Source organism: Mesorhizobium sp. M0139, from assembly GCF_040322455.1.
Taxonomy (GTDB): domain Bacteria; phylum Pseudomonadota; class Alphaproteobacteria; order Rhizobiales; family Rhizobiaceae; genus Mesorhizobium.
On record NZ_JAMYTN010000022.1, the window covers coordinates 1 to 57671 of the forward strand.

The window sequence follows — 57671 nt, forward strand, 5'->3', positions numbered from 1 at the left end:
CTCTGTCGTCGTGGCGCTCCCATGAAGAACCTGGCCCATAGCGCATCCTTTGATTCGGACGAAAAGTATGCGCCATCAAAGCCTGGGATCAAACACCTAGGCTGGCGCGTCCCGATGGGCTTTGCCGCGTCGCTCTGGCTGCATTCCTGCTTGGAAGGCATTGGCCCGACTACTCGACGATCTGCCGAGATGGCGAAGGCGGCGCCATTTGCGCCCGAGAATGGATCGGCGCGGCAAGCGGATGGATGGCAGCGAGTGCGGCCGCCGTTGCGATCAGGCCGCTGCTAAGTCAGTTGCGGGAGCAGCGCAGACAGACGGAATTCGCACTGGGCTACGCGCCGGCAACGCCCAGCGCGACCCCATGTGAAAAACGGCCTCGAGGACGCCGTCATTCACATCGTGAACTGGAACCGGTTCCCAGCCGACGTCCTTGACGTCCGGATGGATGCGGATGGCGGCCGGGAGGTCGATCTCCAGAATTAACGTCTCAGGCGAGCAACTGGCACGCGATTCGGGTGAGGAGGCCATCAAAGGCATTGTGCGCATAGACGGATGGGAGGATCGGAATTCGCGACCGCCTTTCGTCGATGTCACGGTCTACATCACTTTTCACGATGGCGCGCCGGCGATCGTCCCTGTTGAATTCGAGGTGGCCCTAGTGGTCTACGCCGAGAAACCCTATCGAACAACGCTAGGCGCATCGATGAATGTCCGCGTCGAGGGCACCTTTCAGATCGACGAAACTTCGATGGTGTTTCAGCCGTAACCCTCGCCGGCAGAATTAACTTGCTCACAGGCTACCGTGTGCACTCCTCTGCGATCCTGATGATGCGACCGATAGATACATTGCCGCCAGGTGGACGGCGGCAGTGCCCCTTGCACGGTCTATGAAAGTGGATAACTCTTCCGGCATGTCGGTACGCCAGAACATTCAAGACGCAGAATTCTTCGGGGTAGGCTCCTACACCGTCGGAGAGGCCGCGCGCCTGATAGGGACGTCTGCGCTCAATATTTCGAGGTGGATGAAGGGCTACACCTTCCGCCGCGAAGAAGTTGAGCATCGAATCGCGCCGCTATGGTCATCGCAGTGGCCGATCATCGACAATCATCTCGAGATCGGATTCCGTGACCTGATCGAGCTCCGCTTTGTCAAAGCATTCACAGGGGCCGGCGTCGGCCTTTTGGCGGTTAGAAATTGCATCGAGTACGCACGTGAGTGTGTCAATGACGAGCGCCCGTTCTCAACCAGGCGCTTCCAGACTGACGGCAGAACGATCTTCCTCGAAGGAATAGAGCGTTCCGGTGAAACCAAGCTACTCGACCTGAAGAGGCGGCAGTATGTTTTCCGCCAGGTCATAGAGCGGACGGCCAAAGACCTGGATATCGAGGATGACGCGGTGGCGCGCTGGCGGCCCTTCAATGGCAAGCAGTCCATCGTGATCGATCCCCATCGTTCGTTCGGTCAGCCGATCGCCTCCAAATATGGCGTCCCGACCGTGGCGCTTGCGCAAGCGTTAGAAGCCGAAGGATCCGTGGAAAAGGTGGCGCGCCTTTTCGATGTCTCAGCTACCGCTGTTAGAGACGCCATGAAATTCGAAGAGAGCCTTCAGAGCGCCGCGTGAAAGCCCTGGTCGACGAAAACCTGTCGCCCGCTCTCGCCCATTCGCTAAATGCCCTGTTCGCCGGGGAGCATGAGATCGTCCATATCAGAGAGAAGTTCGGCCCCGGCGTGAAAGATGTGGACTGGATCGGCCAGCTGAGCACGGAGGGGCGTTGGATCGTCATTTCTGGCGATCGACGCATTCCCCGGAACAAGGTCGAATATGCTGCATTTCGAAGCTCTCGGCTCGTCGGGTTTTTTCTTTCGAAGGGCCTCTACAAGGCTCCGGTCCTCAAGCAAATGGAGCGGCTACTCGCCCTTTGGAGCACGATCGAAAAGCAATCGGAAATTGTCGCGGGCGGCGCGATGTTCGAACTTCCAATAAAGAGCACGCGCATCGAGCAACTGAAGGTGTAGTCTAAAGGCAATCGCTACACTTTCGCTTTCCGCCAGCCCGCCCACCACGCTTCCCATTGTGAGCAGAACCAGCGCTCTCCTCGAGCTGGGTTGACGCGCGTAGCAGAGTAATATTCCTGCCCCGGCATATGGTAGATATGCTCGCCGCGCTCGTTAATGTTGCCCTTGATATCGCAGCCCGCCTCGCGGACAGCCGCGTTGCTGGCCGACGAATCGCCGCCATGGTGAACGCGCGGCAGCTCGTGCCGATCGTCGCCGACTGCAAGATAGCCCGCGGAAGTCGCCCCGAGCATCACCAGAACGGCGGCGAGACGATAGCGGAAAAGCGAGCGCCACCAAGGCCGTCGCCTCTGCAACCTCCTGGCATGAACAGAATTGCCCATGATCCCTTCCCCGAGGCGAGAATGCGTCGTCTGAAGCCGGGAGTCCAGTATCAGGCCGCAGCGCTGTAGCCCGCTTCCTTGATGCGGCGCCCGCGACGCTACAGGCGCGAGACATGGTCGGCATGACCGCTTCCCTCCTGATGGTGGCGCTTGGCGCCTGGCCCTATCGCTCCTGTGAGAGTAGGCCAGGAGCTGCACTTGTCAGGCAGCGTGGCATGTAGGACTATGGTCCGCGTTGCGGCGAACCCCATCAAGCGGAGATCGCCAATGGCCCAGAACCAAACCTTCCGAACAGCTTTCTCGGGCTGAAATCCGAGCGCTTCCTGGCGGCAGCCGAAGCGGCTGCACAAGAGCATCGTCGGGCCGCTTCTGCGATCGATTGGGCTCAGAAGACGGAACCCGTCAACTCCACAATACAAGTATTTGGCCCGGAACATTAGTGGTGCCTTAAGCATTTCTCCACAATCGGTACTTGTCCGGCTTGGCGCGTTTTGCTAATGATTCTGTACAAACGGGGGTTTGGATAATGTCGAAACGCAATTTCCTGTCACCAATGGCCTTGTCGGCCACGATGATTCTCGGCGGCCAAGTTCAGGCTGCAGTCCTTGTCGAATCGGCAAATCAGCCTTCGGCAAAGCTCGCTGAAGCTGGCACTGTTCCGGCGGACCTCGGCTACGGTGAGGTGCTCGACCGCTCAAATGGTACAGACGTCATCATGGCGTACCACACCAGCCATTCAAGCCATGCTAGTCACGGGTCTCACTGCTCTGGCTACAGCTATTGTTGATGTCGGACACCTCTCGCGATAGCGAGCTCGTCCAGACTGCCCACGTCAAGTTTGATCTGTCAGTCTTCAGCCTCGACTGCGTGAAGCGCGCAGCTTATCGGGTAACCGGAAACGCTGCGGTTGAGATCATGATCGAGGGCGGCTTCGCTGTATGCACGATCAACTTCAATAAGGCGGCCGCGCGAGCTTCGGCCGACGCAGCGGTAGAAAGGCTGCGGTTAGAGGTCTTGGATCAGGACCTGCGTAGCAGCATCGCCGCCGAAAGCGCCATGGTTAGAAACGCGATACTGGCGCTGGCGTTTTCCAGATCGGGCCTACAGTCCGATGACTAAGTTTGCTCCGGCAACTGAGTTCCAACGACCGTTGGACGACACGTACCAGCTCGCGTACTTCCGTTTTTCCCAGTTGGACGACGAGCGGTATGTGCTGACCAACCAAGCGGGTGAATATCTGGTATTGCCGCGCGCCGTGCTGGCCTCGTTTGTCAGGCACGAGCTTCCCAGCACACACCCCGCCTACTCCCGCCTGCGCAGCAGGCAATTCCTCTTTGATGCATCCTCCAATATCGGCAAGGAGCTGCTGGCGCTGAAGGTTCGGACTAAAGCAAAAAGGCTGGAGAACTTCACATCGCTTCACATAATGGTCGTGTCTTTGCGATGCGAGCACTCTTGCCCTTACTGTCAGGTATCCCGTCAAAGCGAAGATCGATCAGCCTTCGATATGGCCGAGCAGACAGCCGAGAAGGCCTTGGGACTCATTTTTCAATCTCCAAGCCCGGCTATCAAGATCGAGTTCCAGGGTGGCGAGCCGCTTTTGAACTTCCCATTGATCCAACACGTCGTGCATCGGGCTGAAGCGATCAACAAAGTCGCCGGGCGGTCGCTGCAGTTCGTTATTACGACGAACCTCGCTGTCGTTACGGACGAAATCTTGGAGTTTTGCCGCGAGCACAGCGTCCTAATTTCTACGTCGCTTGATGGTCCGGCCACTCTTCACAATGCCAATCGACCGCGCCCGGAAAAGAACAGCTACGAATTGGCTGTGGCAGGTATCGGCAAGGCCAGACTGGCTCTCGGCCATGAACGCGTCAGCGCACTTATGACGACGACCAAAGCCAGCCTTCCACTGGTGCGCGAGATCATTGACGAGTACGTGCGGCTAGATTTCCCCGGAATATTCCTTCGGCCGCTTTCCCCTTACGGCTTCGCGGTCAAGACGAAATCGTATGCTGCCTATGACGTGGACCACTGGCTCGACTTCTACTTCGACGGGCTGAATTACATCCTTGAACTGAATCGGAACGGTATTCCTTTCAAGGAGTTTTACGCGGCCACCATCCTTACAAAGATGCTCACGCCCTTCGAGCCGGGATATGTGGACCTGATGAGCCCGGCAGGTATCGGTATCTCCGCCGTTGTCTATAACTATGACGCCAGCGTCTACGCATCCGACGAAGCGCGCATGTTGGCTGAGATGGGCGACAAGACATTTCTGCTCGGGAACGTCCACCAAAACACGTACGCGGAGATTTTCGGGTCTGACGCTCTCCTCGATCCTATTGAGCAGTCCTTTGCCGGGTCCGCTCCGATGTGCGCCGAATGCGCCTACGAGCCTTTTTGTGGGTCTGATCCCGTGTTCCACACTGCAACGCAGGGCGACTTTGTTGGCCTCAAAACGCGTTCGGGATTCTGCAATCGCAACATGTCGATCTTCAAGAGGCTGATCGACCTTATGGAGAGGGACGTCACCGCCCGAGAACTCTTTCTAAGTTGGGCGAATTAGGATGTTGCGACTGAGTGGCTTCGCTGCGTCAGCAAGCGTCGGTGATTTCTCGCAGCGAGTGGCACTTAGGCTCGTGACGGGCCAAGCTGATCAAGCGCCTAACCCGGAGCATGATGCGTATCTTTTCAAGGGGCAGACGTTTCATTCCGAATGCTATTGGGTTGTCACCTTTGAGGAGCATCGGTCGGAGGCTGAGCGACTGTTTTCAGACCGACGACTAGTCGTTCTGCCCCACGAGTTCTACTACCTCAGCGAGGGTGACGTTATCCGCTTTGTGCCGGATCGGAAGGCAGTGCGTGTCCTGTTCAGAAAGGATGCCAACGCGAACTATTTCCTCGTAACGGAGCGGTGCAACCACCTGTGCTTGATGTGCTCCCAGCCACCCAAAGACGTTGACGATCGCTGGTTGGCGCGGGAGATTTTGGATGTGCTGCCCCTGCTGCCCGCAACGACCCCGTTTCTCGGGATCACTGGCGGTGAGCCAACGCTGGTGGGTGAGGACTTTTTTGACATTTTGTCCTCGGCTCGTGACCACCTTCCTACGACGCCAATTCATATTCTTTCCAACGGCCGGACGTTTAAGGACAAGGCGTTTGCTGAGCGGTATCAAGCAATTGGACATCGCCGCCTTTCGGTCGGCATACCGATCTATTCCGCCGACCCGGAAGTTCACGATTACGTGGTTCAGTCCAAGGGCGCTTTTGACGAAACAATCCGCGGAATCATGAACCTTAAGTCCGTTGGTGCTGAGGTCGAGATACGAGTTGTCGTTCACAAGCAGACCTATCAAGGTCTCGCCGACCTGTCGGATTTCATCTTCAGAAACCTGACTTTTGTTGATCACGTGACGTTTATGGGGCTTGAGATCACCGGGTACACGAGAGCAAACATGGATAAGCTCTGGATGGACCCGTACGACTATCGGAGTCAGCTGCGGGCGGCCGTGCAATATCTGGCTGCGGCCAGGATCAACGTTTCAGTTTACAACCACCAGCTCTGCCTCCTCGACGGATCGATACATAAGTACGCAAAGCGGTCGATCAGCGATTGGAAAAACGAGTACGTCGATGAGTGCAAAGGCTGCTCCAGACGGAGCGAGTGTGGCGGGTTCTTTTCATCAAGCAATCTCGCGCGAAGTTCTCATATCTCGGCGTTTCGGTAACTATTTAGATCCTAGTGGAGGGGGTGGATGGCACGAACAGGCTGCGAGAGCCGGGCATTTGTATTCCGGCAGTCGTGCCATGTCCTGCTACGACAGCCCTTGTCGGCTTACGTCACGTATAGTGTGGATGACATCCAAATCAGGAGCGGCATTTGAGTTTCAACCTCGTCAGGCTAACGCTCTATGGCCTCATCACAGCGATCGATGCTGACTTGCGCGCGCTTGTGAGGTTTCAGTTGGGTTCATCAACGGCCATCGAGGCGATTTTCCCTGCAGATACCTTGGCCAAGTTGCGAGATCGGGCCGCTCGAGACGGCGCGGCCGACGACGACGACATTTATGAGTATCTGGACTTCGCCGATTCGGCGCAAATTCTGCGTGCGCACAAAGCATCACTGGACCCGGCGATCGCCAAATTTGTCAATGTAAATTCAACTGAACTCGACCGTCTGATCCCGATTCGGAATCGCGTTATGCACGCTCGACCACTTCAATTTGCTGATTACTCTACCGTTGATATATTTGTTAAGCAACTACACTCTTACCCGAAGGCCTTGTTCCCTCGCGTCATCGAATTTGAGGAGCGTGTTAGAGAAAATCCTAACTTTGTTTACTCGGTCGACATCTCGCAGGCCGATCAACAGGTCGATCGTATCCCGCATAATTTGCCATTGCCTGACTATGATGAAACGGGTTTTCTGGGGCGAGAGCAGGAGACAAGCGAGCTTCTCGCGGCCTGCAAGAGCAATTGGCCTGTGGTGACTGTGGTTGGAGAGGGCGGCTTCGGCAAGACTGCCCTCGCTTTGAGAGTGGCTTACGATCTATTAGACGACGAAACCGCAGGCTTCGAAGCGATCGTGTGGACCACCGCCAAGCGCACGGTTCTCACGCTCAATGATATTCAGACCATTGATGGCGCTATTCAAAACTCGCTTGGGTTGATTAGATCGGCGTCTGATGTCTTGGGGGGCGTCGGATCCGATGAGGCAATACTCGACGAAGTGGCCTCCTATCTCAACACCTTCAAGATTCTGCTGGTTCTCGACAATTTGGAGACCGTGCTTGATCCGCTCCTCACGCGTTTCATCAGAAAATCTAACGGCAACAGCAAGATCTTGGCGACGTCACGTGTCGGGATCGGTGAGATGAGCTATCCATTTAAATTGGGCGGACTCAATAGCCAAGAGGCCGTGCAACTCCTCAGGTTAACGGCCAAGGTTCGCCGGGTTCCGGATATCTATAAGGCGAAAAATGAAAGCCTGAAGAAATACGTGCAACAGATGAAATTGAACCCGGGCTTCATAAAATGGTTCGTGTCTAGCGTCCAATGTGGGAAGCGGCCGGAACAAGCGCTGGCCAATCCGAAGATCTTCTTGGATTTTTGCCTTTCCAACGTCTACGAATTCCTGACAGCTGACGGAAAGACGGTCTGCAAAGCTATGATTGCGGTTCCGGGAAAGCAATCACTTCCGCTCATATCTTATTTGACCGAGATTTCTGGAGATCGCCTGCAAGAGGCGCTCGCGGGACTTCAATCGGCGAATATTCTTCAAATGTCCAGCACGTTAACGGAGGCTGGATCTGAAACGGTCTTTCAACTGAATGAGCTTCCCCGTTTGTTCATACTCCGCAACCATCCGCCGAACGCGGTGGAGGATGCTATTTTCAAGCAGCGAATGCGTGACGTCTCGACGCAGTACGAAAGGCTGCAAGCAGAACGAGGAGCCAATAAATACAATCCCCGTGTGATTGCGTGTCGCAATCAAGCTGACGCGATAACTGCCAAGCTACTATCGGAAGCGCTAGGGAGTGTTTACTCCAACGACAGGGAGAAGGCGCTGAACCTAGTGGAGCGAGCAAAAGAACTCGACCCTGCCTTTTATGAGGTGTACCGGGTTGAGGCATGGGTGCACGCGCACACAGATAATCCTGCTGCTGCCGCCGACGCGTATCAGAGTGCGATAGTGTTCGAGCCCCGATCCGCTCCGACACGCTACTGGTATGCTGGCTTCCTGCTGAGAGCCGCACATGATCCAGATGGAGCCCGCGAGCAGCTTTTGGTGGCCGAGGGGCTTGACCCGGATTCCGCCGCCGTCCTCGTGGAACTGGCACGCGTGGAGATGTTTCTTGGGCACAATGCAGAGGCCGACGGCCGCCTGCAGCGCGTGTTCCATAATCCAGACGTCTCGACTAGGCAACAGCGTGTCGCTTACGACACTTGGTGTCAGGTGGCGCTCAGGAAAGCTTCCGCATTCTTTGACGAAGGGCGCTATTCGGACAGTCTATCTGCTTGCCAAGATGTTCTGACGCGATTTCGTAGCGTACCTGACGAATTGTTAGATGAGCGAATTGTTTCGACCGGGAAGCGTACTCTTGGCGTACTTTCCCAACTGGCCGATCAACTCTCTCTAAGCAGCCTGCTGCCGGAAGTGCAGCGATGCTATGCTGATATAGAGGATATTAGGTTCAATCCCGTTGCAAATATCAAGCTTCCGTTTTCATCTCGCGGTGACGCGACTGGGGACCTCGCCCTATTGCAGCGAATCGGGACGATCTGCACAGGCTCTATCGACAGGGTGAACGTCCCCAAACGCTACGGGTTCATTCGCTTCGAGGGCGACAAGAGGGTTTTCTTCCACTTCTCGGCCTTTCCTCACGCCCTCACCTTTGCGATACCTGGGAATGAGGTCCGTTTCACGATAGTCGAACGAGAGGGGCGGCCAGCCGCCGGTGAAATTGCGATGGTGGGCAGTCAATTGGCTGCCGAGGAACCGAGCCAGCCGGGTTGGATAAAGAGTGTATTTCCCGATAAATCGTTCGCTTTCCTTACTGACTCTGCCGGTCATGACTATTTCTTTCACCGAAGTAATTTGGCAGCTAGGGTGGAGCTGGAATCTCTAAATGTAGGTGACCGTGTGACATTCCGGATTGGCCAGAACCACAAGGGTCCTGTCGCGGACGATGTTCGCCCACATCCAAGCGAGTTGATCGTTGTCGGACCGTCTTCACCCGCCGGTGCAGACGTCTAGCGATCATGTGGGTATACCCCTGGGTGACGTAACCAGCCGGCGATGCGTCAGCGTAACATCTGGGTTGACATCGACTATTTGTGACAAGGTAGCGTTGAGCCTAAACCTTGAGGTGACAGGCTATGGCTCGCATTGGTTACGCTCGCGTCAGCACAATTGATCAAGATCTCGAAAGCCAGCATGCAAAGCTGAAGGCTGAGGGCTGCGAAATTGTCCGTTCCGAGAAGGTGTCGGGTGGCAGTCGCGACGGGCGTACCGAGTTGGCGACTGTTTTGGACTTCCTACGGCCAGGTGATGAACTTGTGGTCACAAGGCTGGACCGCCTCGGCCGCGATGCACGCGACGTCCTAAATCTAATCTACGAGTGTGAACAGAAGGGAGCGTTCGTCACTGTCCTTGACCCGCACGTTTCGACAAGAGGTGAGATGGGCCACATTGTGCTTCGGTTCTTGGGATGGTCGCCCAAATGGAGCGCCGGCTCATTAAAGAGCGGCAGCGTGACGGCATCGAGCAGGCTAAACGTAATGGCATCTACAAGGGTGGTCAGCAGCGCTTAGATTACCACCGAGTGATCCAACTCCACGGCGACGGGGTCAAACCCACCGAAATAGCGAAAGCTGTTGGCTGTTCTCGGATGCAGGTTTACCGCATTTTGGACGGGAGAGCTAAGAAGTGAACCGATCGTCCTAAGGCAGCAACGCTGGGCGGTCATTGAATGACCAGAATGGGGCCGGCAGCGGTCTGTCCGGTCTTCGGAGCGATGTGCGAGCAAATTGCCATTCGAGACGGTGGGGCCCGGACGAACTTGAGCTGCTTGCACTCTGCCTCACTCGACTGCGTTGGAGCTGCTTGGACGGAAGCCCGAAATCAACGTGCAGTTGCCGACACATCGCTCACGTGTCAAAAAAAGGAGGTGCAACTGAGCTGGGGCGTGCCAACATTGTAACGGCCATTCAGATCGAAGTCGCCATCCTACTTGTCCTTGCCAATACAGGGCGGTAGCCTTGTGACGCACGTGAAAATCTAGCCCCGAAGAGGCGTGCTTGTGCGTTGAGTGAAACACCAGGGCATTTCCGGTCGAGGAGTCCGTGGTCTTCACAGCCCGGCGCAAGGCTGCCGGGCTTGCAATTACTTGTTACAAGACCGCCCTCGGTCTATGTCTTGCTATAGGCTCGTCCATAAATGGCTTCGGCCACTTTCTGGCCGGCCTCCTTGCCGCCCTCTGCGTCGAATTGCCAGTGAACACCTAACAAGACTCTGCTGCGGTTGTTATCATCAATTGCCTTCTCGATGTCACGAAAATCATCGGTACGACGCCCACGAAGCTCCGGCTTGAAATTGTCCACAGCAATGCCATCGAGTTCATTGGACGGAAACCGATCGACTCCAATCCAATCTGGATCCTTCAATCTCTCCGCTCTGACCTTGCGCAGCATCACTAGACACGCTGTTCCAAACGTTGCGTGTCCAGATGGATAAGCTGGAAAGTTCGGCGTGAACGCGGCAGCTTTGTAGTTATCGTCGGGGACCGGCTCGGCAGCTTTGCTAGATCCAGCTAAAAGGCTCTGGGCAGACTCTTGGCCCTCAAGTGCCACCGATACCAAGCTCTGCAGTTCCGCATCGGCCGCAAAGGGCATATTGAAGGCAAAGTCAGACCGATTTGTTTTTGGCGAACCATGTGGCACCCACTTGATATCCTCCTTCTTAGGCTGCTTCGGCAGATCAGGATTCAACCCTCTGACGGGACGCCACACTTTATGCAAATATTTTGCGTGCCATGCCACGTTGCCCGCATCTGACATCGCCAAGTTGCACAGAGCGAGAAGTCGGGCCAGTCGACGCGGACCCAATTTATCCTGCCGTGCAACTTGGCGAACGAACTGATTATAAAGTCTCGGCGGCGTACCAATAAACGGCGGGGCATCGTACGCCCAGAATAAGCCTGGGACAATTTGCTCCGGTGTTCGCTGTGGGTTCTCAATCCCTCCTCGCAATTCGCCGACGAGCCGAACGTCATTTGAATCTCTTTTGTAATCTGGAGTTCCGATCGCCGGAGGATCAGACGGAGCGCAGCCACCTTGCGCAATCTTCTTCGTTACTTCATCCGGCGTCAGAGCTAGCGGTTTCGGTTCGACACCCCAACTGTGACCGTAGTAACCTTGGTCCGGATTAAATGGGTCGACTGTATGTTGTTGAGGCCCAGGAGTGTAGGTGAATTTCTGGTTGTCTATGCGCGCCCATATATCAGTCCAGTCCCATTTGTCTTTAAAAACAGAATCGCTCCCAAAAACCTGGCCAAGCTGCCACGAACTCCGGTTGCCAAGACCGATTCGCCTAAGAAACTCGGCCCTCTTCATCCTTAAGAACGTCTCGTGTTCGGGCCCTTGGTATATATGGGACATAATCGCCGCGCACGCACCTCCCACGAACGCTGCTGGTGATGACGGTTTCTCCTTAAGGGCGACGGTGTATAGAAACGGCTTGTAAAGTGGATCGGGATATGAGCGAGCCACAGCATCTGCGAGCACCGTGTGGATCAATCCCAAAGCTCTAGCCGAAGCGACTGGTCCTGGCGCACGGGCTTGACCGACCTTAATCGTATGGTCATTTGCATTCAGCTCAAGGGCTACATCATTCCAGTATTCGACAGCGTTTCGGCTATCACCAGCGAATACATCCGCTTCCGCTTCTGGCAATTTACTTGGTTCGACGTCATCATTTTGCGATTGCGTGGCCGCCGCGCGCGACATGGCAGCCCCGGCTGTGGCAGACAAACCCAAAAAGATCGCACTGCGCCGGCTCAAATTAGACATGGATATTTCCTCTAACAGTGTGTTTTAAGGTAGAGCGCATCAACAAAGCGCATAACGCTAAGAATTGAGTTTTACGGCCTGCAACTCGTCGCCTTTGGTCCACAGACTCACAGTAATGGCCTTGTCTTTGGGGGGATGGAAATTAGACTGGTGCTCTCATTCCCGATTTTCGGGTGCCGCATCGGGGATGGATCCATTGCTATAAATGAGCGAAACTGAGTTCCGCGACGAACCAGAAGCGATTGGTCGATACTGAGAATCTCGCGGACACTTGCCAGCGCCGCGTCATTCACCTCGATATACGCCACGATGTACCATTCGCCGTTTTCTTCCCTCGCCATCCCCATCGGCTCGGCGCGCCATTTGAGGGCGCCGTGGTGCGGCATGAAGTAGGTTTCCTGGATGCCGCCGACGGCGCTGAGGCCCTCCTCGAGAGCAAATTCCATCACGGCGCAGCACAGTTGCGTGAGCGTGCCCCGCAGCCCGGTTGAGCGTTTGTCGGGGACAACGAAAGTGCGTGTCCATTCGGCCCAGTCAGGGCGCCTCGGAACACCCGATTTTTCACACATATGCGGAAAGACTTCGGAGACCATATGCGGTTCGCTGGTCGGAATCAGCCGAGCCGACGTCACCACGCGACCGTCTTCGATACCCAGCAGGTAAGTCGCCGCGTCCGTATCGAATTGGTCGAGCTCGCGACCATCCGGGCTTGGAGGGCGCCAATGTTTCTGGTGCACGAAGAAGTCGTGCCGACGGCGCAAAAACTCGTCGAATTCGTTTTGATAGAGATGCTTGTTATGCGAATTGACCACGTGAGCCGTTATCATGGCGCAATACCCCGACCGTTCTCGGATGGGATAGTCGCAGCCGCGCTAATATACGTCACCTGTCCGATCGGACAGTTGACGCAGTTATGGATGGATCAGCCGCCTGCGCACCGCCTCTACGACGGCTTGCGTGGTCGTCGCGACGCCAAATGCCTCGCGGGCGCGCGTTGCGTGCCATTTGACAGTGCGCTCTGTCAGGCCGAGGATTTGCGAGGTTTCCGAAGAAGTCTTGCCACCGGCGGCCCATAGCAGGACTTCTTTTTCCCGGTCGGTCAGCGGGCCCTCACCATCTTCGTCATCATTGGAAAGAGCCTGGATGGTCATGCCGGCGTAAACGGCCATGGTGACCAGTTGCACTTGCTGGCGCGGCGACAGCTTGCAGGACTTCGCGGAAGAGGCAAACGACAGCACGGATTGCCAATGATGGACGCTTAACATCGGCACGGCAAAGCCACTCCAGATGCCGAACTCCGTCGCTTCGCCGGCAACGCGCCGCGAAGCCTCCGTTCCAGACCACTTGATAGGGACTTCGGACCAAAGGAACGGCTTCAAAGTCTTTGCCGAATAGATGCAGACGCCATCCACCTCGGCGTGCTCGGCTTCGACATAGCGCTCGAACCAGCCGTTGGGCCAACCGTTCAGCTCCACCATTGGCGCGAGCTTCTGCCCACCCAGAGGGACGCCGCTCAAGATAAGATGTTCGAAACCAAGGTTTTTTACAGTGTCAAGGAGATCGCTCAAAAGCGCGCCGGTTGCCGTATGCTTCCTGCAACGTTCGACAAAGTCGAATACGTCCGAGTCAATCATGTTAGAGATCCCCATCCCCACACAATCGATTATAGCATATTTTAGCAGTTCCGAATACTGCAAACGCGGGATACAGAGGTTAGCCTGAAGTAAGCCGCGACATCACGCCCAGCGGCGAGAGTGCGTCGGATCGTCGATCGCCGTCATCTCTCCATAGCGCCGCGCGCGCCGACACCATGGCTCCCAAGTCTCCTCCGTTATTGCGGAGGATCCGTGGGTTGATTTGTGGCCCCATTCGACCAGCTTTTCCCGTCTCATTTTCAAGGCGAACACGGTTGGCGTGACATCCAGAGGGACGATGGGGGACGACAACAACACCGCAGGAACATCCGCTGATGGCAAAGCCGCGAGCGACAAGTTCACCAGTCGCTGACAGCTCTGTCCAGGCCGAAGGTGGAGCCTGAGCCCGAGCTCGTCCCGGCGGTGCCGATCAAAAAGTCCGTGACGCGGGACTATAAGCGCCCGCAATAGCATCAAGTCGCAGGCAAGATCGCAGACAAGATCGACGTGGAGTTCGTACTGGGCGCTCCACCGCTGGTACAACGGCGGGTCCCAATCCTCAATCTTATAGAACTTCATAGTGAGTAGCAGCTCGCCGCGCCGCGGCGATCGAGATGGTTACGAAGCGTTTCATGAAAGTCTTGGGGTACCCGCTGAAAATTCCGGAACGCGGTCTCGAGACTGACGTACCTACCCGGCCAGATTCGTCCTAGTAGCCATTGCCGGAGTGTTTCCAGATCATCATCGTTTCGGCGCGGATGCGGGGTTGGCCGCTGCCGAGAATGTAGCTGCTCCAGCCGGTCCAGGTGTCGACGTGCGAAAGGCGGGCAGACTAGTCGATATAATCGGCGTATGTCGTGTCCTCGCGCAGTTTGATCCGGTCGAGCCCAAGCGATTGCTCGATCCACGCTTCGTGCGCCTGCTTAAGCTGCTTAAGCGCCTCGACCGTCCACGTCTTCTCGTTATCGTCGACGATCTTGTGATGAATATTGCATAGAAGGACAAGTTTCCATATCGATTGCGGTCTTCTACGGGCAAACTCGGATCGCCGCGCGGGCCGTCATCCTTCTCGGCGACGATGTGGCAGTTTCGCCGACGAGCGTGGGATCATCGGTTTCGGCGATGTCTTCCACCAGGTGTCGCCAACGTTAAGGAAAGGCGGCGCGCGGCCGCGCGACCCCATAGCACCTTTTGCACGGGTTCGATACTCCAGAGAATTGAACCGGCCTTTTCGATGAATGTTCGCTTTATGGCAATAAGGATCGATCGACCCAACGGCGAGCACCTGCATTTACTTGCGAAGCTGTTCCATAGGACCCAACGGCAAAAGGCCGGCTGTGTTCCCAAAACGGAAAAGGCCGGCGCACACAAGCGGTCGACGGGCATTAAGTTCCATTGCTAGATCACCAGCAAGCGCGCTTACCTGCAGCGGAACCTGATGGCCACTACGACCGTTGTTCGAAAGGACAACGAAAGGAGATCGCCATCATGGACTGGAACCGCGTCGAAGGAAATTGGAAGCAATTCAAAGGCAAGGTCAAGGAGCAGTGGGGCAAGCTCACTGATGATGATCTCGACCGCATAGCCGGCAACCGCGATCAGCTCGAAGGTACGATCCAGGAACGCTACGGCATTGAGAAGGATCGCGTGCGGCGAGACGTCGACGACTGGTATGGTCGACAAGACTCGTAGGCAGGACAGTTGAACCTAGTCAAATAAAGGGCGCGGTCATGAACCGCGCCCTTTTCGCGTTTTTGGCATCCGTGCGCCGTTCGGCCCGGCCTTGAACAAGCGATTTATGGGAACGTGTCGGCTTCCAGCCGCGTTGATCTCCACAATGGAGGTCGTAGCAATGTCCATCCACAAAGAAGACTATCGAACGAACAAGGCTGACTACCTGATAGCGAAAAGGCCAGATCTGGTTGAGAAGACCAAGCCGAAAAAGAAGACGTTGCGGCGTGACGATCAGCGTTCCGCAAAGTTATTGGAAAACCCCGCCGCGTTACCCGAGAGGCCGGCCTCACGCCGTTAGAAATCGCAGAAGGTCAAGAGGAACATTTTAGCGATACTGAATGTTCGACTGTCTATGGACAGCCGAACCGTACTCTCAGCAGATCAATCCAGAGCAGCACGAGCCCTACTGAACTGGTCGCGTGTGCGACTTGCCGCAAAGGCCAATCTTAGCGAAATGGTGATCAGCGATCTTGAGAACGAATTCAGGAAACCGCGTCCCCACAACCTCGCCGCCATCCGCAAAGCGTTTGAGGATGCCGGAATCGTCTTCACCGTCGAAGGCACTCCATCGCTAGCCCGCTCAGAAGGCGATAGCGGCCTCGCCGCCGATAATAGACAGTGCCGCCGGGAGAAAAAAGGATAAGGGGAAAAGCCTGTGTACCCTCCTCTGCAACCCGATCTCTAAAGCGGCCGCTGACAAGGGCGGTTGTTCACTGACTTTGTTCCGACTTCAGTCAGGCGAACCCTCCGGGGAACCTCCCTTGAGATAGCCTCTGCTTCAGGTCGTTGGCATTCAGGATGGCGGCCAGCTCTTCGGCATACTCCATGTCGGGAAGGTCGACAGATGGGTGGCCCGCTACAATAGCCGGCAGCCCGGTGAACACGTCGAACACCGTCCACGTCGCATCCGGTTCCCGCCTTACGCCGTACCGCAGAGTTGCCATGAGGGGATGCTAATGGAAGTCGGGAATATGTTGTACAAAAATGCGAGCGGGCGATCGGACAACGGGCACGCCTTTCCGGAACTTTTGCCGCTGCGACGGGTTAGGCCGGGCATAACCAGAATAGCCGACCTCGGACCGCCCATGCCCGGCAAGCCACATGACCCTGACTGGGAATTCTATGCGCGCCCCATCTGCGGCCAGCGGGTCGACCGGCGTGACTTCCGCCAGGTCATGGGGCACGAGCAACCGGACCATGAGCCGCTCGAACTGGATCAGTGAGGCAGGAAAAACTGGGCAGCCTTCATTTTTCAGTATCGAACCAGCGTTTGCGCGCCACCGCTTCCAGGCGCATGGTGCATAGATGAGCTCTATCGATCGGAAGCTGTCGGAATTGAATCACATTCAGGAGGCCTTGACTGAAGAGGCCATAATCCTGCGCTATCTCTCCGAGATTTCGCGCCAAGACGCGAAAGAGATATGCGAAGAGCTCCGCCAAATGGTAGGTGTGGCTCGCAGCAGCAACAAATTCGCGTCCATCATCACCGGCTCGTGCAAAGGCTAGGCGACGGCGGCCCGCGCCACCCCAGGAAGGAAAGCACGGGCCCGACTGTTGCTGTCTTCCATCTTCAGGAGGGCGAAGACGATGGCGTCATCGGGCAAAAACTTGGCACCACTCCACGCATGATGAGACAAGGTGCAGGTGCAAGGCATTGAGAGAAATAGCAGGAACCGAACCAATCCACAGGAATATTTTGTTGGTATTTATGTTGGTAGCAGATGCGGCTAACATTCCCCTAAGTATCTGAAAGCAAAGCGGTATTTTCTTCACTTGAATTCCGCCTCTGGGCACCATCACCCTCCTAAGGTGTTGATACAGCTGAAAAACCAGCAAAATTAAATGCTTAAGGCTACCCGAGTGCTACACAGAGGTGTTACACATGGTCCTAGCTATGAGCCGTCCAACAAAACATCGTAAGACCGGCGTTTACTGGTTCCGAAAGCGGATGCCAGCCGACATTGCCTTGTTGACCGGCCGCCGAGAAGTCAACAAGACCCTCGGAACCAAGGACCCCGAAGAGGCAAAGCGAAAGTACGCAGAGGTCCTTTCGGAGTTTGAACACGAATGGGCGCAGCTTCGGCTCGGAAATCGCTCGGTCAATGGTACCGACTCGGGTCGTCCTTCCGCCGCCGGTGTAGATGCGCTCCCACCCCGCCTCACGGACCGGGAGGCGCATCTTTTTGCCACCGCTGTGCACGACGAATGGATTGCAAGATTCCAGGAGAATCCCAGCGAACAGCTTCACTGGCACACCGAACTGTATGGAGGCATGTGGAAAAGGTACCCGTTGCCTTCAACCGATCCTGTTTCAGGAGTGGAAGGCATCGCTGATCCCATCCCGGGGACGATGCCAATCGAGAATGTCTTTTGGAAGTCGATGCGGGCCGGATGCGTAAGCAGGGCGGAGGACATCCTCGATAAGAATGGCTTCAGCGACGATCCCTGGAGCATTCACAAGACCGCACGAGCTGTTGGGGCTGCTCTACAGCGCGCCAGCTTGACGCTGCAACGGCTTGAACGCGGGGAATTTGAACCAGAAGAGGAGCCCGGGTGGCTTCATCGTCCGGCAAATGCTCAGCCAATTGACGGTCGGTCGCCGAAGACGGCGGCTGCAAAGGAGAGCACTGACGCAGCGACTTTGACTGGACTCGTGGACGGTTGGTGGAAGGAGAGCAAAGCAGCAGGCAGAAAACAGAGCACCTATGAAAGCTACAGAGACGCCTTTGCCTATCTTGTTCGCTTTCTGAGGCACAACGACGCATCAAAGGTCACGGCCAAGGATGTCATCGCGTTCAAAAACCATCGACTGAGCACACCGTCGCCGAAAACCGGAAAGATGGTTTCCGCGAAGACGGTTAAGGACAGCAATCTCTCAGCTCTGAAAGTCGTGTTCGGCTGGGGGGTCGCAAACGGACTCGTTGGTCATAACCCGGCTACCGGTGTGACCTTAAAGGTAGGAAAACCTGCTCGCCATAGATCGAAGGGCTTTTCAGATGAAGAGGCTAAAACGATTCTTTCTGGCGCGCTATCTCACGAGCGAGGGCAGGAGAATCCGAAGACGTTTGCGGCTAAGCGTTGGATTCCTTGGTTGTGTGCGTTTACAGGAGCTCGCGTTGGCGAACTGGCCCAGTTGCGAAAGCAGGATGTAACCTTGCGCGGCGACGTTTGGGTAATTCGCATTACCCCTGAGGCTGGAACGGTCAAAACCAACGAAGCCCGCGAGGTACCCCTTCATCAGCAGGTGATCGACCTTGGATTCCCGGCCTTTGTACAAGAGGCTGCAAGCGGACATCTCTTTTTGAAGGTCGATCCGCCCGAAAACGTCCGCGGGGCTCTGCGCGGCTTGAAAAACCGGCTCGCCGAATTCGGCCGGACCTTCGTGCCAGATCCGAATGTGGCGCCCAACCACGGTTGGCGTCATCGCTTCAAAACAGTTGGCATGGAAGCCGGTATCCCTCCCCGCATTCTAGACGCAATACAGGGTCAGGCAGCTCGGACGGTTGCGGACACCTATGGCGAGGTCACCCTCAAGACCATGGCTGCGGAGCTTGCGAAGTTGGGCATCTATTCACTTGACGCGGTTACGATAGCTCAAGTGGGGCATAGCGGCTTCCAGTAGTCATCCCGAAGCATGCTTCTTGGGAGTCAGCGGATTGATGCCCGCCAACGCGTAGGCACGCAGGCACTTCATCTATGTTGGCCACGCACGGACGGTGGAGATCGTTAAAGAAGGCTGCGCCATCCTTGCTTGCTCGTTCAATCGCTCGATCTGACATCGAAGAGATTCCTCGGCCTCCTTCGCCCCATCTTGCGGCAAATCGATCCAGTGAGTGCATCAGCCGAGAGCGCTGAATCCGGCGCTGAACCGCCAGCATCGTGTTTCATCGATTCCTTGGACTGGCAAAGGCCGGAGCTCGGTCATGGAGTGCTTTGGATTACCTCGCGCGGCGCTGAAGGCTGCATTTGGGCTAGGGCTATGCTACTCCATTGAGGATAACTGCAAACACCTCGAATATCGGCGCAAAATGGCAACTAGTCGTGAACGATTTTCGCTCGCTCTTGAGCGGCTCAGACCAAGCGATTGGGAGCACCTTGAGACATTGGCGTCAACATTTCTAGCGGCTGAATTCGGTACGCTGCGCACAATGGCCTCACCCGGTGGCGATGGAGGCCGCGACGCTGTTCTTTTCACCCCAGACGGGGAACCAGAGACAGTTTTCCAGTATTCTGTGACGCCGCAGTGGGCCAACAAAATCCGGGCAACCATAAAGCGTCTATCGCAGACTGCGGTTCAGACCCGTACCCTGATTTATGTAACCAACCAAGTTATCGGCGCGCAGGCAGACGGGCTTCGCAGGGATCTCAGGAAGACAAACATCCACCTCGACATACGAGACGCGTCGTTCTTTTTGGAAAGGGCTGACGAAGACGTTGCGCGCTCCAACGCAGCTGCGGCACTCGCGCGGCGTTTCGTTGACCCACTGCTCCAAGACCGGAATATCCTCTCCGATCATGGGGTGCTTGTCGGCAGAGAGGCAAACACTGCTCTTTTGTTTATTGAGATGCAGCAACAGGACGAAGCTGCAGGCAAGGGTCTGACGAGATCCTGTTTTGAGGCGCTGACCAAGGCCGCCCTACGCGACACATCTAGCGAATTGAGAATGCCGCGAAGCGAGGTGTACAAGCATGTTCAAGCCTCACTTCCGCAGCATGCGCCGGAGACTTTGGCGCGGTTCGTTGATGCTGCTTTGCACCGCTTAAAGAGGAAAGCAATCTCGCTATGGCCCGGAATTCCCGGAATTAGTGAAGACGAATTTCACATAAACCATTTGGAGTTGGAGAGGCAGAAGGACGCTGCCGCTCGTCTCTTAACTATGCACAATGCCTTTGAACGGGATGTGACCGATATTATCAGCAGCTCTGCCAGCGTCGAAGTCGTCGACATGCCGTCATTGATGAAATCCGTTCATAAAATCCTTCAGATATACTTTCTGCGTCGCGGCGAAGAATTCGCCGCGACTGTTGCTCTGAACGTTGATCCACCTCTACATGAGGACGATCTCAAGAAGATTGCCCATCAGCATTTCCCGGTTAAGGCAATTCGAGGGCGCGATGGACAAACCTTCGGATTACATGTCGTGAGTACCTTGCTGGCTACTCCAAGTGAAGGAACGCGGGGCTACCTCCGTTTGCTGTCTGACAGCTACACGTTAATGTCGTTTCTCAGTGCCACGCCAGACGTGGAGTCAGCTACCCGGAAGCTCTTCAGCAGTGGCACAATTTGGCTAGACACTGGGGTGATTTTGCCGATTCTAGCGGAAACGGTGAGCGTAGACGAGCAACCCTTTACAAACCTTTTTCGACAGGCGCGGCAATGCGGGATTCGCCTGCATGTGACATGGGGGGTAGTCGAAGAGATTGAGCGGCATTTGAACCGGTGCCGCGCCTATTCATGGAGTAACAGATGGGAAGGCGACGTACCTTATGTGTACGCGCGATACGTATTCGCAGGAGGCAAACAAGAATTCTTTCGATCGTGGCTGGAGAAATTTGTTGGTGCAATGAACCCTATTCAAGATCTAGGTGAGTTTCTTTCCGATGAATTCGGATTTCTAGTCGGCGACGATTTCGACATTTCCGGTGTGTCCGACGAAATTAGGGAAGGTCTTTCTGATTATTGGAGGGATATACATGAAGGGCGGAGGAATAAACCGGGTCAAGAATACAACATTCATATCGACCAACTAACACGGCACGATGTAGAAAATTGTTTAATCGTCATTTCCGAACGTAGAAAGGATAGAAAGACTCTATCAAAGTTGGGCAATAAAAGCTGGTGGCTAACGCTGGATCGGGCTGCATCGAGAATGTCTAGGACTCTCCGAGCGGATTTGTCTAGCGCGATTGGTCACCCCTTAGTGCTCTCACTCGACTTCCTGATGCGATACATAGCTTTTGGACCAAACCGGGAAAAGTCCTCGCGAGAGGAATGGAGTAATACACGAATCTTTGCACAGCCGCTTATGGAGGTGGTGCCGCCGGAGCTTGTCAAGGTTGCCATCGGTGTGAGGGAGTCGTCGGCGGGTCTATCTGAGAGACTTGTCAACAGGCGACTTCGTGATGCGCTTGATGTCGAGCGCGCGAAGATAGGGCCGCTTCATGACGCTGGGCTTGAGGGCGTCACGGAAGCCCTTGTAGGCAGCTATTAGCATTCTCTTCCAGAATGTGACGATCTTCTAGGACCGGAGCCTGTTCCCAGTTTGAGCGGCAATGCCTAGAAGACCAAATACCCACTGATCGGCGATGAAAGGTCGCCCGGCTCGGAACGAAAAAATCGTGTGTGCTGCGCTTGTTTTGGCGAAATCTGCCGCATGATCATCGGGTGCATACACGCAACTCGCGATCGCGCGATACGCCGATAGTTCCCGCCAAAAAAAGGGTGCATACGTTCGTGTCTTGTTCTAGGGATGGAGAATCATACAAGAGGTTGTGCAGGCTATGACGGAAGCGCAAAAACGGGAATTGGAGAAGGCGCTCTGGGGGATAGCAAACGACTTACGCGGGAAAATGGACGCTGACGAGTTCCGCGACTACATCCTAGGGTTCATCTTTTTCAAATATTTGTCCGAGCGCATCCACCTATATGCGAACGGCGTCCTAGAACCGGACGGAATTGAATTCACCCAGATTCGCGAAGGCACCGAGGAAGGTGACGACGTTCTGAATGCCGTCCGCGCCGAGGCAATCGATGAATTGGGATACTTCCTCAAGCCGTCAGAGCTCTTTGCCTCGATTGCCGAGCGCGGCACGCAAAAGGGCAATAACTTCATACTCGAGGACCTGGGACGGATTTTGGAGAATATCCAGAAATCGACCATGGGCGCCGCGAGCGAAGAGGATTTCAACCATCTATTCGAGGATATGGATCTAGGGTCGACGAAGCTCGGACGAACAGTTAACGACCGAAATGAGCTGGTGGCCAAGATTCTTGTCCGCCTTCGAGGTCTCGACTTTCGACTCCGCGAACTGAATAGCGACGTATTGGGCGACGCCTATGAGTATCTTATTGGCAAGTTCGCCAGCGGTGCTGGGAAGAAAGCGGGAGAGTTTTACACCCCGCAGCAGGTCTCAACCATCCTTGCGCGAGTTGTAACCACGGGAAAAGAGCGGCTACAGACCGTTTATGACCCTACGTGCGGTTCAGGATCTCTATTGCTTCGAGTCGCGCGGGAGGTTGGCCTTCTGAATGTTGGCAGCTTTTACGGTCAGGAGCTGAACCGAACGACTTATAACCTCGCCAGAATGAACATGATCCTCCACGGTGTCAGCTATAGGAAGTTTGACCTTAAGCAGGAAGATACACTCGAACGACCACAGCACGACGGTATGAAGTTTGAGGCTGTTGTCGCTAACCCACCTTTTTCGGCGAACTGGAGCGCGAATCCTCATTTCTCGACGGACGACCGGTTTAGCACCTACGGTCGCTTGCCGCCCGCCTCCAAAGCGGATTTTGCCTTTATTCTGCATATGATCCACCATCTAGCCGACAACGGCACAATGGCGGTGATCCTCCCCCATGGAGCATTGTTTAGAGGCGGCGCGGAAGGGGAAATTCGTAAGATTCTCGTTGCGGAGCGCAACTACCTCGACACTGTGGTCGGCCTTCCTGCCAATATATTTTATGGCACGGGCATACCGACTTGCATCCTGGTATTCAAGAAGTGTCGCGAAGCGTCGGACGACATTCTGTTCATCGACGCCAGTCGGGACTTTGAGAGAGGGAAAAATCAAAATACGCTACGCGTTCAAGATGTTGACAGAATTATCGCCACCTACCGCGCGCGAACAAGCGAAGAACGCTATAGCCACGTGGTGCCAATCACAGAAATCCACGAGAATGACTATAACCTCAATATCCCTCGCTATGTAGATACGTTCATCGAAGAGGAACAAGTCGATCTCATCGAGGTGCTGGGGGAATTAAGAAAGATCGACAATCAGCTCAAAGATGTGGATCAACGATTGGCGGGCTTCTGCCAAGAACTGGGGTTGGAGGCTCCGCTTTGAAGCCTGACCGTGTCCACGTTCCGAGCTTGCGTTTCCCCGAGCACGTAGATCCATGGGTGCCATCCAATGGTGGAGACGCGTTCACCCAGAGACGCCAGCGCGGCGAAGAAGGTTTGCCGATCTACTCAGTGACGCTTGAAGGCGGAATGGTGCCTCGAGATAGCTTGGATAGAGAAATCAGCAGCAATGCTGATGACGAAGCGAACTTGCGCGCCAACAAAAACGACATGGTCTACAATATGATGCGGATGTGGCAGGGAGCCGTCGGCCTCGCTCCTGTCGACTGCATGGTCAGTCCCGCATATGTCGTGCTCATCCCTAAACAGGTCACCTCGCCGCAGTTCTTCAAGCATTGGTTCAAGCGATCCCGTTCGATCTATTGGCTTTGGGCATATTCCTATGGCCTGACAGGCGATCGCCTACGTCTATATTATAGGGATTTTGTCAAAGTTCCTATGCTTCTGCCCTCACCCAGTGAGCAACGGAAGATTGCGGACTTTCTCGGCGCCGTTGACCTGCGCACAGAATTACTGCGAAGTCAGCTCAATGCCTTGAAGAGATACAAGCGTGGACTAGCGCAGAGCCTATTCTCGCAAAGACTGCGTTTGAAGGACGATGGTGGCCGCGATTTTCCGGATTGGGAGCGAGCGCCGCTTAGCGAAATGGTCGGCCGCCCGTCTGAGCAATTCAATCCAGGCGAAACGTCAGAAAGGCCTTTTGTTATAGAGCTTGAGAATATCGAGTCTGGGTCGGGACGGATAATTAACGGCAGCGCGCTTGCCGATCAGCAAAGCATGAAAGTTGCGTTTAAATCCGGCGATATATTGTTCGGAAAGCTTCGCCCCTATCTAAGAAAGTTTTGGTTGGCAGACAGGCCGGGCGTTTGCTCGTCCGAGATTTGGGTTTTGCGCCCTCGAAACGTGCAATCGAGCTACCTCTATCAATTTGTACAGACGAATATTTTTATCCGTGTGGCGAACCAATCTTCCGGCTCAAAGATGCCCCGTGCGGATTGGAGTGTGGTGGGAAAGATGCCTGTGCCGCGCCCTCACGCTGATGAACAAAGAAAAATTGCCGATTTCCTTGGAACGGTTGATGACAGACTCGCCGGTGTAACGGCCAAGATTGAAGCAATGCAGGCTTTCAAAAAAGCTCTACTTCAAAATATGTTCATTTGAGGTAGTAGCATGCAGCGCGCAGTGAAATTGATCAAATCGTATGAGTCGCAATTTCCCGACTGCATCTATTATGTGCCCTTGTTTGGGAAGGCTAGGCGCAATATCACAAGGCATCCAGATATCTGTATTGAGACATGCAAGGCATTGCTGGAAGGTATATCAAAGACCATCATTATGGGTTTGGATGATAAGGCGTCGATTGATGACCTAAACAAAAAGGACGTAGAGCCTTTGGTCAAAGCGGCCGCGAAACTGTTGCGTGCCAACGATGATATCGTTGAAGATCACTTCGTGAATCGCGTTGGTGGACTTGCACATTCTCTTGGTGCGCTTCGCAACGCCCGCGGGGATATTTCCCACGGCAAGGCCGTCCCGAAGCAAGAAAACAGCAGCGATCACTTTGCGCGACTTTGCCTACAGATGACGGACGCCGTGGCCTTCTATATGCTCAAGTCCTTTTTTATGACACGAACGCTTTCGGCAAAAAGCCTTGACCTTGACGGGCAAGGTGTCGAGAAGCTAGGCCCGCCGGTGTTGCCGGGGGGCATTCCCGACATACCCTACGAAGCCAACGCTGAGTTCAACGACTGGCTCGATCAGAAAAATCCCCTTTTTGGCAAGCTACTTTACAGCGACGCGCTCTACCGCCTTTACTACGAGGACTATGTGCTTGAGTTGCAGGCTTACACCGAGGATCTGGAATCCGATTTGGATTTGGAATTGGACGACCTTGAAGATCGGCTCGACGCTGTAAGAGATGACAATGGCAACACAGAGTGAAGCGCAGCTTGAGCAAAGTCTTGTTGCGCGGCTCAGCGCGCGTGGTTGGGAGCACGTGGCATTCAAGGATGAGGCAGCGCTCGCGGCCAATCTCAAAGTGCAACTGGAAGCTCACAACAAGCTGACGTTAACAGACGGTGAGTTCGCCCGCGTCCTCAACCACTTAGACAAAGGCAGCGTGTTTGATCGAGCCAAGACGCTTCGAGATCGATTTCACCTGATCCGTGAGGATGGTTCGAGCGCTTTCATTGAATTTATGAATACCCGCCAATGGTGCCAGAATCGCTATCAGGTTGCCAACCAAATTAGCCAAGAGGGGACCTACTCGAACCGCTATGACGTAACGCTATTCGTCAATGGCCTACCGCTTGTCCAAATCGAGCTGAAACGGCGGGGTCTCGAGCTGAAAGAGGCATTCAATCAGGTCAACCGTTACCACCGACACAGTTACGCATCTGGGCGGGGTTTTTTCCAATATGTCCAGATTTTTGTGATTTCGAACGGTGTCAACACTCGATATTATGCCAACAATCGCAAGCAAAGTTTTAAGCAGACGTTTAACTGGTCCAAGGAAGACAATGAACCGCTCAACCAACTTGGGGATTTTGCGGACATATTTTTAGATAAATGCCACATCTCGAAGATGATTGCCAAGTATACCGTTCTTCATGAAGGCGACAGGCAGCTCATGGTGCTGCGCCCCTATCAGTTCTACGCGGTTGAGGCGCTCGTTGATCGCGTTAGGAACAGCGTCAACGGCGGCTATGTCTGGCACACAACGGGTTCAGGGAAGACGCTCACAAGTTTTAAGGCCTCTCAAATCCTCACGGAGATGGCTGACGTTGAAAAGGTTGTGTTTGTGGTCGATCGTGCAGATCTCGACTATCAGACAACGCGAGAATTCAATGCTTATAGCGAAGGGAGCGTTGACGGCACTCACAACCCTAACACGTTAGTCCGGCAATTTTCCGACGAGCATACGCCTTTGATTGTCACGACGATCCAAAAACTTAATGCAGCGATTTCGAAGGCACAGTTCCTCGAGCGTATGGAACCTCTGCGAGCTCGTCGTTTCGTATTCATATTCGATGAATGTCACCGATCGCAATTCGGCGAGACGCATCGGCGCATTACCGGTTTCTTCAGGAACTTTCAGATGTTTGGCTTTACCGGCACGCCAATCCTTGAGATCAACGCTAACAAGAGTGAAGCCATCGCGAGAACCACCAAGGACCTGTTTGGTGAGTGTCTTCACCAGTACGTTATTACCGACGCGATCCGAGACGAAAATGTACTTCGTTTTTCGGTCGAGTATTGGGGCAAATTGAAGCGTCGCGACGGATCACTAATTGACGAGAAGGTGGCGGGCATCGACACTCGCGAGTTCTTCGAGAATCCTGACCGCATCGAAGGCGTCGTTGACTGGATCATCGTCAACCATGATCGTAAGACCCACAATCGAGACTTCACGGCGATGCTCGCCGTGGGCAGCGTCGATGCTCTGACCCAATACTACGACCTTTTCCGTGCAAAACGGGAAGCCGGGCTGCATGACCTCCGGGTGGTTACGGTATTTACCTTTGTGGCAAATGAAGACGATAGGGATGCTAACGGGCTCATCGCTGAACCGGAATTTGATATAAGCACCGAGGCCCCTCTTCATCCCCACAGCCGAGACAAGCTGCAGACATATATCGCCGACTACAATTCAATGTTCGGCACCAGTTTTTCGACGCGGGACGGCCAAAGTTTCTACAACTACTATAAGGACATAGGAAAGCGCATCAAAGAGCGGGAACGCGAGAATTTTAACGACAGAGATCGCGTTGACATCCTGCTTGTCGTGGCAATGTATCTAACTGGCTTCGATGCGAAAAAAGTTAATACCCTGTACGTAGATAAGAACCTGCGTCACCACGGTCTTATTCAAGCCTATTCGCGCACGAACCGTGTGCTCAACGAGGTCAAATCGCAGGGAAACATTGTCTCGTTTCGAAACCTGAAGAAGGCAACGGACGAAGCAATAGCCTTGTTTGCGGACAAAAACGCGAGCGAGACGATCCTTATTGAACCCTATGAGGAGCAAGTTAAAAAATTCAACGAGGCGATCAGGGCTCTTTTTGATGTCGCCCCCACTGTAGCAAGCGTCGACAGGCTACCCGATGAGGTCGCGCGCCTTAGTTTCGTGCGAGCGTTCCGGGAACTTGCACGCATTAAGAATGTCCTGTCGGCGTTTACTCAATTCTCATGGAATGACTTGGACATCGACCTTCAGACGTTCGACGACTTCAAGAGTAAATATCTCGATATCCACGACCAGAATCGCAGAAATGACGGCCAGGAGTCCGCATCGATTATCAACGATATCGACTTTGAGCTAGAGCTTATTAGGCAAGACAAAATCAACGCGGCCTATATCCTTCAACTTCTCAAAGACGTAAATAGCGCGTCAGGCAGTCAGCCTGATAGGCAACAGCGGCTGGCAGATATTCTCGATATGGTCAGATCTGAGCCGTCCCTTCGTAGCAAGCGAGAGTTGATAGAGAAATTTATCAAGCATAATATGTGGCATAGCGGCGAGGGAGACGATGTGCATATTGCTTTCCGTCGCTATTGGGAAGATGAACGTGAGAAAGCGCTGAGCGCGCTTTGCGTGTCAGAAGGCATTGGCAGGGCTCATCTCAATCATTTGCTTGAGCTCTACAATTTCACCGGCCAGACCCCGCAGCGCGAGGATGTGGTAGGGGCGCTGACGGTCAAGCCAAGAATTCTTGAACGTCGTAAGATTGTTGACCGCATCATCGACAAGATGATGTCGGTCATCCGCGTGTTCGATATCGACACCGGTGACATTTGAGAATTTGAAGGGTGCGACAGCCAGCCGAAGTGCATTGAGCTGTCGTGTTCTGCTGAAAAGCCACCCAGCAAGCCATCGCATCTGAAGTGTCAAGGGATAGCGGGTTCACGCCTTGCGTCGCGTGTGGCCACTGGTGGCCTTCTATCGGTCATGATGCCGAATGGCGGTTCAGACTGGTCCGTCCAAGTGACGCCGTTCCACGGCCCTGACGCATCAGCAAGACGCCTTGCGGCCAGGAGACATTTTGATGAGCGGCAAGCCGAGTTGCACCCTCAGTTCGGATCCCTGTCGATAAGCGTCTCATCAGGGTATACCCCGGCGTTACGTAACACCGTCGAGCCCCGCGCCTGTAACATCTGGGTTGACATCGACTATTTGTGACAAGGTAGCGTTGAGCTTAAACCTTGAGGTGACAGGCTATGGCTCGCATTGGTTACGCTCGCGTCAGCACAATTGATCAGGATCTCGAAAGCCAGCACACCAAGCTGAAGGCCGAAGGTTGCGAAATCGTTCGTTCGGAGAAGGTGTCGGGTGGAAGTCGCGACGGGCGCACCGAGCTAGCCACCGTTTTGGACTTCCTACGGCCAGGCGATGAACTTGTGGTCACAAGGCTGGACCGCCTCGGCCGCGATACACGCGACGTCCTAAATCTAATCTACGAGTGTGAACAGAAGGGAGCGTTCGTCACGGTCCTTGACCCGCACGTTTCGACAAGAGGTGAGATGGGCCACATTGTGCTTACGGTTCTTGGGATGGTCGCCCAAATGGAGCGCCGGTTCATTAAAGAGCGGCAGCGTGACGGCATCGAGCAGGCCAAACGTAATGGCATCTACAAGGGTGGCCAGCAGCGCTTAGATTACCACCGTGTGATCCAACTCCACAGTGACGGGGTCAAACCCACCGAAATCGCGAAAGCTGTTGGCTGTTCTCGAATGCAGGTTTACCGAATTTTGGACGGGAGAGCTAAGCTTCAAAGTGAACCAATCGACCTAGCGCAGCAACGCTCAGCGGCCCTTGAATGACCAGAATGGGGCCGGGAGCGGATCGGCAGCTCACTGGCCGTTACCGAACTCGCTACTCGTCCATCCAAAACCGTTTCTCTGCAAGCCGGACGTTGCACCGGCGCACGGTTGTCGCGGGCAAGCGCCAGGGAGCATCCCGACCGGTTCTGGGCTTGCGCGGCGGCGGGACCTTCGAATACTGGCTGCATCCGCTCGGCCCGACGCTTCTGGTGGGCTCGGCGCTGCACGGCCTACGATTATGCGCGCGAGGCCATGTTTATGACAATTCGGCGAGCGACAGCATCTTCCACGCGGGGGACGCCATTGCTGGAAAGCGCAGTTCATGCGCGAGATCAGCAATGTAGCTATTGAGGCGTTGCTACAGCTTACGCAAAGGCCTCAACCGCTCTTGCTTGCTGGCTTTCCAGCAGTTCGGTGGCGTGATCGCTCGCATGCCAGCGTCGCACTCGCCCGATGCAAACCGCGATGAGGCCGCTGACTGGTTTTCGATCGCGCTCTGGGATGGTCCGGCGATGACGACGCAGTGTTAGCGCGGCGCGCGACCTCTGGAATGAGGTCAGACCCTTCTCAACCGGCGGCGTCTATGCGAACAATCATCCATGATGAGGGGACGAGAGCGTGCTTGATGGCTATAACCCCATATGCGCCTCGCCGCCATGTAGAAGCAATACGACCCGGCCAATTCCGACTGAACCAACCTGGGGGAACCGTGCGCAGTCGCTGGACGATCCTTGCTGTCTTGTTTGTCGCCCGTGCCGCAATGGCGTTTCAGTTTCAGAGCGTTGGCGCCATTGCGCCTCTTATCAGCGATCGCGTAGGTGCGAGCCTGGCCGACATCGGCATTCTGATCGGCCTCTATCTTGCGCCGGGAGTCGCATTAGCCTTGCCTGGCGCGACCATCGGCCAGCGCTATGGCGACAAGGCGACCGTTCTCGCCGGGCTCTTGATGATGCTATCGGGTGAGCTGGTGATGATGGCTTCGACGTCCTGGAGCTTGCAGGTCGGGGGTCGACTAGTCGCCGGTACAGGCGGTGTCCTCCTGAACGTTCTGATGACCAAGATGGTCGCCGACTGGTTTGCCGGCCGCGAGATCGCAACCGCCATGGCCATCTACATCAACTCGTGGCCAGCGGGCATCGCTATCGCTCTCATGCTATTGCCGGCAATCGGGACGACGTACGGTATGACCGGCGTGGGCATTGCCGTTTTGGTCATGATTGTCGCCGGCTTCGTCCTCATCGCGTTCGTCTATCGCGCGCCGGAGGGATCGCCTACCCGTGGTATTGAACGCCGCGGCATTTCGGCCGGGATCACCTTCGCGCTCATCACCGCCGGCCTGATCTGGTGCCTCTACAATGTCGCCTTCGCAATGGTCTTCAGCTTCGGTCCCTCGATGCTTGTCGAGCGCGGTTGGTCCAGTTCGGCGGCGGGCTCGGCGATCAGCGTCGTGCTTTGGCTGGCTGCACTTTCGGTCCCCCTGGGTGGCTTGCTGGCTGATCGCAGCAAGCGCGGGGGCGCGGTCCTCACCGCGGGCTGTGCCGGCTTTGCGGTTCTGGTCCTCCTTTTGTCCCGAAGCGGATCGGTGCTGCCCCTCGCGATTGCCATGGGGATCGTGTGCGGGTTGCCTGCCGGCGCGATCATGAGCCTGCCCGCGCGCGTGCTCGATCAAGGGACCCGATCGGTCGGAATGGGGGTGTTCTACACCATCTATTACGTCGGCATGCTGGCCGCACCGGCGATCGGCGGAAAGCTTGCGGTTTGGGCCGGCACTGCGACGGCCGCGCTTAACTTCGGCGCTGCCGCCCTGCTCATCTGCCCTCTGCTTCTTTGGTCGTTCCACCGGATCAGCCGCCTGCAGAAGCCCATGGTGGCTCCATCCAGGTGAGGCGCTAGCCGCCGATGATATCGCGACATCCAGCTAGCCCCAGTTCGCGGTACGACGGATTCTCTGGACTACCATGGCAGTCCATTCCAGCAGCACGTAGCGCATCACTAAGGCACTCCGCGAACGCCGGAGCACAAAACACGCCCATAACTGGCAGTTACAACGGAACGATCGGATGCAGTTCGATTTCCCGCTCGGCAGCGGCCCTCGCTCCACCGTCGGGACGTACCATCGCGATTACCGGTGGAAGGCGTTGACCTGCCAACGCCGAACATCGCGGCGATGTGTCTATTCGGCTTGTAGACCATACGGCTTCGTGACCCCGTCTCTCAGGCCGGCGCAGCTTTTATCCTCCTTGCTGCTGGTATAGTGTTGGCTAACCCGCCACAGGTCGGCAGGCTGCAGCGCGGACCAGCTGAGCAACGACTCTCGCACAGAATACTGAGCAAGAGATGTGACGGCATCACCTGCTCCCGACCCACTGCCGGATCTCGTCAGCCAATTGACCGAGAACGCCTGTCGTACCGGCGGGGAGCGGGTCTGGAAACCGTTGCTCGGGATACGCGAGCGTTCCGCCCAGATGGACCGGCTCGACACAAGGCATCTCGTGCTGTTCGAAAAGTTTGACCATGTTGTCCGCGCATTGGCGCACACTCGGATCGTCCGCGGGATCGCTGGCTCCGTTGACGATGACCGCTCCGAGTTTCCCTTTGAGCTGTTGTCCGTCGCGCCACAGGGGATCCGATCTGTTGAGCAAGACGACGCCCAGGGCCGGCGGCATCCCGAAGCAGGTGGGAGTAGCCATCAGCATCACGTCCGACCCTTTCATGAGTGACAGAACACGATCGATCCCGTCACCGTGGTATCCGAAGGTTTGATAACACTGCTCGCACCCGAGACAGTCGATACGCTCATCGGCCAGACGCACCTGTTCCACGACCTTCACCCGCCGATCTCTCTCGAGCGAGCGAAGAACCTCGCCGAGCATCCGCCCTGAGTTACTGGACGCGCGTGGGCTACAGTCTATTCCAACGATGGTCGTCGCTTTGTCCATGTGAGGATCCTCGTGCGCGGCACGAACATGATCGGAGTGTGACGCGAACAACATCTTCACCTCCGAGGCTACTGTGCACTAGCTGCACTCTCCCTTGCAACCGTCATCACGATACGAGGTGGCAAGAGCGGCGGTATCGAAGCGGCGACGGGCTATCGCACTGGCTCGAACCGATGGTCGGCAAGCTTGGCGTTCTGGACGGCAAAGGCGTTCCGCTTTTCAACGGCGGCGATCATGATCCGACGCTGCCGGGTCTGTGGTTCACGGGAATGCGGCCAAATGTTCGCGGCTGTTTCGCCAACGCCAGGATTCAGGCACGCGCCATTGCAAAGGCCATTGTCACATCGCCGCGGCGCGAAACGCGCCAGCAGCGACAAGAAACACCACCACATCCACGACGGCATCCGCCAAAAGTGCTGACCGGTATTTGATATCGCCGGACGGGCCATGGCCAACGCGCTCTCGGCAGTGGCGCCGGGCGCGTTGCGCGTCGGTGTTCGACGACGGGCAGAATGTTACTGCGCTTAGTCGCAACTGCCGCAAGCGTTCCGCTGGCTGTGCATCGCCCGACTAAGGTCTGATCGGTATGGGACTTCAGTCGCGCAAAGGGCCGGTACGCTCTACGATTCCGAATTTATTGTTAGATTTCAGAGGCTTACAAGAGCTTCGCAGTCGTCAGTCGCTCATTGCAACAAGCATTTATCTAAAGTTCCTTCAGTCGGATTAGGAAACTCTTATAAGCCGCTCTATAACGAATCGGCGAGGTGGCTACTGCCCTGAGGAGGTACCATGACATCCCGAAATACCCTTTTGGCGGCGCTTGCCGCGCTTGCGCTAGTGACCGCTCCTGCTTTGGCTGGCGCGGGTGGAAACGGTGGTGGTCACGGCAATGGCGGTGGTCACGGCAATGGCGGTGGTCAGGGCAATAGCGGCAAGTCCGGCAACAGCGGCGGGAAGTCCGGCAACAGCGCTTCGCACGGCAAGTCGGCATCGGCTCACGCCGGAAAGAAGGCCTCGGCCGACGACCAGGTCGCCGTCGACGACATTGAGGTCGCCGCGACGCCTAAGGACAAGAACATTCACGCCAAGCTTGGCCGGCTGAACTCGCTGCAGCGCAACATCAACGCATATATGAACTCCAAGAGCAAGAAATTCGCTGGCATTCAGGCTTATGTGACAGCGTCGGCGGCCGCCAAGGGTGCCCAAGCCGCGGTAGATGCAGCCCAAGCCGAAGTCGACGCGTTGAACGCCAAATTGAACGACCCGAATACTCCGGCCGACCAAGTCCCGACCCAGGAGCAGATTGACGCAGCGCAGGCGGCGCTCGATGCCGCCAATATAGCGGCGGCCGATGCTGCTGCCGCCGTCCCATCGCTGGATGACGCGCTCGCCGATATGGCCAACAAGCCGGTCGACGCCAAGGTCACCGAATGGGCCAACGGCGTGCTTGCCGAGAAGATCGACGAGATGGCTGCCAAGCAGACTCCCGCGGCAACGCCGTAAGGCGGTCACAGCCGAGCGATCCTAGCCGAACGTCCAAGCCGCCGGGTCACACCCCCGGCGGCAGGGCGACGACGAGCTTGCCACCTTATTCTCCTCTTTGAGGGCGACCCCCAAACAAGCGGAGTCGCTACCGACGCGTAGGAACAAAAGTGCCGAAATACCGTGTTGAGGAGATCGCAGCCGATGCCGTGACGGCCACCCACACCGTCAATGCGAAAACTCCGATCAGGGCGGCGCGCGAAGCGGCGGAACGCGACGTCATTCTACGCCCGGCCACATCTTCGAATACAGCTCAGCCTGTAGGGCGGTCCATACCCGGCTGGCCGCGGCTCACGCTGGTTTCTTGAAACGCACCATGCCGCCGACCTCGATGAGTTCGACTATTGACCCGGACCAGGGTTCTCTCGGTCTGGTTTTGAGCGAGGGGGGAAGCAATACGATTTCCTGGACGTGCCGCTTGAGGCGTTTGTCGCGTTCAAATCTGCCTTCACCAAGGGCCGCTATTCAACAATCACATCCGCAACCAACTATGCATTCCGGCTCGCCCAAGAAAAGGCTGCAGGCTCCTTGGACGATTAAGGGGGTTCTTTCAGAAAAACGGCCCGCGCTGATCGAAGGGCGCGGGCCGGTCCGTTGCCGCCGGTCGGCAGCGGGAGGCATCCATTCCGGCCGGTGCAAACCGGCCTCTCCCGGCACAATTAGCAACCTTCGGCAGTCGTTTTCATCTGTCCAGGGGCCGCGGACTTGGCACTGGTGTCATCCTGTTGACCAGGAGCGGCCTGCTTTGCACTGCCACTCTGCTGGCCCGGCGCACAGTCCTTCGCTGAGTTCGAATTGGTCGACTTCGTTGTGGTCGAATCCGTGTTGTTATCTGTCGTCGGCATCGTTGTGGTAGTGGAGGAGCCACTCGACGTCGTCCCTGTTGTTCCTGTTGTCCCTGTCGTCCCCGCCAACGCAAGCCCGCTGGAAACAGCCATCATGGCAGTGACAAAAAGAAGCCGTTTCATTCTTCATCTCCTAATGACAAGTAATGTCCCTTCCATTCGATAACGGGGGATGCGAAGGATCGGTTCCAATGCGACCTTGTGTTGACCGGCAGCTTTTGGGCCGCTTCCGGTCAGGCGGCTTTCAGGAACTGCCATGCGAAAGCAGACGGTAGCTGGTCCTGCGCCTCATTACGACATGCGGCTTTTGCGGCCTGCCAGCCGTCAGTTCGGGTCGTGCGTCTCAGAAGACCTCAGTCGCGCCTCGCCAGTCGGGCGGCCTGGCGAATGGCATGCACCGCGTCGGGGTTGGTCACGGGATAGTTTGTGATAAAGCGTTCGACCGAAAAGTCTGGAAATTCGGCTTTCAAGCGGACCGCGATCCTATCCGCGTCACCCGCTTCGCCCACGGCCGAATGTGCCAGCGCTAAAAACAAGAGTACATTCGGAGAGTCTAACGTACTTCTACGCAGTGCAGCGATGGCTTCCTTGTGCCTGCCGGCTGTGAACAGGATGCGGCCCAGCATGCCGAAATACCAAGGTGGGGCCAGCGGATTGAGGCGCATGGCGCGCTCGATGAGCGGCAGCGCCTCACTCGGATCGCCAGCGACCAGCGCTCTGCTGCCGGCCAACAACGTCAGTGTATCGGCATGGTTGGAGCCGCATTCGAAAGCTCGGCGATACGCGCGGTCGGCTCCTGCGATGTCGCCAAGACACCCCCTGAGGTCGCCAAGGCAATTGCAAGCGACACTGTCCATGGGGTCGAGCAGAATCGCGTTTTCAACCGCTGCCCGCCAGTTCTCGATTGAGCCCTGCGGGTCGTTGCTGAAGCCGTTGGCGCCCTCGATCGAATAGGCATAGGCAAGCGCGGTCCATGCCCTGACCAAGGTGGGGTCAAGTTCAAGCGCGCGTGAAAACAGACGTATCGCTTCCGCGGTGCCGGCGCGGCTGAATGTGTCCTGTTGTTCAACACCAAGCAGATAACAGTCGTAGGCACGCAGGCTGGCCGGCGGTTTGCGGCGAATCGCGTTGCGTCCGACCGTCGCAAGCGCGCCGTAGCTGCCTGCGATCACATTGATGACGCTTTCCGTCAGGTTGTCTTGCAACGTAAAGACATCCTCCACCTGACGGTTGTAGCGCTCGCTCCACAGGCTTACGCCGGTGCTCGCATCGGCGAGCTCTATCGATAACCGAACCCGCCGCTCGTCGGCACGCAGTTGGCCTGACATGATGTAAGTGGCGCCAAGCGCCTTCCCGTCGGCAGCGAAATCGGCGGGTTTGCTGCCCAAGGATTTCATGGTGTGGAAGGCGATAACTGGCAGGTCCGCGTAGCGGGCCAAGTCAATGGTGATGTCCGATGACAGGCCGTCGGCAAAGCGGCGCCATCGCTCTTCCGAATTCAGGCATTCGATAGGAAATATGGCGAGTACCGGAGGGGTGCCTGGCAAAGGTGGCAGCCTGTCCATGCTTGCGCTGGCAGCTCCATTGATATGCGCGGCAAGCGCGAGTTTGTTCCGCACGCCGAGCTTGTCATAGATCGAAGCGAGATGGGTGCGCACGGTCGAAGGGGCGATGAACAGCGCCTCGCCGATCTCGCGATAAGTCAGCCCAGCCGCGAATTTCTCAGCCACCGCGCGCTCTCGATCGGACAGCGCGTCTTGACCGGGTGAAGATGTCTCGATGCGGCTCATGGCAGACCGATCGGTACGCTTTCAGCTTTTGCCGAGGCAAAATACTACAAATGCTGGAGCTCGAATACACCATCTGCCCGATCCCGGCGTAGGCAGAATCGATGCAAGTTCCCCTACAGTCGAAATGGGTTATCGGCCAAGGGAGACATTCATGCGCGCTCTTTCGATTGTTCTGCTATCCGCGATCCTGGGTTTGTCCAACGCACCGCCGCCGTCCTTCGCAAGCGGATGCAGGCAGCTGCTGGAGTCAGACGTGAAAATCGCCAGCATGCGCCTTTACGCCGATATCGTGGCCGATGCTGCCCGCAAGGGCTGGAACTATGCGCCTGAATTGATCGTCAGCGGCTCGAAGCGGCATTTCGATGAGCTGAAACTCAGATTAATCGACGTCGGCTATGAGATCGTACCGGTCGGCCGCCGACTTGAATGCGACGTCGCAGGCTGATCGCCGAGTCGTGCTGGTAGGAGGGGGCCGAAAGCTGATCGACTGGTTGTAGAACAAGGTGCAAAGAAGCTGGCACTCCGCCTACGACCCCATCTCGGACGTATCCCCTATCTGCAATAGCTCCGAAAGCCTGCGCTCAGGTGCATTGCCAAGGTGCCGCGCTGCGTCGCAAACGGGCCTTAAAAGTCACAAACTTGACGCTGGGCTGGCCAAAGCCGACTCTGAGCAGAGAAAAAACAGGAGCACCTCAGTGGGAGGGCCTGACTCCGACTCTGAGATCACGATCAGCTCGCTCCGATCCGAGTTGACAGCGGCGCGCGAAGAAAATCAGGTACGCACCGCGGAGGTCCCGTTGGAAGAGGCGCGCTCGCCGGAAGAACACGCTCCCGCTCCGCGCGACCAGTACCGATGCTCGGATCACGGCGGTCGAGAGATCGAACTCGCGAACCGCCAATGCCCGCCAAGCCTGCTGTCGTTCGAGATATCTGGCAAGCGTAAGATCGTGACGCAGCGGCGTTGCCGCCCGGCGCTGCTGCAGATCATTTCCGGCATCATCATGCCAGATCGGCCAATCGGTCAAAGGGGGGCGTTGCACGGCGTTCTCCTTGAGACAAGAGCTTCAGTGCGAACAGCCTCTTCGAGGGCCGTGAGAACTGTGTAGGACGCAACGTGATGGATTCGTGAAAAACGCAGCGCCGAGGCGATAACGGTTGAATCGGAGTGAGCTAAGCGAAAGGATTACCTTTCACATTTGTGGCTGTGGCGGATGGGATGACCGGTCCTCACCTCTATCTACTGGGTGGTTTCGACTTTGCCGGTGTCGGGGCCGCGGTCCCGACCTTAAGCCGCAAGGCACGCGCGATGGTCGCTTATCTCGCCCTTCAGTCCGGGCATGCGCAGTCACGCGAGAAGCTCGCCGGGCTGCTTTGGGGCGTCAACGGCGATGCGCAGGCTCGAATGAGCCTGAGGCAGGCCGTGTCGGCGGTCAGAAAGGCCATGCAGGCTTCCGGCGGGCGTTTTCTCACCGACGGCGACAACCTGGCTCTTCATCTCGGCGAGCTCGATTTCGACGTCGCGCGGTTCGAGGCACTGACTGTCAGCACCGTGCCCGAGGACCTCGAACGAGCGCTCGTAATCTATCGTGGCGACCTGCTTGACGGCTTCGGCCTAAAGGAGGAGCCGTTCGAGGATTGGCTGCGGGTTCAGCGTGAGCGCCTGAGGGCGAGGGCCGTGGTGGTGCTCGACAGGCTGGTCGCGCACTATTCCGCAGCCAACGATCCGGCCGCATGCCTGCGCTCGGCAACACGGCTGCTCGCCATGGAGCCGCTGCGGGAAGACATCCATCGCGCCCTGATGCGCGCCTATGTGGCGCAGGGCCGGGTCAATCTCGCGCTCAAGCAATATGAGCATTGCCGCGATGCACTTCAGCGCGAGCTCAAGCTGCAGCCCGAGCCGGAAACAAGACATCTGCATGAGGAAGTGCGGATGCGCCGCATGGCCCCGCAGGCCTCCAGGATAGCCGCCTCGGCGCAAGTCAGAACCGGCGAGCGGCCAGCGTTCGAGGGCGATTGCCTGCGACCTTCGACGCACTATGTCAAATCGGCCGGGATCAACATCGCCTATCAGGTCACCGGCGACGGGCCGATCGACATGGTCTACGTGCCGGGGTGGGTTTCCAACCTAGACCATGCCTGGGCCTCGCCGCGCCTTTCGAACGTACTCCAGCGGTTCGGCACGTTCTCGCGCCTGATCCGTATGGACAAGCGCGGCACGGGGCTTTCCGACCGCAATGTCGGCCTGCCGACGCTGGAAGAGCGGATGGAAGATGTGCGGGCGGTGCTGGATGCCGTTGGCTCAAAGCGCACGGTGCTGTTCGGCAGCTCCGAGGGCGGCCCCATGTGCGTGCTGTTTGCGGCGACCTATCCGGAGCGCACGGCGGCGCTGGTGCTCAACGGAGCTTACGCCCGCGGCAGATGGTCGAAAGACTATCCGTGGGCGAAAACAAACGAACAGGTGGAGCAGGATCTGGCCGTCGTCGAAAGAGAGTGGGGAGCGGCTGCGGATATGAGCAACGCGGCGCCCAGCCTGATGAGCGACTCGTTCGAGCAGGAATGGTTCGCCGCCTATCTCAGGAATTCAGCCTCACCGGCGGACGCGATCGCGCTCTGGCGCTGGGGAACAGAAATCGATGTTCGCGATATTTTGCCTGCCATTCATGTTCCGACCCTGATCGTGCAGACGACCGGTGACCGCTGGGTAAAACGTGAAGAAGGACGCTATCTGGCGACGCATATGAAAGGCGCCAGGTATGTCGAGCTTGCCGGCCGGGATCACTTGATCTGGGGCGAGAATTCCGATCGCCTCGTCGACGAAATCCAGACTTTCGTCACCGGCGCCTTGCCGGCGGTGCGGGGCGAACAGATTCTGGTGTCCGTGCTTTCCGTGGAGATCGAGCGCTCCGGTGCCGGCGACGATCTGATCGAGCGGCATGCCGAAGCGATCCGAACCGAATTGCTGGTTGCCGAAGGCAGGCACATTAGGCGCACAACAAGCGGCTTTATCGCAGTGTTTCAGCGGCCGACGCGGTCGATCCAGTGCGCGATAGCGATCCGCCATCGCCTGCAGCAATCCGGTCTCCATGTCCGCTCGGCGGTCCATACCGGCGAATGCGAGGAGCGTGGCGATGATCTCTCCGGCATTGCGATCGAGCTGTCATTACGGCTGCTCGATCAGGCCGGGCCGGGCGTGATCATCGTGTCCCGGACGGTGCGTGATCTCGTGGTCGGCTCCGGCCTGGTATTCGAAGAGCATGGCGAGATGGAAGCGAGCGGGCTGCCCGGCGTGCTTGCGTTCTTTTCCGTCAGTGGAGCTCCGAGCGGTCATGGCGGGTGACCAGTCACGGATGGGTTTTTCGGCTACGCGTTTGCCGGCGACTGCCCTTCGTCATCCTCGAGAGCGATGCCGGTCCGGACCTCAATTCTATCCGGATACACGGCAGGAGCGGGGCGCTGGCGGCCATCAGGCATCTGGCAGCTCTGGACATCGGCGTTTTGCAATCCTGTCCATTCGGCGCACATCGGGGCCACCCTGCGTCCATTTGCCGGGCAATTCCCCGCGCGCTTGCGCGTCGACCTACGGCCTCGCCGCAACCGGCGTCTGCTTGCGGCGACCGCCCGGCATGGCACTGTGGGCGGGCGGCTGCTTTGTAGCTAACCTTGCGCATCGTGCCTGGCGGCTGCAATTGGATCCGCCTTCGGCAGGCCTGCGTCGACATGCTCGCGATCTACCGGACGCTGGAACATGTTGACGTGGAAGAACCAGCTGATGAAATCTTCATATTGCATTGGCGCGGACCCGCACCACAGCAGGTCAAATCTTTCCAGAGCCTGACGCATGAGTTCCGACGCCCGTCGCCGATCGCCGAGGTAGGTCAGGTTTGCGGCATGAAATGCCAGGATGTCAGGCCAGGTCTTCGGCGCCAATGCGAAGCACTCTTCAGCGGCGTCGTAACGCTTGGCGGTGACGTGAACAATTGCTCGCACGGCGGAGAACCAGTCCCCGCCGAGAGGATGGAGGATCGCAGCGATCTCGGCTGCTTCATCAGCCGCGTCTTGCTCGCCGAGGAACGCCAGTGCGAGCGCACGATCGATACAGAGGCTCGCGTCGTTCGGATTGAGCGAAGCTGATATGGCGAACCTCGACCGGGCGCGTTCGAACTCACCGAGATAGAGGTGACTCCATCCCAGCGCATGGTGTGCTCGTGCCTCCGCTGCATCGAGCCGGACAGCCTGTTCCGCGCTTCGAAGCGCAGCCTCCTCGATCTTGCGGATGTTTGGAGAACCCGGTGACATCTGAGAGGTGCGTATGTGGCAAAAAGCCAGGCTTGCATGCGCTCGCGCGAACATCGGATCCTTATTTATCGCCTCTTCGAGCAACCGCTCGCAGGCAGCGTTGCCATCGAGTGTCCAGACATCGGACCCATGCATCGCGCGCAACCAGAGATCATATGCATCAAGGCTTTCAGTTGGTTTTGTCTTCGCCCGGGTTTCCGTGTGTTGCTCCACTTGACCGACTATGGCGCTGACAAGCCTTCGGACCAACTCATCGTGCACGGCAAACAAATCCCGAGCCATCCTGTCATATCGTTCTGCCCAGACGTGCCTGGCGGTCGCGGCTTCGATAAGCTGAGCAGTTATCCTGACGCTCGCGCCTATCTTGCGCACGCTGCCTTCAACGACGTAATGCGCTCCGAGCCTCTTCCCGATCTCCTTGATGTCGACCGTTGTCCCCTTGAAGCAGGCAGAGGAATGGCGCGAGACGACGGCGAGAGGACGATATCGCGACAACTCGGTGATTATATCCTCGGTGATCCCGTCACTGAAATATTCCTGATCCGGATCACCACTCATGTTGCTGAACGAGAGTACGGCAATAGTGGTCTTGCGGTCGGCAGGCCGAATGTCGGTGGTCAGGCTCCCATGCAGCTCAGATCCATCGAAGTCATCGGTATCAACCTCCACAGGCCGCGGCCCGGCATATTTGTAGCCCCGGCCATGAACGGTCTTTATCATGCCGGGGTCAAGCGCCTTGCGCAGCGCAGACACTTGTACCTGCAGGGTATTGTCCCCTACCACCATGTCTGGCCAGACGCTGTCGAAGAGCTCGGTCTTCCCGACCACAGATTCAGCCTTGTTCAGCAAAGTGCCGAGGATATCGAAGCAACGCGCTGGAAGCTCTACCGGTCCGTCCGGGCCGAGCAATTGCCGTTTCGCGCGTTTCAGCCGGTAATGTCCGAAGTGGATATCCATTCGAGAGGTGCCCCGTCCGAGGACAGCAGCTTAGCTGAAGCGACGGCGAAAGCGAACTTCAGTGTTGTTCAGGATTTTTCAGGTTCGCGCCAAGGACCTGTGCGTAAACCTAGGCGAAGCTCGTGGCTACAGGAGGACGCCATGGTCGATATCGCCACCCACCTAGTCACCCATTCAAGACTGCTTCCCAAACTCGGTTTCGGCACCGCACTGCTTGCAATGACCAAGGTTCTGGGCGGAGCCTTCGAGATGGCGTACGTGATGCCTTATGAGACCATTGCTATTGCGCGCCGGGCACCTCTCGCGGACCCATCTGATCTTCAGCGTCGCGATCCGAATTGGTAAAGGGCATTAGGGACGAAGGTCTGCTTTCGGGAAGTCGCAATCTGATCTCTTGCGGCCGGAGTGAGGCGCAGAGCGGAACATGGGCATCGCGCGGCGACAGTTGAGATTCAATTGCGGCTCAGCGCTCGCCGGAGAGCACTGAAACCAATGCGATATTGCGCCGGCGTCAGCCCAGTTTTGCGGCGGAAGAGACGCCCGAAAAAACTCGCATCCTCGTAGCCGACTTCATTCGCCACCGCCTCGACACGTAGATCGCCCCCCCCGGCATTAGTGCTTCTTTCGCCTTAGGAGAGTTACCTCCTCTCCGAGCGCCCATACATCAAGCTAGGACCGTTCGAGTGTTCCGGGGCTTTGAAGGCGCCAGCAAAGCCACACCTCGATTTTCTACATTTCAACTGAGAGAAAACCCGAAATGTACGTCCTTAACCATTCATTGACTCCCGCCGCTTGCGATCTCTAAATCGTTTCTGAGGGAACGTTCTTGCACGCTGCGTTTTGGGAGGCGCTCGATGTTGAACCGACTTGATCACCCATACCTTTCCCCCGCTGATTTGCAGACCTGCAAACGGGTCTTCGAACGGCTTTGTGCCGAGCGAAATTTCGACCATGCGAGCGAAGAAGCAGAGCACATTGCTCCGGCGGTGATCCGTCACTTTCGAGAAGGCCACGTAGACGAAGGCGATCTTTGGCTTGCCGTCCGAATGTGCCGCACATTTCGGGAGGCCTTGGCGATACATCGCAGTGTCGGCAGGCTGGCTTGCTATGAGGGCGTCGCGCGGAGCTCGTATTTGCCGAGCAGCCGGAGATAGTGCGTCAGAGTTCATTGGGCGCCGCAAATCAGGCCCTCGCCGTCGCGAAAGGTCCCTTCACCGGGGCCTGACATTGAGCACCTCTCCTTCGGAGCTCGGGATCAAACAGCTAGCTACCAGCCGCAGCTATTCTGAGGCTGGGAGTTGGTCCACTCCCTTTTGATTGAGGAGAGTTGCCAGCCCGGTAATGATCTGCGGCATAACAAACGGCTTGGTGATCATCAGGCTGTTGGGTACGCCAAGCGACGGCCAGTTACCCAGCCCGCATGGACAAAACAGGCCACAATGGATGTGTTTGCCTGACAGATTGATGCGCACGAACTTGCAAGCGGGTTAGCCACAACGTTCCGATGACGTTTCTGCAGGCGGCGGCGACGATCCCTGAGAGTTTTAGCGTGGACGCGGCGGTTGGCTGCAGTCTGCGCCAAAACCAGCGCCTCCTCCATCTCGGCCTCGAGAACCTCCTGCATTACCGCACGGATCACTTCGTGCAGCCCCTCCGGGTTCGAAAGCAGAATGTCTTTGACGGCAGCGCTGGTCGATTTACCTTCTGTCTTGGTCATGGTGGCGTTCCTTCCAGGGAATCGGTGACGTTGAACATCACCAGCCTGCCATGACCGCCCTCTCTCAGCGAATTTGCAGAACTCTCAGCACACTACCGGCGGAGGCCAAGGATGGAAGCTGCAGTCCGGCCGTAGCATTTGCGGCGTTCAAGGCCGCCGCTATCGACCAGCGCTTGCTGCAGCCGGCCAAGACGGAGTCCGGCGCTCGGCATGTCGGGCAAGTGCCATAAACCATCGTGATGATGAACCGCCGTCTCCTAGGCGCGTCGCTCGCTGATTTCGTCAAGTTGCTCGCTTCGGGGGAGCTTCCAATCCTAGACGAGAAGACTGATCGCCAGCGAAAGCGACGGCATCTGCTTCATATTCGAATGCTCGGGAATACGTTTCACCGTTCCTCCCTATGATGCGAACAACCCACTCGCCCAACGAATGGCGGATCTCTAGGAAGAGGGAAGACGAAGACGGCGGCCGGTACGTGACGCTGTCCAATGCCCTCGGGAGGCTTGTCCCGCCAAAATCGGCTCCATCATCGGAGGAATGAACTTCACGCATGCACTGACTCCCGAGACCGCGAGTCAATTAGCGCGCGCTTAATTAGTTCCGGAGCGTTTTAACGAATCGTTGACCGCGCTGTCCCAGAATAGGACGGCGCGGTCAAACCCCAACCTTGGCTGCGCAGGCGGCTTCGGCATTGAGTTCCACCCCGAACTGTCGGAGCCGCCACCACCCCACACTTATACCAGCAATGGTTGAATCAACCGTTACTGCACGTGCTTTAGACTTTGACGGAACAACAAGGGATTCACAGATTCGGCGTTTCGATCTAGACTCGACCGATGGAAACGATCTTCGATGATATCGCCGGCGCCCTCAGGGAGCCCCGCCAAGGCGTGTGGCGCCCTGTCCGCGTTCGGTTTGCGGTATGAGGTAGCTTGCCCCGGCAACGCCGCAAAGCAAGGCACAGCAAGGCACAGCAATAAACAACGGATGATTAGCTTTTGAGGCAAGCCCAAACGGCTTTCTCTTTCGGGCCGGGTTGCGCAAGGCTGCACTCCAAACATGGCTTTCAAGAAAGCTGGACGATTCCTTCAAGCGCCGCATAGACCGAGGTTCGCAGCCAACGGTCCATGCTGCGGGCAAGGCCGGGGTCACCGCTGAGGAAAAGGCCGCCCCTTTCTTTCTCACGCTCAATGCTGGATCGGCCCTCCAGGATGGCTCCCAGTGAAACAACGCCGGTCTCAACGTAAAGATCGACGTCCCGGCGGGGGTCAAGCGAGCAGAGCTCGGGCAAGTCCGCGCCTGGCTCGACCACAAACCAGTAATGGGGACACTTCGGTGGGGGATCGTCGCGGAAATGAAAGCGGATGACGGCGCGCCGCCGCGGCAGGCCAGCGAGGTCAATCTTTCGCCGCACAGCCCACATGAGGGTCGAAACATCTACGTTGTCGAGCGCGATTTCCGCCTCGATGTTGCATTGCGCCCATTCCGCTAACGCGTTCATCGCCGGCTCGAGGTTTATCGACTTCTGGGTACGGAAATAGCAGATGGCGCCCGTCGCCCCGTCCTCGACGCGCTCGACCAGGCCCAACGCTTCCATGTCCTTGAGCCGCCTCGACAAGAGGGCGGACGAGACGTTGCCCACCCCCTTGCGAATGTCATTGAAGCGGGTCGAGCCGTTCCAGAGTTCGGTCAGGATTTGGATCGTCCAGCGGGGCTCCAGGAACTCGCAGGCGTGCGAGATCGGGCAGACCAGTCCGTAAGGCCGTCGCGTCATGGCTGACCGCTCCTTTGCCGCAGGTTAGGCCTTGCGGAGCTCTAAGGCCAGTTCACAATCTGAAGCGGAGTGCTTCCGAAGGTGCGCTGGCGCCTTCCCGTCCTCTGCCATGATGGTGGTCGTCATTCGTGCATCCCCCAACGGAGGCTACCATGACCTGGCGTAACATTACGCAAACGACACTAGGCGAGACCGCACAGCGCGTGCCGCGCACTTTTTTTGATCCTCCGCTCGAACGGTTGCTGGCCCTTGTCTGTGAGTGGCGGACCCGCCGCAACATAAAGCGTGGGCTTGGTCACCTGTCCAACTTCCTTCTGCGCGACGTTGGCTTAACCAAAGCAGACGTCGAGGCGGCCTGCGCCGACAGTTTCGATACATCCGCCTCTCTCGCGCTTAAGAGTGCAGCGCAGAACCAGACGGGAAATTGGTGAGAAGGGAAAGCCCCGCGGGCTGAGGCCGCTTGAGGGCGGCAATTGATCAGCCGAATTAGGGGCCATTCTTTAACAACGATTTTGAGGCGCAACCGCGGCGTTCGGCGTGGTCGCCGGCGATGTCTCCATTCGGGCCGCTGCAAAATTGAACTCTCTGGTCGAGTTAAGGCGCATTGCTGACCGATAGATTTTTTGAGCCGGTAGCTGACCGGCAGCTTCGGTCTGCGAATCTTCAAGGCCGGACATTCAGGGTTGGCGTGGGCGCGTCGTGACTTGACCTGAAGGGAGCTTAGCGCACTCGACAAAGGGTTCCAGCTTTCAAGTGGTCGGCCTAGTCAGGATCCGATCATCGCCAGAATGGCTTTGCAAGTTCAGACTCCACTTCGTCCTCCGTCAATCCAATATCGTCGATCATGTGCGGCGCTACCCCCGATAGTCGCGCTAGGTCACGGCGGTAGAAATGCCGTTGCCGCCATCTTGAGACATAGCGAGCTATTCTGATTGCTCGAACCTCATGGGACAAGTCCTGAAACGTCGATGCAAGAAGATTGTTGCTCACCGTCAGGCCTCCGTGCCAACCTCGCGCTTGCAGATGACAGCGTAGGCAGACAGCGTACCGGCTACAAACCAGTCTTTCTCTGGGATAGGCTCAGAATTCCTGAGGTAGTGACAGTCGATGCGTCTCCCTTCACTCAATGCGCTTCGGGCCTTTGAAGCAGCCGCGCGCCACGAAAGCTTTGCGCGCGCGGCTGAGGAGCTATGCGTGACCGAAGGAGCGATCAGCAGGCACGTCAAGCTGTTGGAAACAGCATTGCAAGTGGAATTGTTTCGACGATTGCCGCGCCGGTTGGTTTTGACCGATGCGGGGCGCAATTTTCAACCGATCCTGGCGGCCGCGTTCGAAAGCATTGCCGCGGGAGCTCAAGACGTGCAACGCCAGCCTCGGCATCTGAAGGTTATCTGCCCGCCCACCTTCTCCATTCGGTGGCTGCTACCGCGGCTTGACCGTTTCAAGCAGCAATGGCCTGCAATCGGTATTCGGGTAACGACCGCTCCTTTTGACTGGGAAATTTTCTTCGGAGGTGAGTTCGATCTCGCCTTTGACTGCGGTTATCCAAATCGGCCGAAAGATATCGAGGCGGTGTTGGTGTTGCAATCGTTCGGCACCCCAGTTTGCTCTCCAAAGCTACTGGAGAGGGGCGTGCCAATAACGTTTCCTGCCGACCTGGTTCACCATAACCTGCTGCATGAGACGCCTGATCGGCACGATTGGAAAGTTTGGGCTGGGCGATTTGCGCCGAACCTTCTTGACGTGAACTCGGGTGAGGTTTTTCCCAGTGCCGATATGGCCTATCGTGCCGCGGCCATGGGCCAGGGCGTCGCGATCGGAGATCTCTCTGTGCTTCACGACGAGATTGCCAAGGGAGAACTGGTGCTGCCGTTCAAAGATATGCAGATCTCTGACGACACGGAGGCCTATCATTTGTGTTGCAGAAAAGATTGCTGGACCGACCCTCGTATCGCCGCGTTCCATAAGTGGGTTTCGGACGAGGCCACGTGGTCCTGAAGCCCGGAACGGTCAGGCCGCTGCCCGCCTCGTTGCGGTCGTTAGCCCTTCCCTCCGGCAAGGAAAGCTCCGGTCCCAAAGCTACCGCTCGAAACAATCAAGGCCGCATCGGGGCCTCCGATCCTGACTACATTCAGGATGGCCAAAGCGGCTTCACCCGCTCAATCCGATACCTCTTCTCGAACTCACGGAGCACCATTTCGAGCGTTGCCTCAAAAGCACTCTGATCGAACATCATCGATTTCTTTGCCTCGTGAAGATAGCGCCAGTCGGTGAAGGCATCTTGGTGTTGATACAGAATGTGACGAATGCTGTACTCGATGTAGAAACCATTGGGATGATACGGGACCACTGACCTTTTGAACTCCGCGTCGAGTTTCTCTTGGCTTTCGGGCTTTAGGCGATCAAACAGCCTTATCAGGTTGTGCGATTTGACGACTCTTGGATTTTCATGGTCGAAGACGAACCACGCTTTGAGTGCCAGCTCCATAGAAAGCGCCAAAAGCATCGGTTCAACGCCGACGTGTTCGCGTTCGCTCAGGTCTGCATGCTTTCCGAATTCTCGGCTTGGAAAGCTCTGAGTTTTTCGGAAGATCGCCTTTGCGGCTTCCCCGATCCTAATGGCCGTCGATAAGCGCGCACTCATTAGGGGTCCATTAGATTGATCTAAATTAACGCCGGAGCTGAGCTGAGATATTGCAAGAACGCAATCGCTTAGGCCAGGAGGCACGGAACACAACTTACTGACGACAAGTTAGAGTTGAGTTCACCGCCGGCGACCCGTTTTCGGAAGGTGGGCGAACGACCGGAATGAGGCGGCGGGTTCAACCGGTCGTCGCAACCCGCTTTAATCTGAGAGGATGAAGAGGTGTTGCATGGTGACGTCACGGATCTGGTTTACGTCAGCGCAGAAGGTCGAGCTTTGGGAGCGATGGAACCGAGGTCAGAGCACTTGACCGCCGGAACAAGACCGGCGTTCAGCGGATCGTATCCTTACGCAGCGGCATTGCTCCGTCAGCTAGGCGTAGAGGGGCCTTGGCGCTCGGGCTGGCGGAACGCGAAGAGATCTCTCGCGGGATCGCGGCGGGTCTTGCGATCCGCGCTATTGCACGAAGTCTCGGGCGATCCCCATCGACAATATGTCGCGTTATCTCGCGCAATGGCGGTGCACAAGCGTATCGTGCAACCCGGGCCGACAAGCATGCTTGGGTGCGAGCGCTGCGCCCGAAGCAGTGTCGCCTGGCAAGCTCTGGGCGGCTACGATGGCAGGTGGCGCAAAAGCTAGCGCTGCAATGGTCCCCGGAGCAGATAGCCGGCTGGCTGAGGCGAGAGTACCCAGGCGATCCAAGCATGCGGATATCTCATGAAGCGATCTATCGAAGTCTATTCATCCAGTCGCGAGGGGCGCTCAAGAAGGAACTAACAGCGCACCTGTGTACCAAACGACAGATGCGGCTCGCAAAAGGCGCACAGAGCCGGACGGGGCAAGGACAAATACTCGATATGATCTCCATCCGCTAGCGCCCCGCCGAGGCTGAGGATCGCGCCATCCCAGGCCATTTGGGAGGGTGATCTGCTCACCGGCGCGAACGACACGCACATCGCCACCCTCGTGGAGCGACACAGCCGGTTCACAATGCTTGTAAAGGTGGCGAGGAGGGACTCGGCCACCGTCGTGGCGGCCCTTGCCCAGACGATCGGCACATTGCCCGAAGAGTTACGACGCTCGCTAACGTGGGACCAGGGCAAGGAGATGGCTCGGCACATGAGCTTCACCGTTGCAACCGATCTACAGGTCTACCTCTGCGATCCGCGAAGTCCCTGTCAGCGCGGCAGCAATGAAAATACCATCGGTCCGCTCAGGCAGTACTTCCCGAGAGAAACCAACCTCTCCCATGTCTCGCAGGCCCAACTCAACGCCGTCGCCCTGCAGCTCAATCAGCGACCCCGAAAACCCTGGACTTCGAAACGCCGGCCGATAGGCTACAGAAGGTGTTACGATGACCGGTTGAACCCACCGGCGCAAATTGGTCACGGCTCCACTCGTGAAGTGGAGCCGCACCTGATCAAACCTCAGTTGCCTCGGAAAGTTCGAGAGCATCCTCAACATCGACTCCCAGATAGCGGACCGTGTTCTCGATCTTAGTATGACCGAGCAAAATCTGGATGGCTCGCAGATTTCCCGTCGCTTTGTAGATAATCGAGGCCTTGGTGCGACGCAGGGAATGGGTTCCGTATTCCTCTGGTCTAAGCCCGATCGCCTCGACCCATTCGTCGACGAGGCGTGCATACTGCCTTGTACTCATGTGAGCCCTTGGATTGATCCTGCTCGGAAACGCGTAATCATCGACTGTTCCGCCGCGTCGCTCCAGCCATGCGAGAAGGCTGGAGCGTACGTCGCTCATCAACTCGAACTGAACAGGTCGGCCAGTTTTCTGTTGGATGACCATCGCGCGAGTTCGGACTTCCGGTCCTACCACGAGGTTGCCGATTTTGATCTTGACGAGATCGCAGCCGCGCAACTTGCTGTCGATCGCCAAATCGAAGAGCGCTCTGTCTCGCAGACGCAGCTCTCGATCGAGAAAGAAGCGTATCGCCCATATCTGTCGAGGTTTCAGAGGTCGTTTCGTCCCGACCTTCTTCCCGGCATTCCATGCCCGGCGGTCGGAGTCGGTGAGGTCGTAGCACGAGTGTCCCATTTCGCTTCTCCTGCAGCCATGATTGGCCACCAGAGAAACGCCGCTAGACTGTTGCTGGGCCGACTGCGGACTTGCGGCTTCGAGGCCTGGAATGTGAGAAGCGGACGTTCAGGCGCTCCCCATGCATCGACGTGAACTGACCGATTGTGTTGAAGAGTCCGACGCACCGCGAAGTCACCACCGATAATAGAATCCCGTTCCACCCTGACGCCTTGCATGGAATCAGGATTCACTTGTGGGGTCTTTTCGGAACGCCACGGTACGCAAATGCCGTAGGTAGCCGCGACGCGGACTTTTTCAACAGTATCGAACCAATGCGGACGTTTGCTTCCGGAACGGGGGCCGAGGTCCCTGGTTTGCAACCAGCCCTCCGCTGTCTTCCTAATGGAGGGCGTGCTAATGGTTAACTAGCTTGGGGATCAGGCCGATTTCAAATTTGATCGCTGGCGCGTGGGCGCCGAGCTGGCAAACATCTAGTAGTAATCCTGGAGGCGATCCCCGCCGCCTCGAAAGCGAGCAAGACGACATCACGACGAAGTAATCGAGGGATAGTTAACAGCCATAGGGCCGCGATAACGGCAGGGGCACAAATGACATTTCTGGTGCGCGTATGGCTAGCGTTGACGGTTGTTCTGGCAATTGTGGTTACTACCTTAGCGGTGCTGGTTAAGCTACAAAACGAGGCGGTGTATTCGCAGCTTGTGCGGCAACGACTTTCGGTCATTGCAGCGGCAACCGCCGCCCCCTTCCGGTCAGTCTCGGAACTTGGTCTCACGGTGGCGACGGTGCGCAATGCCCAAGAGCTGCTGAACCGGGCTTGGCAGACCGATCCCACGATTTCCAACATTGTTCTGCTTGATGCAGCCGGCGGAGTTATCCTTTCTGTTCCGGATGCTGCTGTTCCATTTAGCGCGCGCCAAATGGGTCGCGCGATGGAAGAGGGCTCCAACAGCCAGTGGGGTCTTGAGACTGCGACCGCGCTGATCAGCGGTGCCACCATAAAGGACGAGAACGACGAGCGGGCCGCTGCATTGGCAGTTATCTACCCGATGAACGAATTGCGGACCCACAATCGCCTTATCAGTTCGCAAATTTGGCTGTCGGCGCTGGCGCTTCTGACCGGATTCTCGACCCTAGCTTACGCCGCATTGCGCTATCGTCTGCGTCCGGCCATCCACACCCTCGACGACATCGCCAGCCATGCCGAAGACGACAGCACTTTGACTGCCGGCGACTTTGCCGATTTTCGAGCGACGCTCGCCGCGGGCACCGCAAAATACCGTTTGGCAACTACAAAACTTGCTGCGCTTATTGGGGCAGAGCGCGCGGAAGCTCCACCTGCGGGGCCACAGGGTGCCGACGTCATCTCGGTTCCCGATAGCCCCATGGCTGTAACGGTGTCGCGACGGCTTACGGCGCTCATAGCCGTCCTGGTGCTGGGGATCACCGTATCGCTCGGCACTGTCGCCTACCGCAGCATCGATGAGTCCTTTGCTCCCGAACTCGACAAGCGCACGAGGCTTATTGGCAGCATTGCCAATGATGCTATTGCCCGCACGCTTAAGGCGGGTGTGCCACTCGATATGATGGTCGGTGGACGCGAATTCTTCTCGTCCCTGCTTCGTGACTTTCCAGAAATTTCCTACTTCGCGCTGGTCACCAACCGACCCATTTTGGAGATGGGCACCCGCCCGCCCACCACGACGTCGGTGATGCTACAGGCAGGGACCGTCGTGCCGATCGTCGTCGACAACAAGCTGGTGGCCAATGTCGTCGTAATCAAGAACGCGGGATACCTTTCGCGTGAATTCCGCGATCTCATTCTCGACCTCCTGGTGGTGACGCTGGTGACAATCCTGTTGGCGGTTGAACTGGTCTCCTTGATGACCAATCACTCGCTAACCGGACCGTTGACCCGCCTCGACTACATCCTGAAGCTTCAGGCGGCCGGCGATTTCTCCCACCGCATCCTGGTGAGCGGGATTAGCGCCGTCGATAGGCTGGGCCAAGCCCTTTCCTTGCGTGCTGAGCGGCTTGCGGCAATGATGGCAGCCGCCCAGGAGCTACCCAAGGGCACCCGTGCCGTGCAACTGGAACCGGACTTCATTATACCGGCTGGCCGGCCGCTCATCATGAGATTTTGCAGTCTAGGCGATGTGCGACTTCCGCTTTTCCTCATCGCCGCGGCTGACTCATTTCCACTGTCGTTCTTTTCGCTTTATGTCCGGGATGCCGACAATCCGCTGACTTGGCTCAACCCAGGCATCGTTATCAGTTTGCCGCTCGCCGCCTATCTCACAGCCATTGTCTTCGGTTCGCCCTATGCGCGTCCGCTCGCGAAACGCTTCGGGCACCGCAACCTGTTCGTGTTTGCTTCCATCCCAGCGGCCCTCTCGAATTTTGGGTTCTTCATTTCCACCAATGTGCTCGAAATTATCTTTTTCTGTGTGTTCAGCGGCATTGGCTATGCTTTTGCTTCACTCTCTTGCCAGGACTACGTGATCGACGCTGCCCCAAAGGAACAGCGGGCCCAAGCGCTAGGGCTGTTCCACGTAGCGATGTTTGGCGGCTTCTATGCTGGAACGGCACTGGGGGGCGTGGTTGCCGACCGTCTGGGCGAGCGCAGCGTATTTCTGGTTTGTGCCGTCTTGATCGTTATCTCCGCAGCGATGATCTTGCGCATGCTCCCTGGCCCCACCCACGTTTCGGCGCTCACCGAGCAGGGCGGCCGCTCTAAGCTGCGGCAGTTGCTTGGAACAATTGCTGATGGCCAGTTCGCGACCCTGCTGTTTGGCATTATCTTGCCCCAAACGATCCTCGATCAGGTCTTCATCTCCTATCTCCTGTCGCTGCAGATGAACGCGTTGGGCGCCTCCACGGCCGATACCGGACGCCTGATGATGATCTACTTTCTGATGGTGATCCTGTCAGGGTCACTGTATGGGCGACTGCCTGCCGGCAGGATCTCGGCAGTGGGCATCACTGTCGCCGGAGCATTGCTTGGCGGAGTGACGCTGCTCGCAGCAGCGGCAGTTACCAACGGCTGGACAATGGTCGTTGCCGCAATCGGCACCGGCCTTGGCTACGGCCTGGTGAGCGGGCCGCAGACGGCCACGGTGATGGAACTTGCGGAAGGAAGGCTGGCCCATATCGGTTCGGAAAGGGTCCTTGGCGCTGTCAGGGTCATGGACCGAATTGGCAGCGTTGTGGGCCTTGTCGCGATCGCCGGCGTCGCTGGCAGTTTTGGCTATTCCGCCGCAATGGGCTTCATCGCCATCTTGGTGCTGGCCGGGGTTGGCTCGTATCTCATCTACCACGTGGCAAGCCACAGCTTGCCGATCATCGCAGGGAGGAAAGCATGAAATTGACATACCCTATGTTGGCCGGGGCCGCGCTAGCTTCTTGCCTCGTTCTTCCGCCTCGGGTCGAGGCGGCGGAGAAGACCGTTGTGATGATAACGTGGCTGGGCTGCGAGGATGTCTGCAAGGGCCTCAAGGACTCGCTTGAAGAAAAGAAAATTGATGTCAGCTTCGTCGTCGACGATGCGGCACAGGACAAGAGCAAGCTGCCCGACTTTGTCAAGGATGCACGCGACCGCAAGGCTGACGTGGTGGTCACCTGGGGCACCAAGACTACTCTAGGCATGGTCGGCACGTTGAAAGACCAGCAGAACAGCGATCTTCTCAATGACATCCCCGTGGTGTTCACCGTGGTAGCCGATCCGATCGGTGCGGGTATCATCGAAAGCTACGAAAAGACTGGCCGCGCCAATGTGACCGGTACCCGAAACCGAGTTCCCGAAAGCGTCAACATTAAGAGCATCAAGCGCTACCTGCCGAGCTTCGATCATCTCGGCCTCCTGTTCGACCGTAGTGAGCCCAACTCGGTGAAAAAGACGGAGGAACTGACAGCTTTGTCGGAAAAGATGAAGTTCAAATTCGACGCATTGCCACTGCCGGCGCTTGCCGATGGAACTCCGGATCCAGCCAAGCTCCCCCAGGCTGTCGCTCAGCTGAAGGCGGCCGGCGTGCAATTCGTCTACTTGGGCTCGAGCACCTTCCTTGAAAAGAATGCGGACGTCTTCACCGATGCTGCCGTGGCAAATGGTCTACCGGTGCTCAGCCCCTATGAGCATCTGGTCAGCGAATCCCGGGCGCTGATGTCGGTGGCCGCCCGCGACTACGACGTCGGCAAGCTGGCCGGCGAGCAGGTGGCCAAGATCCTGGCGGAGGGTGCCAAGCCTGGCGACATGCCTGTCGTCGCCATGGAGAAGTTCGCCTATGTGGTTAACATGAAGGTCGCTAAGAAACTCAACTTGTTTCCACCTGTCGAGTTCCTGCAATTCGTTGAGAAGGTGGAGTGACGCGAAGCGACTATCGCCGCACCCGCGACGCCCAGCGTGGTCGCCGGCAATGTCCGCTTAAAGGCAGTGACACAGTTAACTTTAATGACCGAGGTGAGGCGCATAGCGGACGTTCGGAAGCCTTGCTTATCGCCATTGTCACATCGAGGTTTAGGCTTTGACGCCATCCTGTCACAATGGGCCATGTCGACCCAGATGTTACGCTGACGTGCAGCCGGCGCGTTACGTCACTCGGGGGTATACCCTGAAGTGCGACTGCGAACCCGGTAGTGTGCTCGGATATGACGGGCAGCTTCGCGTTTTGCAGCTATAGAAGCCGACCCTCGAGAACGTCGCGTTCGGCTTCTAAGTGCCAAGCAACTCACCACTTGACCCGCAACCCCAGTGAGCCGGTCAGCACGTGACTATCACCGAAGTTTTTGAGGCCTGTCCGGGCGAGAGCTTCGCCGAAGACCGAGAACTTGTCGTCGGCCCAATTGATCGTACCGCCGACGCCGAGACCGCCCCAGAGCTGCTGGTCCCGGGTTGAGAGGTTGGTGCCGGCCAGGTCGACCGAGGTGCCATCCCCAAAATCATAGTAGAGGTTGGCGATGCCGTAGAGGTTCGTGTGGCCGGCGCGGCCCGTGCGGTCCTGCCACTGCGTCTGGTGGTCGAGCGAGAGACCGAGGCGGCCGAGCAGGCTGTCGTTGGCGCCGGGGGTAACCCTGGCGCCAAAGGTGTCGGTGAAGGCGTCGAGATCGACCGACGACCAGGCAATCTGCGCTTGCGGCGTTAGCGACCAATTGGGATCGAGCATGATGCGTTTGCCCGCTTCGACACCGAGCGCGTAGCCGACGCCGTTGTTGCCGTCGACGAGCCGCTGTCCCGCGGTCGCCGAGTCGAGATTGCTGTCGTACCAGACAACCTGCGCCTGGCCGTCGAGGTAGAAGCCTTCCGCCCCGTACCAGGTCAACGAGCCGGAAACGCCATAGCCGGTAGTATCGATGGACCCGCTGCCGAACACCGACGAGACGTCGGCGGATACCGTGCCATACTGGAAGGCGACGCCGCCGATGAGCTGACCGGCCGCGCTATCGGAGACAAGCATGTCGGCGCCGGTCTGGAGCCTCCAGGTCGAGGTATCATACGTCGTTGCGGTGGTGGAGCTTTCAGGATCGTAGGAGCCGCTGGTGCCTTCGATCCTGCCCCACAGCCCGATACCGGCGTCGGCCTTTACATCGTCGGAGATCCCGTCCGCGCCTTGCGCTTCTACGGTCCAGGAGCGGTTGCCAAGCCGCTGCTGCAGCGTGCCCAGCTGGTTGAAGCTCTGCAACACGCCCGCATAGGCCTCGTACACAGGCGCGCCGGCCTGGAAGAGCAGGCTGTTGTCGAGTTCGGAGCGCAGATACCAATCGCCATCGGCCGGCGTGCTGACGCCGTTCTTGTAGAGCCTGTATGCGTAGGCGCCCGCGACGACCGCTGCATCGCCTTCGAAGGTATAATTGCCGTCGAGTGAGAAGCTGCCGTTCGAGACGCCGCCGACGTCGACGATCTTGATGCCTCCGACCGTTTGGGCGCCCGACCCGCCGAAATTGACGACCTGAAGGGTACCCGTTCCTGACGTGTTGCCGGCGATCACCAGTATGTCTGTCGGCGAACCGTCACCACCGAGCGCAGTGTTGAGAACGACGGCGCCGCCATTGCCGACGTAATCGCCGCTGATGGTCAGCGTGTTGCCGAGACCGACACCCGCGATGCGCACCGTTCCGGCGTTGCTCAGCCCCGCAATCGTCTGGGACGTGCCGGCAAGATCGAGAGTGGCGCCCGAGGCGACGGAGAACTGCGAGGAGGAACTGAACGCGTTCGCAGCGCCCGCGGCAAGCGTGCCGCCGGTGACCGAAGTTCCGCCAGCAAAGGCAGAGTTGTCCGAGGCGAGCACCAGCGTGCCGTCGCCGCTCTTGATGAAATTGCCGGCGCCCGAGAGCACGCCGGCATAGCTCGCATTGGCAGCCTGGTCGAATGTAAAGGAGGCGCCGGCGCCGATCGCGGCATCGCCGCCGAAGCGCTCGGCCGCCGAGACGAGACCACCCTGGTCGATTGTCCAGTCAAGCACCGATATGCCAGAAAGCGTCAGCGTGCCAGCACCGTCCTTCACCATCGTGCCGGTGCCGGAGATATCGCCGGCAAAGCTGGCGTCCGCCGTCTGGTCGAACACGACCGTCCCGGCATTGCCGATGTCACCACGGATCGAAGCCGCATTGCCGACAAGCGTGCCGGCTGCGATCGTCGTGCCACCCGCATAGGTGTTGATGCCCGTCAAAACCAGCGTGCCGCCTCCGGCTTTCGTGAGGCCGCCTGCCCCGGAGACGACATTGCTGAGCGTGAGGGTCGTGCTGTTGTCGGTCAGGAACGTTCCGTTTCCGGCCAGGGCGACGCTCCGGTCGCTGGTGATGTCGGCGGTGGTCTGCAGCGTGCCGCCATTGAAGGTCAAGCCGCCTGAAGGGGCTCCCAAATTGCCATCGCTTGAAATCTGCAGGACGCCGCCGGACAGCGTCCACGGCGTAACTCCGGCCGTTGTCCCCGTCAGTGTCCAGGTGCTGCTTCCTGTTTTTTCATAGAGTCCGAAGCCGTCATATTTGGCGCCAGCGCCGATCTGCGACACATCGAAACTGGCGTTGGCATCGCCGCCCAATTTGAAACTATCGGCATTGCTGAATGCAACCACATTGCCAGTGATGTTCGAGCCTGCCTGGATCTCCAGGGAATTGACGCCACCGGTGAACTGGATGGCTTTGCCGGCTATCGGGGTCCCACCACCTGCGCCGACGGCGCCACCTGTAATCGTGCCCGCATTGATGACGGCGATGTTGGCGCCCTTGATCCCCGAGCCACCATCGCCTGCCGTTCCAGCCTGACCACCGCCCCCGCCAATGATCGTAGCCCCCGTCCCGTTGATCACGGTTCCACCCGAAAGTAGAAGAACACCAGCTCCGCCGTCGCCACCGCCGCCGAGAATGGTTCTTCCGCCGGTGCCCCCGAGCAGATTCCCGCTGTTATGGACTGTCCCGCCAGAGGTTAGGACGATGGCAGCTGCGCCGCCGCCGCCGCCTGCTTGGACCCCAATTGTGAGGAGACTCGTGCCGCCGGTAACGCTGCCGCCCGCCTCTACAACGACATTTGCGGACGAAAATATGCCGACGCCGCCACCGCCGCTGCCGCTGTTGCCACCGTTCCCGCCTCGACCGCCAGTACCACCAAGCACAGATCCTGTACCAGTGACCGTTACGTCGGCCGTGGCACTGACGCCGACACCACCACCGCCACCACCGCCGCTCCTGACGACGCCGTTCGTGCCAGGTGAGCCTAAAGCGCCAGCCCCGCCGCTGATGCTGGTTGAAATCGTCCCGTCTATGGAGATGACCAGACCCGTAGCACCAGTCGCACCGGCAATGCCATTTGGGTTGTTGGCTGTGGTGCTTCCCGATCCCGACCCTCCGGGCGCACCGTTGCCCGTCGTAAGGTCA

43 protein-coding genes and 5 pseudogenes are annotated in these 57671 nt (G+C 57.4%); 33 read left to right on the forward strand and 15 right to left on the reverse strand.

The genetic code is table 11. The features are described 5' to 3' along the window. The first annotated feature begins 451 nt into the window (after positions 1 to 451). The 3 genes from NKJ58_RS27820 (at position 452) to NKJ58_RS27830 (ending at position 2017) form a co-directional block, all read left to right on the forward strand. Positions 452 to 766 (forward strand): hypothetical protein, encoded by a 315-nt coding sequence (locus tag NKJ58_RS27820; RefSeq protein ID WP_352854320.1) that lies wholly within the window; start codon positions 452 to 454, stop codon positions 764 to 766. Positions 767 to 911: 145 nt separating this feature from the next. Next, positions 912 to 1622 carry a hypothetical protein gene (locus NKJ58_RS27825; protein WP_352854323.1) on the forward strand — a complete coding sequence of 237 codons (711 nt, stop codon included), beginning with the start codon at positions 912 to 914 and terminating at the stop codon, positions 1620 to 1622. After that, positions 1619 to 2017, forward strand: coding sequence for a PIN-like domain-containing protein (locus NKJ58_RS27830; RefSeq protein WP_352854324.1), 399 nt, complete (start codon positions 1619 to 1621; stop codon positions 2015 to 2017). Before NKJ58_RS27825 ends, NKJ58_RS27830 begins: the two co-directional genes overlap by 4 nt. 14 nt (positions 2018 to 2031) lie before the next feature. Here NKJ58_RS27830 and NKJ58_RS27835 read toward each other — a convergent pair whose 3' ends face one another. Next, a complete protein-coding gene (locus NKJ58_RS27835; protein WP_023750018.1) occupies positions 2032 to 2400 on the reverse strand; it encodes a sunset domain-containing protein in 369 nt (122 codons plus the stop codon). Positions 2401 to 2926: 526 nt separating this feature from the next. Here NKJ58_RS27835 and NKJ58_RS27840 point away from each other — a divergent pair. From NKJ58_RS27840 to NKJ58_RS27865, 6 genes and pseudogenes are all read left to right on the forward strand, one after another. Further along, a complete protein-coding gene (locus NKJ58_RS27840) occupies positions 2927 to 3187 on the forward strand; it encodes a hypothetical protein (protein WP_127218519.1) in 261 nt (86 codons plus the stop codon). Continuing rightward, positions 3187 to 3519 carry an HxsD-related protein gene (locus NKJ58_RS27845; RefSeq protein ID WP_352558360.1) on the forward strand — a complete coding sequence of 111 codons (333 nt, stop codon included), beginning with the start codon at positions 3187 to 3189 and terminating at the stop codon, positions 3517 to 3519. Before NKJ58_RS27840 ends, NKJ58_RS27845 begins: the two co-directional genes overlap by 1 nt. 31 nt (positions 3520 to 3550) lie before the next feature. Further along, complete coding sequence (gene hxsB / locus NKJ58_RS27850) at positions 3551 to 4969, forward strand: His-Xaa-Ser system radical SAM maturase HxsB (protein WP_352854327.1); 1419 nt, start codon at positions 3551 to 3553, stop codon at positions 4967 to 4969. Position 4970: 1 nt separating this feature from the next. Beyond that, positions 4971 to 6131 carry a His-Xaa-Ser system radical SAM maturase HxsC gene (gene hxsC, locus NKJ58_RS27855; RefSeq protein ID WP_352558356.1) on the forward strand — a complete coding sequence of 387 codons (1161 nt, stop codon included), beginning with the start codon at positions 4971 to 4973 and terminating at the stop codon, positions 6129 to 6131. Between the two features lie 152 nt (positions 6132 to 6283). Beyond that, positions 6284 to 9160, forward strand: coding sequence for a cold shock domain-containing protein (locus NKJ58_RS27860; protein ID WP_352558354.1), 2877 nt, complete (start codon positions 6284 to 6286; stop codon positions 9158 to 9160). 122 nt (positions 9161 to 9282) lie between these two features. After that, positions 9283 to 9836, forward strand: a pseudogene (locus NKJ58_RS27865) (recombinase family protein). Positions 9837 to 10314: 478 nt separating this feature from the next. On the opposite strand, the gene NKJ58_RS27870 reads toward NKJ58_RS27865, so the two are convergent. The 3 genes from NKJ58_RS27870 to NKJ58_RS27880 form a co-directional block, all read right to left on the reverse strand. Continuing rightward, positions 10315 to 11973, reverse strand: a complete 1659-nt coding sequence (locus NKJ58_RS27870) for a vanadium-dependent haloperoxidase (RefSeq protein WP_352558352.1) — start codon at positions 11971 to 11973, stop codon at positions 10315 to 10317. Between the two features lie 107 nt (positions 11974 to 12080). Next, entirely contained in the window at positions 12081 to 12800 is a 720-nt protein-coding gene (locus NKJ58_RS27875) for an acyl-homoserine-lactone synthase (protein WP_352854330.1), read from the reverse strand. A gap of 84 nt (positions 12801 to 12884) precedes the next feature. After that, positions 12885 to 13607 carry a helix-turn-helix transcriptional regulator gene (locus NKJ58_RS27880; protein ID WP_023749020.1) on the reverse strand — a complete coding sequence of 241 codons (723 nt, stop codon included), beginning with the start codon at positions 13605 to 13607 and terminating at the stop codon, positions 12885 to 12887. 766 nt (positions 13608 to 14373) lie between these two features. On the opposite strand from NKJ58_RS27880, the gene NKJ58_RS27885 reads away from it, so the two are divergent. From NKJ58_RS27885 to NKJ58_RS27900, 4 genes are all read left to right on the forward strand, one after another. Further along, entirely contained in the window at positions 14374 to 14604 is a 231-nt protein-coding gene (locus NKJ58_RS27885) for a hypothetical protein (protein WP_352558350.1), read from the forward strand. Between the two features lie 491 nt (positions 14605 to 15095). Continuing rightward, positions 15096 to 15299 (forward strand): CsbD family protein, encoded by a 204-nt coding sequence (locus NKJ58_RS27890; RefSeq protein ID WP_023673385.1) that lies wholly within the window; start codon positions 15096 to 15098, stop codon positions 15297 to 15299. Positions 15300 to 15459: 160 nt separating this feature from the next. Continuing rightward, entirely contained in the window at positions 15460 to 15639 is a 180-nt protein-coding gene (locus NKJ58_RS27895; RefSeq protein WP_023697507.1) for a hypothetical protein, read from the forward strand. Positions 15640 to 15693: 54 nt separating this feature from the next. After that, positions 15694 to 15984 (forward strand): helix-turn-helix domain-containing protein, encoded by a 291-nt coding sequence (locus NKJ58_RS27900; protein WP_352558346.1) that lies wholly within the window; start codon positions 15694 to 15696, stop codon positions 15982 to 15984. 91 nt (positions 15985 to 16075) lie between these two features. Here NKJ58_RS27900 and NKJ58_RS27905 read toward each other — a convergent pair whose 3' ends face one another. After that, positions 16076 to 16285 carry a hypothetical protein gene (locus NKJ58_RS27905; protein ID WP_023746712.1) on the reverse strand — a complete coding sequence of 70 codons (210 nt, stop codon included), beginning with the start codon at positions 16283 to 16285 and terminating at the stop codon, positions 16076 to 16078. A gap of 361 nt (positions 16286 to 16646) precedes the next feature. On the opposite strand from NKJ58_RS27905, the gene NKJ58_RS27910 reads away from it, so the two are divergent. The 9 genes from NKJ58_RS27910 to NKJ58_RS27950 all read left to right on the forward strand — a co-directional run bounded on the left by NKJ58_RS27910 (position 16647) and on the right by NKJ58_RS27950 (position 31133). Next, positions 16647 to 16847 carry a hypothetical protein gene (locus NKJ58_RS27910; protein ID WP_352558344.1) on the forward strand — a complete coding sequence of 67 codons (201 nt, stop codon included), beginning with the start codon at positions 16647 to 16649 and terminating at the stop codon, positions 16845 to 16847. 388 nt (positions 16848 to 17235) lie between these two features. Next, complete coding sequence (locus tag NKJ58_RS27915) at positions 17236 to 18963, forward strand: DUF6538 domain-containing protein (RefSeq protein WP_352854333.1); 1728 nt, start codon at positions 17236 to 17238, stop codon at positions 18961 to 18963. 301 nt (positions 18964 to 19264) lie between these two features. Continuing rightward, positions 19265 to 21553: a hypothetical protein gene (locus NKJ58_RS27920; RefSeq protein WP_352854335.1), complete on the forward strand. Its 2289-nt coding sequence runs from the start codon at positions 19265 to 19267 to the stop codon at positions 21551 to 21553. 289 nt (positions 21554 to 21842) lie between these two features. Further along, positions 21843 to 23411 (forward strand): type I restriction-modification system subunit M, encoded by a 1569-nt coding sequence (locus NKJ58_RS27925; protein ID WP_352854337.1) that lies wholly within the window; start codon positions 21843 to 21845, stop codon positions 23409 to 23411. Continuing rightward, positions 23408 to 24589, forward strand: a complete 1182-nt coding sequence (locus NKJ58_RS27930; RefSeq protein WP_352854340.1) for a restriction endonuclease subunit S — start codon at positions 23408 to 23410, stop codon at positions 24587 to 24589. The genes NKJ58_RS27925 and NKJ58_RS27930 overlap by 4 nt, the downstream gene beginning before the upstream one ends. A gap of 9 nt (positions 24590 to 24598) precedes the next feature. Then, the gene (locus NKJ58_RS27935) at positions 24599 to 25369 is read left to right on the forward strand and encodes an abortive infection family protein (protein ID WP_352854342.1); all 771 of its coding nucleotides are present in this window, start codon (positions 24599 to 24601) and stop codon (positions 25367 to 25369) included. Continuing rightward, on the forward strand, positions 25353 to 28226 hold the full coding sequence (locus tag NKJ58_RS27940) for a type I restriction endonuclease subunit R (RefSeq protein WP_352854344.1): 2874 nt from the start codon (positions 25353 to 25355) through the stop codon (positions 28224 to 28226). Before NKJ58_RS27935 ends, NKJ58_RS27940 begins: the two co-directional genes overlap by 17 nt. Positions 28227 to 28645: 419 nt before the next feature. Then, the gene (locus NKJ58_RS27945; RefSeq protein WP_352854346.1) at positions 28646 to 29248 is read left to right on the forward strand and encodes a recombinase family protein; all 603 of its coding nucleotides are present in this window, start codon (positions 28646 to 28648) and stop codon (positions 29246 to 29248) included. A 709-nt stretch (positions 29249 to 29957) separates the two neighbouring features. Then, positions 29958 to 31133, forward strand: coding sequence for an MFS transporter (locus tag NKJ58_RS27950; protein WP_352854348.1), 1176 nt, complete (start codon positions 29958 to 29960; stop codon positions 31131 to 31133). Between the two features lie 463 nt (positions 31134 to 31596). Here NKJ58_RS27950 and NKJ58_RS27955 read toward each other — a convergent pair whose 3' ends face one another. After that, complete coding sequence (locus NKJ58_RS27955) at positions 31597 to 32187, reverse strand: flavodoxin family protein (RefSeq protein WP_352854350.1); 591 nt, start codon at positions 32185 to 32187, stop codon at positions 31597 to 31599. Positions 32188 to 32328: 141 nt separating this feature from the next. Between NKJ58_RS27955 and NKJ58_RS27960 the strand changes: the two are divergent. Together NKJ58_RS27960 and NKJ58_RS27965 are read left to right on the forward strand one after the other, a co-directional pair. After that, a pseudogene (locus NKJ58_RS27960) lies at positions 32329 to 32618 on the forward strand (hypothetical protein); the annotation flags it as partial. A 358-nt stretch (positions 32619 to 32976) separates the two neighbouring features. Beyond that, a complete protein-coding gene (locus NKJ58_RS27965; protein WP_352854352.1) occupies positions 32977 to 33690 on the forward strand; it encodes a hypothetical protein in 714 nt (237 codons plus the stop codon). A 698-nt stretch (positions 33691 to 34388) separates the two neighbouring features. Here NKJ58_RS27965 and NKJ58_RS27970 read toward each other — a convergent pair. After that, positions 34389 to 34697 (reverse strand): hypothetical protein, encoded by a 309-nt coding sequence (locus NKJ58_RS27970; protein ID WP_352854355.1) that lies wholly within the window; start codon positions 34695 to 34697, stop codon positions 34389 to 34391. A gap of 230 nt (positions 34698 to 34927) precedes the next feature. Continuing rightward, positions 34928 to 36364 (reverse strand): LuxR C-terminal-related transcriptional regulator, encoded by a 1437-nt coding sequence (locus NKJ58_RS27975; protein ID WP_352854358.1) that lies wholly within the window; start codon positions 36362 to 36364, stop codon positions 34928 to 34930. 151 nt (positions 36365 to 36515) lie between these two features. Between NKJ58_RS27975 and NKJ58_RS27980 the strand changes: the two genes are divergently transcribed. Beyond that, on the forward strand, positions 36516 to 36809 hold the full coding sequence (locus NKJ58_RS27980; RefSeq protein ID WP_352854360.1) for a hypothetical protein: 294 nt from the start codon (positions 36516 to 36518) through the stop codon (positions 36807 to 36809). Between the two features lie 771 nt (positions 36810 to 37580). Continuing rightward, on the forward strand, positions 37581 to 39701 hold the full coding sequence (locus tag NKJ58_RS27985) for an alpha/beta fold hydrolase (RefSeq protein ID WP_352854362.1): 2121 nt from the start codon (positions 37581 to 37583) through the stop codon (positions 39699 to 39701). Positions 39702 to 40018: 317 nt separating this feature from the next. Here the strand turns inward: NKJ58_RS27985 and NKJ58_RS27990 are convergent, their stop codons facing one another. Further along, positions 40019 to 41617, reverse strand: coding sequence for a winged helix-turn-helix domain-containing tetratricopeptide repeat protein (locus tag NKJ58_RS27990; RefSeq protein ID WP_352854365.1), 1599 nt, complete (start codon positions 41615 to 41617; stop codon positions 40019 to 40021). A 141-nt stretch (positions 41618 to 41758) separates the two neighbouring features. Here NKJ58_RS27990 and NKJ58_RS27995 point away from each other — a divergent pair, with 141 nt between their 5' ends. Then, complete coding sequence (locus NKJ58_RS27995) at positions 41759 to 41962, forward strand: hypothetical protein (RefSeq protein WP_352854368.1); 204 nt, start codon at positions 41759 to 41761, stop codon at positions 41960 to 41962. Positions 41963 to 42069: 107 nt separating this feature from the next. Here the strand turns inward: NKJ58_RS27995 and NKJ58_RS28000 are convergent. The 3 genes and pseudogenes from NKJ58_RS28000 to NKJ58_RS28010 all read right to left on the reverse strand — a co-directional run. Then, a pseudogene (locus tag NKJ58_RS28000) lies at positions 42070 to 42207 on the reverse strand (helix-turn-helix domain-containing protein); the annotation flags it as partial. A 983-nt stretch (positions 42208 to 43190) separates the two neighbouring features. Next, positions 43191 to 43334, reverse strand: a pseudogene (locus NKJ58_RS28005) (IS256 family transposase); the annotation flags it as partial. Between the two features lie 1066 nt (positions 43335 to 44400). Next, positions 44401 to 45108, reverse strand: a complete 708-nt coding sequence (locus NKJ58_RS28010) for a winged helix-turn-helix transcriptional regulator (protein WP_352824694.1) — start codon at positions 45106 to 45108, stop codon at positions 44401 to 44403. Positions 45109 to 45260: 152 nt separating this feature from the next. Between NKJ58_RS28010 and NKJ58_RS28015 the strand changes: the two genes are divergently transcribed. Next, a complete protein-coding gene (locus NKJ58_RS28015; RefSeq protein ID WP_352854372.1) occupies positions 45261 to 45539 on the forward strand; it encodes a DUF1127 domain-containing protein in 279 nt (92 codons plus the stop codon). Between the two features lie 676 nt (positions 45540 to 46215). Continuing rightward, positions 46216 to 47106 (forward strand): LysR substrate-binding domain-containing protein, encoded by an 891-nt coding sequence (locus tag NKJ58_RS28020; RefSeq protein ID WP_023692425.1) that lies wholly within the window; start codon positions 46216 to 46218, stop codon positions 47104 to 47106. A gap of 133 nt (positions 47107 to 47239) precedes the next feature. On the opposite strand, the gene NKJ58_RS28025 is transcribed toward NKJ58_RS28020, so the two are convergent. After that, positions 47240 to 47752, reverse strand: a complete 513-nt coding sequence (locus NKJ58_RS28025; protein WP_023731489.1) for a hypothetical protein — start codon at positions 47750 to 47752, stop codon at positions 47240 to 47242. A gap of 229 nt (positions 47753 to 47981) precedes the next feature. On the opposite strand from NKJ58_RS28025, the pseudogene NKJ58_RS28030 reads away from it, so the two are divergent. Continuing rightward, positions 47982 to 49110 (forward strand): annotated as a pseudogene (locus NKJ58_RS28030) (IS30 family transposase). Positions 49111 to 49172: 62 nt separating this feature from the next. On the opposite strand, the gene NKJ58_RS28035 reads toward NKJ58_RS28030, so the two are convergent. Further along, positions 49173 to 49805: a tyrosine-type recombinase/integrase gene (locus NKJ58_RS28035; RefSeq protein ID WP_023697492.1), complete on the reverse strand. Its 633-nt coding sequence runs from the start codon at positions 49803 to 49805 to the stop codon at positions 49173 to 49175. Between the two features lie 590 nt (positions 49806 to 50395). Here NKJ58_RS28035 and NKJ58_RS28040 point away from each other — a divergent pair. Further along, positions 50396 to 53167 carry an MFS transporter gene (locus NKJ58_RS28040; protein ID WP_352803852.1) on the forward strand — a complete coding sequence of 924 codons (2772 nt, stop codon included), beginning with the start codon at positions 50396 to 50398 and terminating at the stop codon, positions 53165 to 53167. Beyond that, positions 53164 to 54168, forward strand: coding sequence for an ABC transporter substrate-binding protein (locus tag NKJ58_RS28045; RefSeq protein ID WP_084013687.1), 1005 nt, complete (start codon positions 53164 to 53166; stop codon positions 54166 to 54168). The genes NKJ58_RS28040 and NKJ58_RS28045 overlap by 4 nt, the downstream gene beginning before the upstream one ends. 361 nt (positions 54169 to 54529) lie before the next feature. Here NKJ58_RS28045 and NKJ58_RS28050 read toward each other — a convergent pair whose 3' ends face one another. Beyond that, on the reverse strand, positions 54530 to 57106 hold the full coding sequence (locus NKJ58_RS28050; RefSeq protein WP_352854374.1) for an autotransporter family protein: 2577 nt from the start codon (positions 57104 to 57106) through the stop codon (positions 54530 to 54532). Between the two features lie 153 nt (positions 57107 to 57259). On the opposite strand from NKJ58_RS28050, the gene NKJ58_RS28055 reads away from it, so the two are divergent. After that, positions 57260 to 57508, forward strand: a complete 249-nt coding sequence (locus tag NKJ58_RS28055; RefSeq protein ID WP_352854375.1) for a hypothetical protein — start codon at positions 57260 to 57262, stop codon at positions 57506 to 57508. Positions 57509 to 57671 lie beyond the last annotated feature (163 nt).

Coding starts and splice junctions, on each gene's coding strand:
- NKJ58_RS27935 (WP_352854342.1), top strand. CDS start 24,599: ATGCAGCGCGCAGTGAAATTGATCAAATCGTATGAGTCGCAATTTCCC.
- NKJ58_RS28045 (WP_084013687.1), top strand. CDS start 53,164: ATGAAATTGACATACCCTATGTTGGCCGGGGCCGCGCTAGCTTCTTGC.
- NKJ58_RS27870 (WP_352558352.1), bottom strand. CDS start 11,973: ATGTCTAATTTGAGCCGGCGCAGTGCGATCTTTTTGGGTTTGTCTGCC.
- NKJ58_RS28035 (WP_023697492.1), bottom strand. CDS start 49,805: ATGGGACACTCGTGCTACGACCTCACCGACTCCGACCGCCGGGCATGG.
- NKJ58_RS27945 (WP_352854346.1), top strand. CDS start 28,646: ATGGCTCGCATTGGTTACGCTCGCGTCAGCACAATTGATCAGGATCTC.
- NKJ58_RS28020 (WP_023692425.1), top strand. CDS start 46,216: ATGCGTCTCCCTTCACTCAATGCGCTTCGGGCCTTTGAAGCAGCCGCG.
- NKJ58_RS27835 (WP_023750018.1), bottom strand. CDS start 2,400: ATGGGCAATTCTGTTCATGCCAGGAGGTTGCAGAGGCGACGGCCTTGG.
- NKJ58_RS27875 (WP_352854330.1), bottom strand. CDS start 12,800: ATGATAACGGCTCACGTGGTCAATTCGCATAACAAGCATCTCTATCAA.
- NKJ58_RS27955 (WP_352854350.1), bottom strand. CDS start 32,187: ATGGACAAAGCGACGACCATCGTTGGAATAGACTGTAGCCCACGCGCG.
- NKJ58_RS27925 (WP_352854337.1), top strand. CDS start 21,843: ATGACGGAAGCGCAAAAACGGGAATTGGAGAAGGCGCTCTGGGGGATA.
- NKJ58_RS28025 (WP_023731489.1), bottom strand. CDS start 47,752: ATGAGTGCGCGCTTATCGACGGCCATTAGGATCGGGGAAGCCGCAAAG.
- NKJ58_RS27840 (WP_127218519.1), top strand. CDS start 2,927: ATGTCGAAACGCAATTTCCTGTCACCAATGGCCTTGTCGGCCACGATG.
- NKJ58_RS27990 (WP_352854365.1), bottom strand. CDS start 41,617: ATGGATATCCACTTCGGACATTACCGGCTGAAACGCGCGAAACGGCAA.
- NKJ58_RS27940 (WP_352854344.1), top strand. CDS start 25,353: ATGGCAACACAGAGTGAAGCGCAGCTTGAGCAAAGTCTTGTTGCGCGG.
- NKJ58_RS28015 (WP_352854372.1), top strand. CDS start 45,261: ATGACCTGGCGTAACATTACGCAAACGACACTAGGCGAGACCGCACAG.
- NKJ58_RS27975 (WP_352854358.1), bottom strand. CDS start 36,364: ATGAGCCGCATCGAGACATCTTCACCCGGTCAAGACGCGCTGTCCGAT.
- NKJ58_RS27905 (WP_023746712.1), bottom strand. CDS start 16,285: ATGGCAACTCTGCGGTACGGCGTAAGGCGGGAACCGGATGCGACGTGG.
- NKJ58_RS28010 (WP_352824694.1), bottom strand. CDS start 45,108: ATGACGCGACGGCCTTACGGACTGGTCTGCCCGATCTCGCACGCCTGC.
- NKJ58_RS27995 (WP_352854368.1), top strand. CDS start 41,759: ATGGTCGATATCGCCACCCACCTAGTCACCCATTCAAGACTGCTTCCC.
- NKJ58_RS27820 (WP_352854320.1), top strand. CDS start 452: ATGGCGGCCGGGAGGTCGATCTCCAGAATTAACGTCTCAGGCGAGCAA.
- NKJ58_RS27970 (WP_352854355.1), bottom strand. CDS start 34,697: ATGAAACGGCTTCTTTTTGTCACTGCCATGATGGCTGTTTCCAGCGGG.
- NKJ58_RS27845 (WP_352558360.1), top strand. CDS start 3,187: ATGTCGGACACCTCTCGCGATAGCGAGCTCGTCCAGACTGCCCACGTC.
- NKJ58_RS27920 (WP_352854335.1), top strand. CDS start 19,265: ATGGAGTGCTTTGGATTACCTCGCGCGGCGCTGAAGGCTGCATTTGGG.
- NKJ58_RS27915 (WP_352854333.1), top strand. CDS start 17,236: ATGAGCCGTCCAACAAAACATCGTAAGACCGGCGTTTACTGGTTCCGA.
- hxsC (WP_352558356.1), top strand. CDS start 4,971: ATGTTGCGACTGAGTGGCTTCGCTGCGTCAGCAAGCGTCGGTGATTTC.
- NKJ58_RS27965 (WP_352854352.1), top strand. CDS start 32,977: ATGACATCCCGAAATACCCTTTTGGCGGCGCTTGCCGCGCTTGCGCTA.
- NKJ58_RS27880 (WP_023749020.1), bottom strand. CDS start 13,607: ATGATTGACTCGGACGTATTCGACTTTGTCGAACGTTGCAGGAAGCAT.
- NKJ58_RS27910 (WP_352558344.1), top strand. CDS start 16,647: ATGAGCTCTATCGATCGGAAGCTGTCGGAATTGAATCACATTCAGGAG.
- NKJ58_RS27890 (WP_023673385.1), top strand. CDS start 15,096: ATGGACTGGAACCGCGTCGAAGGAAATTGGAAGCAATTCAAAGGCAAG.
- NKJ58_RS28040 (WP_352803852.1), top strand. CDS start 50,396: ATGACATTTCTGGTGCGCGTATGGCTAGCGTTGACGGTTGTTCTGGCA.
- NKJ58_RS27825 (WP_352854323.1), top strand. CDS start 912: ATGTCGGTACGCCAGAACATTCAAGACGCAGAATTCTTCGGGGTAGGC.
- NKJ58_RS27980 (WP_352854360.1), top strand. CDS start 36,516: ATGCGCGCTCTTTCGATTGTTCTGCTATCCGCGATCCTGGGTTTGTCC.
- NKJ58_RS27900 (WP_352558346.1), top strand. CDS start 15,694: ATGGACAGCCGAACCGTACTCTCAGCAGATCAATCCAGAGCAGCACGA.
- NKJ58_RS27895 (WP_023697507.1), top strand. CDS start 15,460: ATGTCCATCCACAAAGAAGACTATCGAACGAACAAGGCTGACTACCTG.
- NKJ58_RS27985 (WP_352854362.1), top strand. CDS start 37,581: ATGACCGGTCCTCACCTCTATCTACTGGGTGGTTTCGACTTTGCCGGT.